Below are 57,671 nucleotides of genomic sequence, written 5' to 3' on the forward strand. Positions count from 1 at the left end.
AATATAAGCAAGCAATCATTATCAAACCTAAATATAACATTTTAATACCTTCCTTCTACCTACTATCCTAAATAAGGAAACATAAAATTACAAATTATTATTTTACGATTATTTTTACGGAAATTCAACTTAATTTTTGAAAAACAATTGGTGAAGCCAAAAGTGTCTTTTATTTATTTCAAAGCTACAGCTCATCAAGTTTTTTGCAATCTGTTATTACTGAACAATATGAGGAAATTGAATATATTATTATGATTTAGTGGGATAGCGCAGTGCAATAACAATTTGGGGCGATGCATTACAACTATAAATATGTGTGGAAGGATAAAAAAGAGCCATCTCCTTAAAAAGAAATGGCTAAAATGGTGATCTAATGTTTGGTCAAAATGTAAAGCATAGTGACCCAAAGCCAAAAAATTGTGAGATATCTTAGCTAAGTTAAATAGCTTAACATTACTATAACTTTGCTGAAATTATTCTATCTGTATAGGGACTTGTCCTGCGAAATAAAAGTATATAGAAGTGGGCCATTAAGTTTGTGTAACTAATTCTACAGCTTCTACTACTAATGGAGTTCCTGCTGTGATTGTGCCAGTAACACCATTAAAAGTTAACCCTGTTGATGAAATTGTATACGAACCGCCTTCTTGCAATACACCGTTGATATAAAAATTATAGTAGCCGTTCGTTACTATTGGAAAAGTAGTCGCAGCAGTCCCACTATCATTTAGAAATGCAGTTGCAAGGATAGTAGTACCATCACTGACCGACAAATTTACTGCTAATACGTTAAAGAATCTAGTCGAAGTACCTGTAACATTTACATGAATATTAATAATTGAAAGTGCCATTTTTTCACCTCCTTTCATGGGAAAAGTATTGTTTAGAAGATTTTTTATATTACATTAGTTGGAATCCCAATGATTCTATAATTATAGGAGTACCGTCAAAAATCGTTGTATTAAATGGATTAAGGATTAAAGAATTTGGGGTTACTTTATATGCACCGCTCTCTTGCATCACACCATTGATATAAAGGTTGTCGTATCCATTGGGATTAAAAATTTTAAATTCTGTTACTGGATCGCCATTATCATCTGAAAATAGATTAGCTAGAAGGGTTACTCCGTTTGTTAGATCAATATCTTCTGTAACAATATAGAAATATCTATTTATCGTTGGAATAATAGTTCTGCTAGGGATAACGACTGGCGGAGGTGGAATAGACAATTCATCAATAGCCTTTATACGATGCCAATTAAATCTGTTTTCTTCACAACAACCGTCGCAAATAGATTTTGGTGGATTTATTTTTTTCATTATTGTTTTTTACCTCCCTTTTTGAATATGTTGCATACCCCATGAACTATAGGCGTTTCTTTAAAAATTTCTAAAGATATCTCATAAGTTAGTCATATACTAATAATTTATGATTTGAATTTGTAAGTTGATTGGTAATATGCCTCTAAAGAGAATTAAATCCATTTTTAGTAAAAAGATGGATTTTTTTTAAATTCAAAAAGGAATGAAAGCTATGAAAATGAATTTTGAAGAAGTATAGGGAGATAGACTTATACCTTGTTACTGAACGCTATGAGCAAATTAGTAAATAATTATCCCAGACGTGTTGATTAGGAATAGATAGGTTTATTATTAAGCGATAAAAGGATTTTTCGTTGCTGCTTTTCTAATATATTTCCATTTTGACTGATTGTAGCGGTGGAATCGGCTCGACGCTCGCCAGCAGGAAGCCTTGCTCTGCGCGAAAGCGAAGCGTCAGCAACAAATGTTTTATCTGTGCGAAAGCAAAGCGTCAGCAACAAAGCGAGTAGCCCGGATAGTCACTAGACTACTGAAGAATTACTTAATCATGCTTGGCAAATCTTTATCGGTTAATAAGGTTCTCGTGAGACTAAAAGAGGTTCACCTTCCAAGGGAGGCACCGACTTATTGAAACGGAAGAATTGAGACATAGAAGGTATTTTGATATCAGAAGTGTTGATGATTAAAGAATGAGAAGAGAGTAACTGTTTTTTTTTACACTTTTTTCAACATCTTTCTTTTTTTATACGAAAAACTGTTTATAATTATCTTAACCTTTTGTATTTTATCACTTTTCTAACATTTATTACTCAATTTAGGGGCGCTGATCATGGGGATAACGACATTATTATTAAATGCATTCATTATTATCATTTGTATTTTTTTCTATCAAATATTTTGGTTAGATAAAGATGGAAAAGAAGCGCGTAATACTATATTAATTTCCTTTCTTTCATCCATTGCGGTTGTTCTTTGTATGACATTCCCATTTAAGTTTGATTGTGGATACATATATGATTTACGGCTTATACCAATCCTTTTAGCTGTTCTCTATGGTGGTTTTAGGAGTTTTATTTTTATTACTGTTATATTTGTTTCTTACCGCTTTTACTTAGGCGGAGACGGAGTCTACCCTGCAGTTATTGTATATTTTATGGCCACTTCCATTACTATGGTATCCCAATATTTTCTTGCTGGATATTATAAAAAAAGAAAAATATTGTTCAGCTTATTGCTTATGTCTCTTTGCACTATTTCCTTTTCTATCTTCGCTTTAATGAACCAAATACAGATAAATGATAAAGTTCAACCTGATTTTATTCACTTTTTATTCAATTATATAGTGATCAATATTCTGACTGTTTTATTGTCTCTTTATCTAATTGAAGGAATGATAGAAAGGTTTAAAATGAAAGAAAAAATTCACCGTGCAGAAAAATTTATGGTGACTTCTGAATTAGCAGCGTCTATAGCCCATGAAATAAGTAACCCGTTGACTACGGTATATGGATTTATGCAGATGTTTAGTAAAAACGAAATCTCTGAAACACAAAAGGATGACTATTTGCAAGTCATGCTAATGGAGTTAGAAAAAGCGCAACTCGTTATTAACGATTATTTGTCCCTTATAAAACCACAAAATGTTGCAAGAGAATTATTAGATATTAGACCAATTGTTGAGCAAGTAATAGAGGTTATTTTACCGATCGCCATCCAATGTAATGTTAAAGTAGAAAGCGATAATGAATGTTCCTATTATATATATGCCAACACCGATAATCTAAAAATGTGTTTAATTAACATTGCAACAAACGGGATTGAAGCCATGACTAATGGAGGGATGCTCCGAATTAATGTGAAAAAGGTAAAGAATCATCTTGTGATTGATATTATTGACACAGGAATTGGAATGTCTTCTGAGGAGATAAATCGAATCGCTATGCCGTTTTATTCTATAAAAGAGAAGGGAACCGGGCTAGGTACGATGATTGCATACAGTATTGTAAAAGGATTAAACGGAGATATAGAAATAAAAAGTGAAAAGGGAAAGGGAACACGGTTTTCTATTATTATTCCTTCTTCCTAATAGAAATCGTAAGGCAAAAAAAATTCGACGATTTAGGGCTTGCTGAACGGATTACCAACTTATAAAAGTTTTGATGTGCGCTGCCGGAGAGTTTTTTGCCTTTCACGGGATATAAATTTAACTCAAGAGCTGTATGTATCTACAATTTCCCGGTATGCCATTACCCTGGAAAAATGATCGGTTCCTGATTTACCAGCATCGTCGAATTGAAGCGGAATTGATGCCGATGCATATTCTCTTTACTTTAATACCTCTGGCATGAATAGAAGTTTCAATTTTAAGTAAATGATCCATTTAAAAATTAGGCTGTTTTCGAAAAGATTGTTGTTATTCAACTAACTGGCAGTATAGTTGTGCGAAATGTTCCTAGTTTAAATGGATGATGGTTACATCAATCTGGTAAAGGCTAGGCAGTTCCTTTCGGAATTGAAGGGTTATATCGAAGAATCAAATGAAGAGGTAACGCTCAGAAGGGTTCTCTCTTAGTCGAATAGCACTTGATTTAGTAAGAATGAAAGTGTTATAAGCTCGGCGAAAAGGCGTGAGAATTTACCGTAACAGTTCGGCTGACGAAAGCCTACCCGCGGGGGTGGTGTAAATCATGATGCTTGAGTTGAATGAATATGGTGAGAATGCTAATAAACCTACAATAAAAGGTTAAGCTGACGAACTTCTGAATGTACGGGTCTATACCTGCGATACATAGAAATGTGTATATCACCAAATTGTGAGGTTAGCTGTGGATGAGTAAAAATAACTAATATGAAAATCCATGATACGTTACAGGCGTATGAATACTAACAGGCTTAGAGGAAGCACCTAAGTTCATTCCATAATAGATATAATTCAACGTTGTAAGCTGATAACGTGGAGGACTTACTTCCATTGAAACGGTGGCAAGGAAAACATTAATGATAATAATTACTGTATAACATGTCTTAATATCAGTGAAAGTGGTGGCACAGTACCAAGGAAATGTCTAATACACATGGAGGGATAGCCACTAGACTAATAAAGATTTATTCAACCAAGTAAGGCAGTTCTTTATCGGTTAATAAGGTTCTTGTGAGACTAAAAGAGGTTTAACTCCGAAAGGAGTCACCAACTTATTGAAACGGAAGAAATTGAGACACAATGAGTATTATAGCATGCAAGATTGTTTTGATACACTTTATACTCAAAGTGTCAGTGGTCATCACTTCTATGACTTAACAGAATTAATGAGTTCTAAAGACAATATACGTCTAGCCTACCGAAACATCAAAAGAAATACAGGTAGTAAAACTGCGGGAACTGATAAATTAACAATTAATGATATCTTGCATTTAACTGTGGAAGATGTAATAGCAAGAGTTCAAGCTATGTTTAAATGGTATGAACCACAGCCAGTAAGACGGGTTCTTATTCCTAAAGGAAAGGATAAAACTAGACCTTTGGGGATACCAACGATTTGGGATAGAATCTTTCAACAATGCATACTTCAAATTTTAGAGCCAATTTGCGAAGCAAAATTCCATAAACATAGTTATGGGTTTAGACCGAATCGCAGCACTCATCATGCGAAAGCTAGACTTGAGTTCCTTATCAATCAAACTGGGCTTCATCATTGTGTTGATGTAGATATTAAGGGTTTCTTTGATAATGTTAATCATAGTAAGCTTTTAAAACAAATGTGGTCTCTAGGCATAAGGGATAAATCACTCCTTTCTATTATATCTAGGCTATTAAAAGCAGAGATTGAAGGAGAGGGTATTCCTACAAAAGGTACTCCGCAAGGAGGAATTCTGTCACCGTTATTATCCAACATTGTATTAAATGAATTGGATTGGTGGGTTAGTAACCAATGGGAAACGTTTGAAAGCAGATATACATACTCCACCAATGGCAGTAAATATCAGCATTTAAAGAAAACAGCTTTAAAAGAGTGCTTCATCGTCCGATATGCGGACGATTTTAAAGTAATGTGCCGAACTAGGTCAAACGCAATAAAAATGAACTACGCACTGAAAGACTTCTTGAGAATAAGGCTTCATTTGGAGTTAAGTGAAGAAAAATCAAAGGTTGTTAATTTAAAGAAAAACTCATCAGAGTTTCTAGGCTTTTCAATAAAAGCTATAAGAAAGGGTAAGACCAGATTTGGTTATGTAGCAAAGTCTGATATGTCGAAAAAGGCTAAAGCAAATGCTTTCCAAAAGATAAAAGAAGCCATAAGGGTAATCAAGAGAAAGCCTTGTATTCAGACAGTTTGGAATTTTAATACCGTTGTGATGGGAATCCAAAACTATTACTCAGCTGCAACTCAAATTACAATTAATCTGAATGAGTTAAATCTCCATCTACGCAAGACGTTATACAATCAATTAAAGAATATTAGAACCGAGGCGAGGTTCCATGAGATGACTAAGACTTTACAGAAGAGGTACAAGGGATACGAGGCTAAACTGTATAAGATACAGAACATGGTTTTTGTCCCTATCCATGCACAACGATGGGGAAAGACACTATGTTTTTCACAAATAATTTGTAATTTTACAGTCGAAGGAAGAGCAAAAATTCATAATAGCCTAAAGGCTATCAATAAAAATACTCTTTCTCACATCATGAGAAACTACATTCCAAATAGATCTATTGAGTACAACGACAACAGAATCAGTAAGTTCATTGCCCAGTATGGCAAATGCGCCATTTTAGGTGAAGAATTAGGTATTAATGATTGGCATTGTCATCATATTAATCCGTTTAACATTTCAAAAGATGATAGTTATTCGAACTTAATAATTTTGAATAAGGCTATACATCAACTTATACATTTGAAAGACCAGGCAAAAATTAAAACGCTCTTAAAAGCTGTAAAGCTTTCGAATAAGCAAATAGTAAAAGTAAATAATTTACGACTGAAATGTAACAATGAAATAATCTAATAATGGAAGAAAAGCACTCGTCTGCTTAAGATATAGAAAGAATAAATTGGATTAGTTGGAACGCCGTATGCGATGAAAGTCGCACGTACGGTGTGAACAGGGGGAAAAGCTGGCGATAACTTCAAAAGCTTACCTATCTGTATCAATAAGAATAATTTAATCATATTATTGAAGTGTTAATTAAAGGGAGAAGTAAAATGTCATTTGATTTAACAATAAATTCTGAAAGAAGATATGAAAAATTTATCGAAAGAGTTTCGAAGAGTAAATTGGTTTGGGGTTTGACAAATGAAGAAGGTTGGTGTGTATGTCAATCAAATGAATATGAAGACACTGATGTAATGCCATTTTGGTCAGATGAAGCGTATGCACGCCAATGTGCGATAGAGGGATGGTCAAATTATCATCCAACTCTAATACCATTAGAAGAATTTATGAATAGTTGGCTTTATGGAATGAATGAAGATGGTTTATTAGTAGGCGTTAACTGGAATGCAAAGTTAATTGGCTTAGAAATAGAACCTGCTGAATTATTTAGCGAATTAGAACGTAAGATTAGCTAGAAATAGTTGTTCCTTATGCAACTCCCATGAAAGAACTTAATCATCTTTCATTTTCTGTGGTGAAGTGCTGATTTTTGCAATTCATGGATGTCTAACGGGTGCTTGAGCTGTTTTAGACAGCTCTTTTTTCTTATTGTGCTAACGGCGCAGTTTACTTTAACAATATCCAATAAATGCATTGGATATATGCGCTAAAATAAAAAGGGAATCACGAAATAATATACTTAAATGAAAAGACGGAGCGAAAGTAAAAATCTAATAAAGGAAAGTAATAAAATGAATAAATTAATTTTATCCATATTGATTGTTATTATTTTGACTGGATGCAAAAAATCCCCAAACGATACTCTTAGTCAACCAGAAGGCAAAGTGATTGTGAATGGTGAACATTATACAATGATTCTAAGTGATTATGAGCAGAAAGAAGACAAAGTTGAATTTAGTAGTAAACATTCTTCCGATATAAACGAGATAGCTGAACTTTTCGATACACTAGAAGTTGAAAAAAGCACTATATTTAAAGTTGAAATTGATAAAAACCCTTCTTCAATTACGGTATCTAAACGGAATGAAGATGGTACAACTGATCTTGTTGAAGTGAAAGATAATGAAATTATGATGCCATCGGAAAGTGGATATTATATTTATCAACTTAAAACAATATGGTCTGAAGGAAAACAAACTTTTGTTTTTGATGTTAGTGTTGAATAAAAAGAGAGTGACCTACAACTAAATTAATTAGTTTTACTAACATAGGTTTTACATGAAGATCATTGAGCTGCACAGACGGCTCTTTTTGCTTATTGTGCTAACGTAAGCAGGTTTGTTGTGCGAAATGTTCCTAGTTTAAATGGATGATGGTTACATCAATCTGGTAAAGGCTAGGCAGTTCCTTTCGGAATTGAAGGGTTATATCGAAGAATCAAATGAAGAGGTAACGCTCAGAAGGGTTCTCTCTTAGTCGAATAGCACTTGATTTAGTAAGAATGAAAGTGTTATAAGCTCGGCGAAAAGGCGTGAGAATTTACCGTAACAGTTCGGCTGACGAAAGCCTACCCGCGGGGGTGGTGTAAATCATGATGCTTGAGTTGAATGAATATGGTGAGAATGCTAATAAACCTACAATAAAAGGTTAAGCTGACGAACTTCTGAATGTACGGGTCTATACCTGCGATACATAGAAATGTGTATATCACCAAATTGTGAGGTTAGCTGTGGATGAGTAAAAATAACTAATATGAAAATCCATGATACGTTACAGGCGTATGAATACTAACAGGCTTAGAGGAAGCACCTAAGTTCATTCCATAATAGATATAATTCAACGTTGTAAGCTGATAACGTGGAGGACTTACTTCCATTGAAACGGTGGCAAGGAAAACATTAATGATAATAATTACTGTATAACATGTCTTAATATCAGTGAAAGTGGTGGCACAGTACCAAGGAAATGTCTAATACACATGGAGGGATAGCCACTAGACTAATAAAGATTTATTCAACCAAGTAAGGCAGTTCTTTATCGGTTAATAAGGTTCTTGTGAGACTAAAAGAGGTTTAACTCCGAAAGGAGTCACCAACTTATTGAAACGGAAGAAATTGAGACACAATGAGTATTATAGCATGCAAGATTGTTTTGATACACTTTATACTCAAAGTGTCAGTGGTCATCACTTCTATGACTTAACAGAATTAATGAGTTCTAAAGACAATATACGTCTAGCCTACCGAAACATCAAAAGAAATACAGGTAGTAAAACTGCGGGAACTGATAAATTAACAATTAATGATATCTTGCATTTAACTGTGGAAGATGTAATAGCAAGAGTTCAAGCTATGTTTAAATGGTATGAACCACAGCCAGTAAGACGGGTTCTTATTCCTAAAGGAAAGGATAAAACTAGACCTTTGGGGATACCAACGATTTGGGATAGAATCTTTCAACAATGCATACTTCAAATTTTAGAGCCAATTTGCGAAGCAAAATTCCATAAACATAGTTATGGGTTTAGACCGAATCGCAGCACTCATCATGCGAAAGCTAGACTTGAGTTCCTTATCAATCAAACTGGGCTTCATCATTGTGTTGATGTAGATATTAAGGGTTTCTTTGATAATGTTAATCATAGTAAGCTTTTAAAACAAATGTGGTCTCTAGGCATAAGGGATAAATCACTCCTTTCTATTATATCTAGGCTATTAAAAGCAGAGATTGAAGGAGAGGGTATTCCTACAAAAGGTACTCCGCAAGGAGGAATTCTGTCACCGTTATTATCCAACATTGTATTAAATGAATTGGATTGGTGGGTTAGTAACCAATGGGAAACGTTTGAAAGCAGATATACATACTCCACCAATGGCAGTAAATATCAGCATTTAAAGAAAACAGCTTTAAAAGAGTGCTTCATCGTCCGATATGCGGACGATTTTAAAGTAATGTGCCGAACTAGGTCAAACGCAATAAAAATGAACTACGCACTGAAAGACTTCTTGAGAATAAGGCTTCATTTGGAGTTAAGTGAAGAAAAATCAAAGGTTGTTAATTTAAAGAAAAACTCATCAGAGTTTCTAGGCTTTTCAATAAAAGCTATAAGAAAGGGTAAGACCAGATTTGGTTATGTAGCAAAGTCTGATATGTCGAAAAAGGCTAAAGCAAATGCTTTCCAAAAGATAAAAGAAGCCATAAGGGTAATCAAGAGAAAGCCTTGTATTCAGACAGTTTGGAATTTTAATACCGTTGTGATGGGAATCCAAAACTATTACTCAGCTGCAACTCAAATTACAATTAATCTGAATGAGTTAAATCTCCATCTACGCAAGACGTTATACAATCAATTAAAGAATATTAGAACCGAGGCGAGGTTCCATGAGATGACTAAGACTTTACAGAAGAGGTACAAGGGATACGAGGCTAAACTGTATAAGATACAGAACATGGTTTTTGTCCCTATCCATGCACAACGATGGGGAAAGACACTATGTTTTTCACAAATAATTTGTAATTTTACAGTCGAAGGAAGAGCAAAAATTCATAATAGCCTAAAGGCTATCAATAAAAATACTCTTTCTCACATCATGAGAAACTACATTCCAAATAGATCTATTGAGTACAACGACAACAGAATCAGTAAGTTCATTGCCCAGTATGGCAAATGCGCCATTTTAGGTGAAGAATTAGGTATTAATGATTGGCATTGTCATCATATTAATCCGTTTAACATTTCAAAAGATGATAGTTATTCGAACTTAATAATTTTGAATAAGGCTATACATCAACTTATACATTTGAAAGACCAGGCAAAAATTAAAACGCTCTTAAAAGCTGTAAAGCTTTCGAATAAGCAAATAGTAAAAGTAAATAATTTACGACTGAAATGTAACAATGAAATAATCTAATAATGGAAGAAAAGCACTCGTCTGCTTAAGATATAGAAAGAATAAATTGGATTAGTTGGAACGCCGTATGCGATGAAAGTCGCACGTACGGTGTGAACAGGGGGAAAAGCTGGCGATAACTTCAAAAGCTTACCTATCTGTATCAATAAGAAAGCACAAAAGGAATGAGCATTTGCTGTAAAAATAGATTAGATTATTAATGTCTAATAAAAAGTAATGCAAAAAATGAGGCACATTAGAACAAAACTGTTAGTGATAAAAAGCTGATGAGTTTAAGTAAACAGAATTCTACATTATGTTCCCCCAAAATAGAAATACCCCTCAAATCTAATTAAGGGGCCTCTCGAAAATTAATTCAAAATAGGCTGCGGAACCATATCCTTTAGTTGAAGGAGCAAAAATTTGAACAAATCTCCATCCGTCAGATGCGTATTGGTGAATTATATTTTGATAATCTTCTTTTGGTTTACTACCCCAAGCATTTAGTTCCACTTTAACGAAATAGTACTCGTACATTATTATCACCTCGAAAATTAGTTGACTTAGTTACTATACGAAGAAAGTAGAAGATAGTTTCATAATTGTTGATGTAGTTTATTGAACAATCGGGAGCGATTGGAATAAGCTTCACTTTTCTTGTCCAACTAACGGGGTGCTTTACTGTAATAACGATCTTCAGCAATCGGGTGCTATTCCGAAGTAATGATAAAAGTCCAATTTCTTAGTTTTAATGTTGAGAAATTGGACTTTTTATATTTATTTATAGTGCAAAATAGCGCTTAAACTAGATATAAAATATCTCTCAAAGTGTCATTCTACATACCCAGCATGGCTACAAAACCCAAAATCGTTAGAAAGTAATTTAGTCGACCATTCTTTTTTTATAGATAAATCCTGCTACAATCCAAGTCACTAGTGACCATACGATAATAGTAGCTATTGGAACAATGATGTCCATTGTTGTGTATGTTCCTTCTAAAGCCTCTGCTAATAGTACCAATTGAGAACTTGGTAACCACTCTGCGACTTTTAAAACAGGGAAGGCCTCCGATAATCCTTGGAAAAGAGGACCGAATGGGAAAATAAAGATAACAGGTAGAATGATAATAGATCCTTCCATAATCGATTTGGCGAATAGTCCACATACTGTTCCCATTGCAATATAGAACACTGCTGAAAACACTAAAGCAATAGCTATGATGAAAAGATTAGCAGGTTCATAGCCAACAAACAAAATAGTTGTTGCTACAACTACTAATGTAAGGATAAAGACAAACAAGCTTTTACCAATTAAAATATCTCCAAGTGAAGCAGGGGATAGCATTAGACCACGAAGCGTATTTTTTTCTTTTTCCTCTGCAATTAAACAGCATTGTACATAGGCAGTCACAATAGAAAACACCATATTTATCGGTAGGAAATACATGCTGATAGTATTGGCACCTGTTTGATTGTATAGAATAGCCATAATAAGTGGCATTAATGCCATTAAGGATACCGCATAGTTACGTGAAAATTCCTTATAATCTTTCATGAAAATAGCTTGAATACGTGTCATTGAAATGTTCATACTAAATCACTCCCTGTTATTTGCATAAAAATATTACCTAGTGTTGGCTCGTTTGTATAAATGCGAGAAACTTCGTTAGATTGCATCCAATGAAACAGTTTCTGTGCATCCTGTTCTCCATTTTGAATGATTTCACTAGCCCCATTTTTTAATTCAACTGTAATGGAATCATCACCGAATTCCTTTTTCAACTGTTTCGGGGAACCAATTGCCCGAATTTTCCCTTTATGTAAGAAGGCTACACGATCACAAAGTATTTCTGCTTCACTCATATCATGTGTTGTTAAAAATATTGTCGTACCCATTTCATTTAACCTACGCAAGCCGTTATAAATATGCTGTGTATTAACAGGGTCGAGTGCAGAAGTTGGTTCATCTAAAAATAATAGTTCTGGTTTATGCATGATGGCACGTGCAAGCGTAACACGTTGGATCATCCCTTTAGAAAGCTGACTAATCTTCTTTTTACGCTCGCTATATAAGTTAACAAAATCCAAGGCCTCTTTAACAGCTGAATTAGGTAATTGATATAAATTACTATATAGTAATAAATTCTCTTCGATTGAAAGTCGTGTGTACAGACCGCTATTATCCGTTAAAATACCAAAGCGTTTACGATTTTTACTTTGCTTCATCTCATCTGCTGGGCGACCAAACAATAAAACATCGCCAGCAGTTTTTTCAGTTTGTGCTGTTAATATTTTAATAGTAGTAGTTTTTCCGGAGCCACTAGGACCAAGAAAGCCGAATATTTCTCCTTTTTGAATAGTAAATGAAACATCCTGTAATGCTACTTCCTTATTAAATGTTTTCTTCAAATGCTGAACATCGATTACTGCGTTCATTTGAAAACCTCCCTGTGTTGTTGTTGATATCTACACTATAAGGGACAATGGAGAGCTCAACATTAAATTACAGGTGAAAGGCAGTAAAATGCCCTTTAGTGGAGAAATATTTCAGCTGACAGGAGTCGTTTATTTCCTGGGAAATCTCCTAAATTCCGAGTATTTCCTTTAAATCTGCAAGCTTATTTTTCGACAATGGTACTACAGCCTTTTCATTACTATTTAAGGCTAGGCTGTAGCTATTGCGAGTCCACGTAATGATTTCCCGAACCTTTTGCAAGTTTACGATATAAGAGCGATGACTTCTAAAAAAGCCAAATGGTGTCAATTTTTGCTCAAGCTCATTCAGTGATAATGTACATGGATAGGTTTCCCCTGCAACATACACTGAAACGACCCCTTCAACACTTTCGATATAATCAATCTCAGGGGGATTAAATAAAATGATTTTGTCATTTTTCTTCGTAGGAATTTTATCAAGTCGAATGGGTGCATTTTCAAGTGTAGGAGAAGCTGGTTCTGTCTCATCCTCTTTAACATCTAATCCATGTAAGCCCATTGTATCCAGTCTATGTATTGCTGTACTCGAAATAATTAAATCCTCAAGATTATTAGACAGTAAAATAACTGTTTTATCCTGTTTTTGAAGGGCACCCAATAACTGAATGACTTTTTGCTTGGAAAACTCATCAAGATTTTGAAATGGCTCTTCTAAAACTTGTATTTGTGCTGAACTGAGATATGTATGAATTAATTTTAAACGTTGCTTTTCTCCGTTTGAAAGCTTGCTGATCTTGATTTTTTTTTGCTCCGTTAAAGCGGTTAATTGCAATAAATCCTCCATTTTTTCAGAAGTAGCATCGAAGAGCTTTAAGCAAAATTGGATATATTCTCGAACCGTAAGTCGCTCATACAACGCACTTTCGCGAAGATATGTATACGTATTGCTTTGTTTCATAAACCATTGCATTAATGTATTGATTTTAGATACATCTGTATAAATGCCGATAATAATTCCTGTCTGCAAGGAGAGGTGAAAGCTTGGATATATGACATTGCCTCCTTCAATATAAGGTTCAATAATCATGTTTTCATTTTGATCCATTACTTTGTCCTCCTTGATTTTGTTCGATTTGAAAAAATTGTAAAATATCGGTTTGTGCATGTAAATAACTTTCATGACAATAGTTCGAATTATAGTAGTCCATAAAACCATGCTGACCTTTATATTGTTTCGTGTGAACAGCTGGTAATGTATCGAGTGCTTCCTTTAATTCATGGACATTAAAGCTTTTCTCATGACTTGGTAAAATGACAAGCGTCGGACAAGTTGGGATTATATCAAGATACTGGCGAATACGTGAACCATAAACGCAAACGATTCCTTGTAATGGGAGGGTTGATAGTCGCCAAGCTAATGTTGCACCTACACTAAATCCAATTAATAGCACTTCATTATACTGTGTCCTAGCTTCCAATAGTTTTTCGCTTAGTTTTTTGAGTGGCGCATCAAAGCCAACTTCATTTATGAAAAACTTATAGGATTCCTGTTCTTGTTCATATGTAAATACTGTATTTTCTGAATATAAAGAAATGCACTCAACAGTAGTGCTAGCGTTACTGTATGTTTCAGCTTGCTTTTTTATAAAATCGTTTACACCGTATATTTCATGTAAAATAAATATTTTCCTCTTCATATAGGCCTCACTTTCTTTTTTCCAATAGTGTACCAAAAAGTAATCATATCGTATATTTTACAAATGCTTAGGGTTAATTTCATTATTTTGGTAATTATTTCAAAAGTAGCACAAAAGTAAAAAATCCGCGCAGACTTATGTGGCTCTTGATTTGACCACAGAAAGCGAGGCGGATTTTTCTGTTGATATAAGCCTTTATTTCATTGCTTTAGACATAAAACCCTTCATTTCCATACTAAGCGTAGTAAGCTCATCAATAATTTCACTAAAGTCCTGAACAAGTTGTGCCTGTTCATTTGTGGCACCATTTATTTGAGTCATGTTTTGCTTTAAATTTTCAAGATTATAATTGATGCTTCGAAGCGAGGATTCAATGTTATCAGTAGCAGAAGTTGTTTCAGTAGAAAGCTTGCGAACTTCTTGTGCGACTATATTAAATCCGGCACCATGCTGACCTGCTCGTGCTGCCTCAATCGATGCATTTAATCCGAGTAAATTGGTTTGACGAGAAATATTTTTTATTAAATCGGTAATACCATTTGTTTTTTCAGCATCCTCTAAAGCAAATTGTGTTTGCTTATTAATTTCCTCGCTAGTTGCAGCTAGCTCCTCCGAATGAGAGGCAATTGTATGTACTTTATCCTGTAGGTTTTGGATAATGTCATTCATAGTAAGAATATATTTCTCCATTTGTAGAGAATGGTCAATAGGTATTCCAAAGGCTAGCGCGCCTACGATTTGCCCATTTTCACGAACGGGGAAAGAAAATGCGTTAAAAACCACACCATAATATTCTTTTGGTACAGGCTCATCAGTGCTTTTTCCTTTAAGTGGAAGATGTAAAATAGCATCATCTGGGTGAAGTTTTTGTCCGATTTTATAACCAGAATCTATCCGTTTCCCAGGTAAATAAGCAATAATACGCTCACTCTCTTTATCTACTAATCCAATCATGGACTCGCCCTTCATAGCTAAATGAATGTAAGGCAGTGACATTGTTAATGCTTCAAGAATTTTCATAGTAACCTCCTCGGTATATGTGCGCCCTATTAAATTGGGCATAATCCCGTTCTTCTAAAAAAACGTAATTTTTTGGAAAGTAATACTTCTTTAATTGTATGAAAAAAGGAAGTGAATAAAAAGACTATCTTAATACCATTATCCTTTTAAATTGTCCGAAATTAAGGTTCTAACTTTTTAATTTACTTAAAAAGCTAGATTTGCAAAGTAACGAATATTGCAGACGCGGTAATCATGGAGTATGTGCAATAGAACTTTGAAGAAAATAATACGGTATTAGATAGTGTTAATAAATAAGGTATATGGCATCGGCTTTTACTTAGGCCTGCAGATGTTTTTTGAGCGAAAGCGAAGCGTCAGCAACAATGTTTTATCTGAGCGAAAGCGAAGCGTCAGCAACAAAAGCGGCTCATCGGACTCCCCTAGGAAAGCGCCCGAAAATCAACTACTCGCTTTACCGGAGTAAACTTTAATTTTTCTTTCGCAAAACCATAACATAGCTTTCTCTTTTTTGGACAACCTAAACTAGAAATAATGGCATGAGGTGATGATCATGAAAATAGAAAGGTCGTCCGAATGGGAAGAAGGCTTTATAAAAAAACTTGATCATCTTGAAAAATGGGATAGTTGGACATTGTACAAGATGAATTATGACATTGTGAAAATGAAGTTAATTACTGATTTCACAGGTTTACAGGCAACAAAGTATTTACCAAATTTAAAGCCGCTGACACATCAGCTAGAAGCAGCAGAAACAGTGATTGAACGGATGAATGGAAAAGCGATTTTAGCTGATGAGGTAGGTCTTGGTAAAACAATTGAAGCCGGTTTAATTTTAAAGGAATATCTGATCAGAGGACTTGTCAAAAGAGCATTAATATTAGCCCCAGCATCTCTTATTAATCAGTGGATTGAAGAATTAAATACTAAATTTCATATTCCGGCAATAGCTTATAAAAAAAATGTTCCGATAGAGCGCTACGATGTCCTTATTATGAGTATGGATACTGCCAAAAAGAGTCCGCATAAAGAGCGTATTTATGAGCAGGATTACGACATGATTATTATTGATGAGGCGCATAAGCTAAAAAATCATAAAACTCAAATTTATGAATTCGTACAAGGTTTAAAGAAGAAGTTTTGTTTATTATTAACGGCAACACCGATTCAAAACGATGTCTTTGAATTATTTTATCTTATTTCCTTGCTTAAGCCTGGCCATCTGGGCAATTATGATACATTTCAATCTGCATTTTCGGCAAGTAAGCATGATTTAGAGCATGATGATTATTTAAAGGAATTAGTGAATCAGGTGATGGTGAGGAATAGGAGAGAGGACACGGGTATTGAATGGACAAATCGCCGCGTTAAAATTGTTCCGATCAAATTTACGAAGGAAGAAGAGGAAGTTTATGAATTGCTCGGAACGCTTCAAAATACGGGTTCTTTCTCATTGATTACATTACGGAAGGAAATGTGTAGTAGCAAAGAAGCGACAGCTTTAACATTATCTAAAATGCTTGAAGAAGATAGTGCACAATCACAAGAAGTGGAAGCTATACTAGCAAAATTAATGGCTTTAGAAGTGAATTCAAAGGCGGAAAAAACACTTGAAATAATCGAACAGGCAGAAGATAAAGTAATTATTTTTACAGAGTATAGAGCTACTCAAATTTATTTGCAATGGTATTTACATTCTAAAGGTATAACGAGCGTCCTGTTTAACGGTAAATTTAATAAAAACAAACGTGATTATATGAAGCATCTATTTAAGGAAAAGGCACAGGTTCTTATCGCAACAGAGGCAGGTGGCGAGGGGATTAACCTTCAATTCTGTCATCATGTCATTAACTACGATTTGCCTTGGAACCCTATGAAGCTAGAGCAGCGGATTGGTCGTGTACATCGTTTAGGGCAAGAGCATGATGTTCATATATACAATCTGGCTATTGCAAATACTATTGAAGAGAATATATTAGCATTACTTCATACGAAAATTGATGTTTTTGAAAAGGTAGTAGGGGACTTAGATGCGATTCTATCTAACTTTAAAGAATCTGTTTAGTGTAAGGGAGAAGGACTATGTATCCACAGCAAGTTCATAGTTATTTACGACAATTTTTCACAGAAAATGATTGCGACATTTTAGGGGAAGACCAACATTATCTTACCGTGCAATTAACGGTTGATATCGATAAAAAAATAATGAATCGACCATTTTATTGGCAATACGTAGAAGCTACAAATAGTGAGCCAAATCCGGCCCAAGTAACATTCATTACAAATCAAACAGCATCAGCTGGTAGTCTTTATGGCGAGGCTATTCATTTTGGTTCTCCAAGAATGAACCAGCTTTTTCAAGCAACAAGGGAGCTAGGAGCTTATGTTCAAATGTATGAGAAGGTCGATACAGCAAGAGGGCAGGCTATTTTAACACCTTGGCTAGGGGTGAATTATAAAGTATCGTATTGCTGCGACCAAACGAAAGAAATGCTCTTTTCCTTTGGTATCAATCTATTAACAGGTCTCATTAAAGAGGACTTTCATGAAACCTTATGTGCAACCGAGCTAGATACTGTTCCAGCAGACAATGTTTTTCATGTGCAATACATTATTAAACCTATTAGGGCACTTCAAAGATTAGATGCAGCAATTGAAGCAATCATTGCTCAGGATGACCATTCGTGGGCTACTGAAGCAAAAAAGAGATGGCAACGTAATCAACGTGTATTAGATTATTTTTATGAGGATATCGATGACAAACCAGAATGCTATGACATTGAAAAGAAGGCTTTAGAGGAACAATATGATGCAATAATTAAAATAGAAATTATTAATGGTGGATTATTTTATCTATATTAAACAAGGAGCTGTCCAATAGTCGTGGACAGCTCCTTGCCATTTTAACTTCTTTCAGTGGGTGTGACGCTAATGCCGAGACATTATTGATTATTCTTCAAGAAGGCTTTGTAGTTGTGCCAATTTATTATCCCAAAATAAATCAAAGTATTGTAGCCAATCTTCAATTTCTTTTAGTTTTTCAGCATGTAATGTATATATTTTTTCTCGTCCCTTTTTCTGAGCAGAAACAAGCTCAGCCTGTTCTAAAATTTTTAAATGTTTAACGACAGCAGTTCGGCTTATAGAGAAATTCTCAGAAATAAGGGAGATGGGCTTATCACTTGTAGCAAGTAGCTGTAGGACATGACGTCTTGTCGGATCAGCGATTGCTTGAAAAACATCATATTTTACAGCAAGCGGTGTCATTGTGATTCTACAACATTTTTTAATTTTTGACCGATAAGCATTGTCCAGCCGCTATCCATTGTTGTACGAATAGCTTCAGCAGGCATGTTAGCTTTAGGAATGATATGCGAAGCTTCTTTCCAGCCACCATGAGTTAACGTAAATTCTGTTTGCTCACCAATTTCTTTCAGCTCAAAAGTGACAAACCATCCATCTGTATCCCATGCAAAACGAACAAAATGTGGAGCATCTACTTGTTCTACTCGACATGGTGAAGGGCCAAACGGTGATTGTATTGTAAATTCGTGACCTTCAATAGCCTTAAAATCGTTTGGCATAAGCCAAGAAGCAATCTTTTCAGCGTCCGTTACTGTTTCCCATACTTTTCCAATTGGTGCTTTTAGTGTAATTGTTTTAACAATGTTCTCTAGTTTTTCAGTCATTTAAATATAAACTCCTTTGCAAATATATAACCTTAAGGTGTTATGAGTATATAACACCTTAAGGTTGCATGTCAATTATATATACCTTAGAGTCTTTTTTGTTTAGCTATACATATGTTAATATTATTTTTATAATATTCTGACTAAATGGAGGGTTTAAAATGGTGAACATATCTGTTTTTTTAGTCATGTGTATTTTATTAATTATTTTACCTGGCCCTGATACGGCGATCGCCACAAAAAATACGCTTACAGTAAGCCGAAAGGGAGGCTTACAGACTTTACTCGGCTCATGCTGTGGATTATTAATTCATACTTTTGCGGCGGTTATTGGACTCTCCGCGATTATTGTAAAGTCAGCATATGTATTTGCCATTTTAAAATACGTCGGAGCGGTCTATTTATGTTATTTAGGTGTCAAAACATTATGGGCATTACGAGCAATCCGCACGCAATCTCCTGTTGTGCAAGACGAGACCCAAATTGATCACAAATATTCACAACAATCATGCTTTAAGCAAGGCTTCTTAACGAATGTTACAAACCCTAAAGTGGCAGTATTTTTTCTAACATTTTTACCACAGTTTGTAGATGCTAAGGGCGGTACATTTATGCCGTTTCTTATAATGGGGCTTATTTATACTACGTTAACAGGATTGTGGTTTGTATTTTATGTTTACTTGTTGGATAAAATTAGTGCATTTATGAAAAAGCCAACGACGAAAGCTGTAATCGAAGGATTGACAGGCGCAGTGTTAATTGGCTTTGGCATTAAGCTAGCATTTGAAAAAGCCCACTAAGGTTTTATTAAAGGTGGAGATATGATTTATATACCGTTAACATTTTGTAAGTGGTTTAAAAGCGGCTGGGACATAACTGGTCAAAACCTTAAAAGGCGTGAGAAATCAATTTAGAAACGTTGATTTCTCGCGCTTTTTTGGTATAAAATTTTTAAATTTTGACTTGAAAATATGCTTATGTCATAAGCGACGCAAATTATCAGTGCGGTCAGCTAGTGTTGCATGAAGGTAGATGTCGATATTTTTCGAAAGTTGGTTGATAAATTAAAAAAGTTGGTTGATAAATCGATAAAGTTGGTCGATAAACAAATGTTCTCGATAAATCTCAAAACTGTAGCTCATTATCTACTGTCCATGATTATTTCCAATAAAGAGTACCCTTAAATTTCTCTGGCTTTTTTACATAGCTTTCGATAATAAATCCACAGTCTGTGCAAATAATGTATTCAACAACTGAACCTAAGCCAGGCTTATTATCTGGGTACATAACCCCAGCTCCAGTATGCTTCCTTTCCCTAACTCCTTCCCACCACATTTTGGACATTCTATTACTTTCGTAGAATTCTTCAATTTGAAACCCTCCCCTTATATATATGTAAACCAACTATCTTCCTAATATATCCCATTATCTATTATTACGAATTATATGAATCAGTTCTATTTCATCGATATTTATGACCACCATAAGTTGTGGATGACATTAGTTAAAACGTATGCTATGTATATAAGTTGATTGGAGTGGAGGCTGGGCGACTCCTTGGGGATCAGCGTCACAGATGAGACCCTGGAGCGAGCCCCGCGAGTGAAGCGGCTCATCGGACGCCCCCAGGAAAGCGCCCAGCCGGAACGGAAATCAACTACATGTTTTGCTGATGAACCATGTTTATCCTTTCTCTATCCCGATAACGTCTTGTGCAAGTCACTCTTCTTCAACTGATGAAAGAGGAGGAGGGAAGAGTGGCGTGCCCCGTTCTAATTCAATATTTTTCATTGTCAATTCAGGCGTGTTGATTAGGAAAAAATAGGTTTATTATTGATCGATGAAAGGTTTTTTCTTGTTGCTAATTAGTGTCGAGCCCCAAAACAGAATCGCTAAAGCTACTTTCGTTCGTTTTATAGGAATATTTTGAAGATTTATCGAAACAAAATCGCTCTTTATCGAAACTATTTGAGCTTTTATCGAAACAAAATCTCATTTTATCGAAACTATTTGGGCATTTATCGAAAAACAAGCTCTTTCTATCAAAGAAATCAACCACATGTTATGATGAAGAGCTTGTAGTGTAGGGCTACTCGACGCTCGCTAGCAGGAAGCCTTGCTCTGTGCGAAAGCGAAGCGTCAGCAACAAATTGTTTTATCTGTGCGAAAGCGAAGCGACAGCGACAAAGCGAGTAGCCCTTAGCGGAAATCAGATCCTTCTAATTTAATTAGGGTGGATAAAAATGGTTAATCAACACACCTGTTGTCAATTCAACTACATTCAAAAGGGTAATAAAAACTTCACGGATATATATTCCGTGAAGCTTAAATACGCTATATTCAGCTAGATGAAAAGGAAGCCAATGCTTATAATAATGCCCGTAAAGATTAAAACGAATAAACAGAAGCCCATTATATCCCTAGCCTTTAAACCGGCGATTGCAAGGGCTGGTAGTGCCCAGAACGGCTGAATCATATTTGTCCAAGCGTCACCCCAAGCGATCGCCATGGCAGTTTTAGCATAGTCGGCACCTAGAGTTGTAGCGGCATCTAGCATAATAGGAGCTTGCACTGCCCATTGTCCACCGCCTGATGGTATAAAGAAGTTAACAAGTCCTGCTGAGAAAAAAGTGAACAAATAGAAGGTATGTTCATTGGAAATACTAACGAACCATTTTGAGAATACAGCAGCTAAACCAGAAGCGGTCATCATGCCCATAATCCCTGCATAAAACGGAAATTGAAAAACAATGCCTGTTGTTGTTTTAATGGCATCTTGTGCGGCTGCAAGGAAACGCTGCGGTGTCCCGTGGAAAATGATACCTAACACAATAAAAATTGTATTCACAACATTTAAATCAAGAACAAAGCCCTTCGTAACAAAATGATAGATTAAATAAGTAAGTCCGAGAATACCAATTAAAATCGTTAAAATATAACTGCGTTCAGAGCGACTGGCAAAGTTATTTTCAGGCTTAGGCAACTCTGTTTTTTCTTCCACTAATAAAGCAGGGTTCACCTCAACCGTATCTTCTTCCTTTGGCATCATCCAACGATTAAACAATGGTAAAGTTAAAAGTATAACAATGACTATGAATAAGTTATAAGTTGAAAAAATTGTAACATTGGTTGGTACGATGCCCATAATGTCAGCAAACTTATGACCTTCAGTCGCAATGGATAACGGAATTGAGCCAGCTAATCCACCATGCCAAATAACCATGCCTGAATAGGCGCTGGCGATTAATAAGCGATAATCAACCTTCTTTACATGTCGAGCAATTTCCTTTGCAAAGAGGGCACCAATGACAAGTCCGAATCCCCAGTTAATCCAGCAAGCTATTAGTGATACGAATGTAATAACCATAATAGCCATGCCTGGTGTTTTTATTTTACTTGCACTGGCCGATAATCCTTTTTTAAAGACAGGACTATTCGCTAAAATGTGACCTGCAGCTAAGACAATCACCATTTGCATTGTAAATTCTAATAAACTCCAAAAGCTACCTCCCCAATATGTCACCATGTCGAGTGGAGAAGAATCTGTTAATGTAACCCCTAAAAGTAATACTAATACTGTGAGTATAGTGACAAAAATATATGGATCAGGTAAATATTTTTCCATGATAGCATTTGAAATTCTTGTTAACGTTTTCATGTTAGAAATCCCCCTTCCTTTTCTGCCATCCCTTATTGCTAATTGTACAGAGAGAAATGAAATATTAAAGAGAAAGATAGAATTAAGAACGAAAAATGCGACGTAATGTAGAAATATTTTTAAAACTGTTATTCGTGAATGTTGCGTAATTAAATATTATCGGCATCAGGGAGAAACATTGCTGCTATTGTATTTGCCTTGGATATTTTCTAGAAGAAGGATTAGTAGAAAACGAGGAGAATGTATTATTAAACAAGGGTTTTGGAATATTTTTTATAACAAATTAGAATAAATAGGGGGTGTCTATATGGAGTTACGAGATTTAAAAGCATTTATGACTGTTGTTGAACATGGGAGTTTTACAAAGGCAGCTAGTGAATCCTTTGTGTCACAGCCTTCATTAAGCAAAAGCATTAAAAAGCTGGAGGATACTCTTCATGTGGAGTTATTAAACCGATCGACACGCAACGTAGAATTAACAGATGCAGGAAGTATTGTTTATAAACAAGGACAAAAAGTAATGCGTTCTGTACACGATTTACATAATTTACTGGATGATTTAATGAACATCAAGACAGGTTCTATTAAATTAGGGATTCCACCGTTAATTGGCACGCTATTCTTTCCTGAAATTGCTCGAAAGTTTCATCAGCAGTATCCAGAGGTACATTTAGAGCTCGTGGAACGTGGAGCTAAAATGATTGGAACGTTAGTAGAAAATGGCGATGTTGATATGGGGATTGTTGTTATACCTACAGATGAAAGGAAATTTTCTGTCCAATCATTTGTGGAAGACCAATTTTTTGTCTTTATTAATGAATCCCATCCATTAGCACAGCAAGAACATATTTTATTACAAGATTTACAAAATGAAACATTCATTATTTTTACAGAGGAATTCACATTGCATGATTATGTGATTAAATCATGTAAAAGCGTAGGATTTACACCAATAATCGGCTATAAAAGCTCGCAATGGGATTTAATAGTGGAGCTAGTATCCTCGAATTTAGGCGTGACACTTTTACCGTATTCAGTTGCCGCAAAGCTGACGAATAAAAATGTAAAAATAATTCCATTATTTAATTTTGACATGCCATGGCGTTTAGGTGTTATTACGAAGAAGAATACATATCAATCATTTGCATTAAGGCAGCTACTTACTACAATTCGTTCTGAAGAGGACGGCAAAAATTGAGTTATGCCATTTTGGAATAAATAGTATTCGAATTAATTCCTTTACTTATAAAATGATATTGAGGTAGAATTTTTCTTAATAAACGAGCAATTTTAGGGGGTTTCGATATGGGGAACGGGAAAGTGTGGAATTCGTTTGAGGAAGCCGTTGCAGATATTAAAGATGGGAATACGTTAGCGGTAGGGGGCTTCGGGCTATGTGGTATCCCTGAAAAATCAATTGCAGCGCTAGTACAAAAGGGAACAAAGGACTTAACAGTTGTCAGTAATAACTGTGGCGTGGATGATTGGGGTTTAGGGCTTTTATTAGCAAATAAACAAATAAAAAAAATGATTGCATCCTATGTAGGTGAAAATAAAATTTTTGAGCAGCAATTTTTAAGTGGGGAGCTTGAAGTAGAATTGACACCACAAGGTACTTTGGCTGAACGTATGCGAGCTGGCGGTGCTGGAATTCCTGGCTTTTATACGGCTACTGGGGTTGGAACGCCAATTGCTGAAGGGAAAGAAGTAAAGGTTTTTGATGGGAAGGAATATATTTTAGAAACAGGAATTGTCGCAGATTTTGCACTTGTTAAAGCATGGAAGGCAGACAAGCTAGGTAATTTAGTTTTCAGAAAAACATCACGTAACTTTAATCCACTAGCTGCAATGGCTGGGAAAATTACGATTGCAGAGGTGGAGGAAATTGTTGAAGTAGGAGAGCTAGATCCGGATCATATCCATACGCCAGGAGTGTTCGTGCAACGCGTTTTACTAGGCGAAAATTATGCGAAGCGTATTGAGCGTTTGACGGTGAAAAAGGGGGATGCGTGATGGTTGATACAAGACAAAGAATAGTAAACAGAGCGGTAAAAGAAATACAAAACGGCATGAACGTCAATTTAGGTATTGGTATCCCAACGCTAGTTGCCAATGCAATTCCGGCTGATTATGACGTCCTTTTACAATCAGAAAACGGACTTCTAGGCATTGGTCCATACCCAGCGGAAGGAGCGGTCGATCCTGATTTAATTAATGCAGGTAAAGAAACGGTAACAGTTGTACCGGGTGCTTCATTCTTTGATAGTGCCGAATCGTTTGCCATGATTCGCGGAGGCCATATCGACCTTGCTATTTTAGGTGGGATGGAAGTATCTGAAACGGGTGACCTTGCAAACTGGATGATTCCAGGGAAAATGGTGAAAGGTATGGGAGGCGCCATGGACCTTGTAGTTGGAGCGAAAAGAGTCATCGTTGTGATGGAGCATGTCAATAAAAACGGTGAGTCAAAAATTAAAAAACAATGCGAGCTACCGTTAACAGGCAAAGGCGTTGTACATCGATTAATTACAGACCTAGCTGTTTTTGACTTTACTGAGCAAGGTATGCAGCTAATAGAATTAGCAGAGGGTGTCACTTTAGAAGAAGTAAAAGAGAAGACAGCAGCTTCATTTAGTGTAGCCATAACAGAATAAATGCAAAGTAACCAGTTCTTTTGGCAGAGCTGGTTATTTTAATGATTGTTAGGAGTGTCAATCAATGAATATACACGAAATAAAGAACGATATCATAAAGCAATTTAAAGCGAGGTCTGCTAAAGAAAGACCATTCATTGTCGCCATTGATGGACTAGGTGGCGCAGGCAAGTCAACTATAGCTAACAAGCTTGCAGAAGAGCTAAAAATAATATGTGCTGTAGAACTAATTCATATAGATAATCACATCGTTGAAAGAAACAAACGCTATAATACTGGCTACGATGAATGGTACGAATATTATTACTTACAGTGGGATATCGACTTTATTAAACATCATGTCTTTTTACAATTACATAATTATAATTTAGAGCTCAAACTTCCATTTTATGACCAATCAACAGATGTCAGTTGTAATAAAAAAATTACATTAGCAGCAAACAGTATACTTATTGTTGAGGGAATCTTTCTTCTACGCAGTGAGTGGAGGAGCTTTTATGATTATAGTTTATATATAGAATGCCCTAAAACTGTTAGAGAGGAAAGGGTATTGCAGCGAGACGTGTATATTGGAGATTTTCGAACACGATTAAACAAGTATAGAAGAAGATATTGGCCAGCTGAGGAGTATTATTTAGAAAAAGAAGATCCATTAGCAGTTGCAGATAGAATTTGTGATTTTTTAAGGTGAAATTGGTGCTTCGCGGGTATTTGCGTGGCTAGCGCGGGTATTTGTCTCCAATTCGCGGGTATTTCAACCAATATCGCGGGTATTTTGCTTTTCTCCGCGGGTAATTTTATATTACTGCCATAGATTAGCATTTTTTCAGACCAAGGGCTGTTCTCTAGCTTTATTCTTCAATTATATAATTGAAAAAAAGGAGAAAAATAACTATGAGACAACAATGGTCGGATGAATTACAGGTGGCCCAAGTACGTATTGCTAGGCCAACTGATAAATTAAAGGAAATTGAAAAATTTTATTGTGAAGGCGTAGGGTTAGAAAAAGTTGGCTCTTTCACAGGGCATCGTGGCTACAATGGTATAATGATTGGTCTTCCAAATGCTAGCTATCATTTAGAATTTACAGAGCATATTGAGGGGAGCCCTTGCCCAGCGCCAACAAAGGATAATCTGCTTGTGCTATATATTCCAAAGTTTGTAACGATACAGCGTATTGCCGAACGCTTATTGCAAATGGGCTATCCCGAAGTAGAGCCAGAAAATCCATATTGGGAAGAAAAAGGTGTCACAATTGAAGATCCAGATGGTTGGCGTGTTGTATTAATGAACACTGAGGGTATTTAAATATTGTGAGAAGAGGTACGAGCTTTCATTTATTGTAGGCTCGTATTTTTATCTTCATTCATAGAAGATTCTTACCTCTTTTGATTCACTTTCATACATTATTAATACCCTATATGGTATATAATGAATGAAAGGCTTATAAGTTGGAGGTTCAAAGTATGGAAAGAATTAAAACAACTGAACAATGGAGAGATACTTTACAGCAATCTAAGCACAAGGCCTGTCTAGTGTTAAAATTCAGTATGACATGTTTTAGTAGCATCTCTGCGTTAAAAGAGTTGAAAGCGCTAGAAACAAATTTGCCTAAGTATTTAGTGATTGTGCAGAAGGATAGGGATGTTTCAAATATTATTGAGAACGATCTAAAGGTGAAGCATGAATCACCACAACTCTTAATTTTGAAAGATGGAAAAGGCGTCTGGCAAGCAACGCATTATAAAATAAAACAATCTCTTCTGTCTGAAGCAATTAGTATGTACGTTAAGTGAGCGGATAATAAAAAAGATACCCATTCTTTATACATAAAGGGGTATCTTTCTGTTGTATTTTTTTAATGGCCTAAAGCTTCATTTTGATGATAATGAGTAGCGATGGATTCAATATCTAGCTGGTTATAGTTTGCCCAATTAACTTTTCTAAAGTCTTCTTCACTAAAATAAATGTTTAATACCTCAGTCATACCTTTCTTTCCACCTGTTTCCGTTAACGGTGCGTACCAGGAAATAGATGGTGTTTTAACACTTTTTAGTTTGGACAGCTCAGCAAATATTTTTGTAGAGTCCTTCAGCATTTGACTTTTCAAACCTTTTCCAACATCTGTATCTTGAATGGAAATAGTTACAACCCCATTCTTTTCTTCAACAGTGAATTTATTTTTGACGATAGCTCCCACTATATCTTCAACGGAAGTATTTTTGTCGACGGCTACTTCTTTTGGAGCGGTATTTTTTCCACAAGCTGATAATAATAATGTGGCTAGTAAAAACAGATAAAATAACTTCTTCAATGTAATGACCTCCCTTGTTACTACCATATATGCGCAAAATGGAGGCGAATTATACAGGGTGGAAGATGGTTATTTGAAAGAAAGTTAGGAAACGCGTCATTTTATAAAACTTGGCAGTTATCTAGAAAAAATGCTTCATCAATTTTGTTTTATTCTTGTGGGATGGGATTAACCAAGGTCGCTGTCCCAAATGTGTGGACATTTACGTCAACATTGACTTCTAACTCTGGAAATATTGTTGACCAATCATCTTTAATAGTATCCCATGCTTGGTAATCTTCCCTATGAAGTACTTCTCCAAAGTTCAAAATATCAACTTGATAATCTTTTTTAATAGTATTAATGGTTTGTTCAATATTTCCTTTAATATAGGTTGCAGTTCTTTTATCAATCATTTTTAAAGTTTTTTCCTCTGATAAATCAATGTTACATTTTACTTCTGCAACATTTTGTTCAATATCAATTTTCACATTTATTTTTGGAATCCCATTTTCAAATTTTCCATGAATAGTTGTTTTAGATTTTCCTATTTCTGTTGTTATAGATCCTTTATTAGGACAGGAGGTATTTATGATTGTGCTTTTAATATTATCCATTAAAAAATTGTAATAGATACTTTCTGATTCAGTTAAAAAACCAATTAATTTATCCTTTTTGAATACTCCGAATCCAATGAAATGTAATACTGCTGACGTCTCAATTCTTTCAACATTATCTGGACCTTTACCTTTTTCTTTGTCTCCAACTAATTCTATCGCTGACAAAACAGTACTTTTGTGCTCGCCGCCCAATTCAGAAATTAAATCTTCAGTATCAATAAATTTTGTTGAACCCCAAGCATCTTGGGAAGCAAGAGTGGAATTTAGCATCTTTTTTGCTGGTAATTTTTCAATAGGTGTTAAGACACTTAAAATATCTTTAGCAGTAGAATTATATGCTACAACAAAGTTAAAATCGCTTCTAATTGCTTGGTCTCTAGCCATAAAATCTAGAGCTTCCGCAATTCCTTCAGATGCAAATTCTTCCCCAAAAACGACCAATTGCATGTGAGTGAAATAGGCTCTCCTTGGAGTAGTTGTAGTTAATTTCCTAACAGCTTCAAATAAGGATTTTCCAGTTGTATGATAGGTAGCAACTGGCGATTGACCACCAGAAGATTTACTGCCAGACATTTCACCAGCATTGACAATTTGAACAGAAATATAATATTCATCATTGATTTTATCTATACCTAAAGCAGAAACAATAGCTAGATCACTTAATTCACGCTTACTCCAACAACCACTTAGTAATAGCGTAAATATTACTAGAAAAATTACTATTAACGATTTTTTCATTTTAATATTCACCTCTTCAAGTAAACTATTAAGAGGATGAACAATTTTTTGAAGAAATATACTAAAAAATTAGATGATAAGAATATTCTAGAAAACTAGCGTAAAACCTTACAAAGGTTACAGTTGAACATTAGTTAAGACCAAGATAATCGTGTCTGGTCTTTTTTTTATGAATTTTTTTAGTTCATGTAGTACAGGGGAATTAATTGTTATCTCAGGCCTCTTCAACAAGAAGGAAGAATGGGTATTTTGATGAAGGGTGATTGTGAAATATTACGCTAAAACGAACGGAGTAGGTTTGTTTAACTTTTTTTAAAAACGACGGACATAATATATCGAAAACCTCACACAATAAATAAAGTTTTAACATGAAGAAAGTGATTACATATTTTTTTCTATTAACTATTGAATAACTAGTGAAAAAACTGTTATAGTGAGAATGTTTGTCTGACGTCTGACCACGAGATTGTCTTCTAGTTTAAAAATTATGGACTATTTTTCCAGTTTTGATATTAAAAATAAGAAGCGAAAAATGCGTCTTGAGGTCGAATGTCTAAAAATTATCATTATATTTATGGAGGAATTTATGAGATATTTAATATCCATTTGTGGATTACTACTTGTTTTTGGTTTAGCATTGTTAATGAGTAAAAACAAGAAAGAAATAAAATATAAAAATATAGTTATTATGTTAATTATCCAATTTCTATTGGCAATATTATTGCTAAATACAAAATTTGGTTATGTACTAATCAAAGGAATAACAAATGGTTTTAATCAATTATTGTCTTACGCAAATACTGGTATATCATTTGTTTTTGGAGGTTTAGCGAATAAAGGGGAATTTTCCTTCTTTCTAGGTGTATTATTACCAATTGTCTTTATATCTGCATTGATAGGGATCTTACAGCATTTTAAAATTCTGCCTTTCATCATGAAGGGAATAGGTTTACTATTAAGTAAAATAAGTGGTATGGGAAAATTGGAATCATATAATGCAGTTGCTTCTGCAATTGTAGGTCAATCTGAAGTATTCATTACTGTAAAAAAACAATTAGATAAGATCGCTCCACAGCGAATGTATACATTATGCGCATCGGCAATGTCGACTGTTTCTATGTCAGTTGTTGGAGCATATATGACGATGATTGAACCAAAATATGTTGTAACGGCGATTGTGTTGAATTTGTTTGGTGGATTTATTATTGTTTCAATCATTAATCCGTATACAGTTGAAGAAAGCGAAGATATCTTAAAGATTGAAGATGAGCATAAGCAAACTTTCTTCCAAATGCTTGGAGAATATATTATGGATGGATTTAAAGTAGCCGTTATTGTTGGAGCCATGCTTATCGGTTTCGTAGCATTAATGGATTTAATCAATTCACTATTTGATATGATTTTCGGTGTATCTTTCCAAGACATATTAGGTTATATTTTTGCACCAATCGCTTTCCTAATGGGTGTACCTTGGGCAGATGCTGTTACTGCTGGAGGAATCATGGCAACCAAATTAGTAACGAATGAATTTGTTGCAATGGCAAGCCTTGGAGAAGTAGCTAAGTCAATGAGTGCACATACACTAGGTATTATTTCTGTATTTCTTGTATCCTTTGCAAATTTTGCATCGATCGGTATTATTTCCGGAGCGGTAAAAGGTTTGAATGCAAGGCAAGGGGATGTAGTTGCTCGTTTTGGCTTAAAGTTGTTGTACGGAGCAACACTTGTTAGTATCTTAACGGCTACAATCGTTGGTATCGTTATTTAGTTTAGAAAAATCCAATATCGATTGTACTAAATTCCAAACGTTTGGGTTTATGCCTTCCACACATCTGTGGAGGGCTTTTATTATGCATTCAAATGGAAAAAAGGATTGGTGCATTGTCGCAAGCATCTCTTATGCAGTGGAGGGACCTGTGATCATATTAAATCAATCTCAGAAATTATGGGTGTTATTGTAAATCGTAATTTATTGTGAGTATCTGGTCTTTTTTTATGATGATTTAAATCAGGGGTATTTATAGATAAAGGATAATTATTTATTGTTTTACGATAAAAAAGTATTGACTAAGAATGTGTTATCGATTATTCTAACATTAGAAAGTTGAGAAGGCGGTGAGGTATGAAACAGAAGGAATTAGCAAAGTGGTTAAAAATAATTATCGTATTTTGTTGGTTATTTGGTTTGTTGTTCTGTATCTATGTTGGACCAGAAACAGGGAAGAATATATTGCTAGATTTTGATTCCTTAAAAGAGTTATATAAACCTTTTGTTGCTTTTATATGGATAACCGGCATCCCTTACTTTCTTGCTTTATGTATAGGTTGGAGTATCTGTTCAGATATTAATGTAGGTAACGATTTTACATTAAAAAATGCAAATAGGTTAAAGCGTATAAGTGTTTTAGCAATGACAGAAGGAGTTTTATATGTTATCGCACTGCTTTATGTATTTATTAGTGGGAACTACAATACTAATCTTTTAATGATTCTTTTGCTTATTCTATTTTTTGCAGTAGTTATTTCTGTATTTACTTCTTTGCTTTCTTATTTGATGGGTAAAGCAAGTGAACTTAAAGAGGATAATGAATTAACAGTTTGAGGTGTAACATGGTTATCATAGTTAATCTTGATGTGATGCTAGCGAAAAGGAAAATGAGTGTTACGGTATTATCGGAAAAACTGGGTATCACAATGGCAAACGTCTCGATTCTAAAAAATGGAAAAGTAAAAGCAGTCAAATTTTCAACATTAGAAAAAATATGTGAAGTATTAGACTGTCAACCAGGTGATATTTTGGAATATCAAAAAAATAATTAAACTAACTTTAATGGAGGAAGATATTATGAAAATGAAATATGTAATCGCATCGACACCAATTCTTTTAGGAGTAATCTGTTTTATTGCAAAGGCTATCATTGGAAGTAGTGTAGCTGCTGATGGCACTTTAGAAGAACCTTTCTTCTTAATTCCAATAGGCTTTTTATTATTCTTCTTAGGGATTGTGTCATTAGCTGGTGTAGCATTGATTTCAATGTTTAAGAAAACACAAATTTCAAACTAAAATATTTTAAAAGGCTACTAACCGTTTAAACAAATAACCAGGCGCTCATCGTGAGTACCTGGTTGTTTTTTCGTTCGTTTTATAGGAATACTTTGAGGATTTATCGAAACAAAATCTCATTTTATCGAAACTATTTGAGCTTTTATCGAAAAACAAGCACTTTCTATCAAGAAATCAACTACAAATTGTGGTGAAGAGTTTGTAGCGTAGGGCTACTCGACGCTCCCGTAGCGGAAATCATAGCCTTCTAATTTAATTAGGATGGAAAAAAATCAACACACCTGATAAAAGATATGTTTACGATAAATAAAGCTGATACATTGAAGTTTCTTCATCCAAAGATTTTGCAATGTCAAAAGCTTCTTGCTGAGTTTTGTTATTTTGAATAATTTCATACATAAATCGTATTAAAAACATTAGATTTGCATTGCCATCTATGTAATCATTTGGGGCGATATAAGAATGACAGCCACTTTTTAAAAATGCTGATGCTAATTGTTCAACACCTAATGTACAGCCAGCAGCGATAACTTTTATATCATTTAATTTTGAATAACGCATTACTTCCTCAGGACCAAAAAATTCTCCTCGGGGCTCGTCTCCTTCATAAGCATCTTCTCCTAGCTCATTCATACATAATCTACCTTCATCACCATGGAAATCTAGAATTAAATAATCAATCTTTTCGTCTCGATCTTCTCCTGATAACAAATCTATAAGGTCATTGGGTCTGCCTATCCAATGTACTGTAACTCTTGCTCCAAAGTACTCAAGGGTAGAACGTAAGGCATACGCTTCCATATCAGTATTTGGACCAACTGCTAAACTAACATATAATTCTGGTTTACTCATTCTAAAAACCCCTTTTATTATATTTCTATTTGTAAAAATACTAGCTCATCACCATAACGTGTGGTTGATTTCCGTTCCGGCTGGGCGCTTACTTGGGGGCATCCGATAATCCGGAATACGGGTTATATAACAGTATTTTACAATTGTAAATTATAATTGTTTGGAAATTATTTAACAAATAATCGTCCCCATAAATAAGAAACTTAAGAGACAAAAAATAGATAACCTTACTTAATCCGCTAGTACGTTTAGAGACGTACTTGTAAGTGCCAATAGAAAGGTAATAGGGTGTTTAAGTAATAAATCGAATAAATCATCATATATAAAAGAAACAGCTAATAGAGAATGTCCAGTTCGGTTTTATCCTATATTAACGGACCTAATGAGCGTGAAGTTGTACACAAATAAATAGTAGATCAAATATAGAAAATTGGCTGGAATGGTAGAGAGGGGAAATAAAATATGGAAGAACAAAAACAAATGACTATGTATGATATTTTAGAACAACCAATTAAAAAACCATCCACAGATGTTAATAAGATTGTTGATAAGAAATTAAAAGGCCCTCGTAAAAAGGGGTATATTGTGCGGAGATAGTATTGATATGAGTTAAGTTAGCAGCAATAAAAATAAAGCATACTTACACTTTGGAATGAAATTCATGCAGCTTTAGAGGGAAGTGATACTGATAATAATTAGGGGATTGTATTCACATACTGTTAATACAGAAATAGTTGGATTAATGCGCTACTATCGGTTAAGCTACCGGAGTTATGAAAAGAGATAAATGAAGAGTTGATGAAGTGTACTTGAAAATTAATCAAAGCATATATTTTGTCTAAGTGTGTTTTAATGCTTAACCTTGTTTGATACAGGTTTGTTTAATCTTGCGAACTCAAGCTAACGGAGCGTCATCCATACAGAAAAATATTGATAAACTAATTATTTAAACTTAATTATTTGGAGTGTCTTTATAAATAATTTGAATAACTGGGTTCTGCGATTTTTATAAATTTATTATCTTGTGTTAAATGTGTTTATTTGTTATGTTTAAGGTGGTGAGGGATTTATCTTTTAGGATTAATATTTTATCTATCGTATCGATTTTTAAAGGGAGTGTTGTATATGAATATTAATGCCGTTGTTGTGGAGAAATTAAATCAATGGAAAAATGAGAGCGGGATTACTAATCGTGAATTGGCAGAAATGCTAGGTGTTACAGACGCATTGGTTGGTCAATATTTAAACCGGAAAAAACAATTACCTAATACAAGATTTGAACAAGTAGCCCAAATAATAGGTGTCACTTTAGATGATTTATTAGCAGGAGAAGAACCATACAAAATACATTTACGCGGTAAAATATCTAACTTTTCAGGGCAACTTGGAATAGACAGAGTTATTTCTAAAATTGAGGAACAATACCTCTAATAATGAATAATTTAATTTAATCTAATTTTATATTTTTTCACGCGTGTTGATTATCTAATTTCTTCCAATAAAAATTATACAAAAAGAGAGATTCTCATGTAAAATGTTAGTTACTACACAAACAATTACGAAATGAGGAATCTCTCTTGAACAAGAATAACACGATTTTTACACTCATTCAAACCTTTCTTTCAGAGGAAGAATGGCAATCAATCTTAAGCGAATTCGGTTATGTAGAAACAGCACGAAAATGTACAGTTCCCACGCTCATTTCGTATTTAATTGGTGCTGCCACGAACGAGTGGAAAAGTTTACGCCACGCAGCGGATGTGGGTCCAAGTAACGGTCTTGTTTCGGTGAATCATTCATCGCTTTCTAAACATTTAAAGGCACTTGATTATGGCATCATCAAACGAATTTTTGAAGTGATTGTCGGGAAGCTCAACCGTGCAGCTCGTCGTAAATTGAAATTGCCGAAAAGATTATTAGCCGTTGATTCAACTACCATTACAGTAGGCAAAACAAGATTACCTTGGGCTGTCTATCACGGCGAACGTTCAGGAATCAAATTACATGTTAGTTTTACTAATGAAACTGCGATGCCCTTAAAAGTCGTAGAAACAACCGGTTTAAAACATGATGGTCCCATTGGCGAATTCCTTGAAGATAAAAGGTTTATCCTCGTTTGTGACCGTGCCTACTTTTCTATTGATAAAGTCGATCGCTACCTGAAAGAATATCAACATTTTGTGTTACGTTTAAAAGACAATGTGCAATTAAATCGCAAAAATCGCTCCAAGGTAGTCGTACCAACGATTCCAATGTGACAGCTGATTTTACTTGTACGCTTGGGACGCCACAAAAACAAACGAAAAAACGCCATCGTGTCGTTCAATTCATAGATCATGAAGATAAAGAAATACGTGTCGTGACAAGTTTAATGGATATCACCGCTGAAGAAATTGCCAACATGTATAAGTCACGTTGGGCGATTGAAAATTTTTTCCGTTGGATTAAACAAAACTTGAACGTACCTGTTCTATTCGGAACAACAAAAAATGCTGTATTCAATCAGCTATTCGTAGTCCTTATTGCCTATGTTTGTTTGAAATTTCTTCATACACAAGGGAATAAGAAAAATAATATCAAACCCTTATCATTCGTAGGTTTTACACGGATGTTTCTTTGTGCTGCCCTGCCAATAGAATGGCGAATCAGTGAAAGAAATCCTGGTGTTTCATTGGAACATAAATCATTCAACTACTGTATAATTTTGGTTAATCAACACGTGTGATATTTTTTATCGAAAGGGTGATAAGATGTCAGAAAAAATAAAATTCACTGATCTTCTAATGGAGTTTGGTGAACAATTAGCTGAAATTACAGCTAGGCGTATGTTAGAAAATAATTTCGGTTCATCCACTTTTATCGGAGCCTATATTGAGCAGTTTGTGAGAAATTTAGGTAAATCAGCAATTATCTATGAATATATGAATGATCCATTTTTATTTGGTGGAAAGTTCAATATTATAAAGATGGAAAAGAAGACAGTTATGTTTTTATTAATACATATCAATCGTATAGAGTTCAATACTTTACTTTAGCTCATGAATTATTTCATTTAACTCCTGAGCATGAGAAATTAATTAAAGCGTTTGATGCGAACAATTCTAACAATGATGAAAATCTAAAAAAGTCGTTGAACGTTCAGCGGATCGTTTTGCAGCGACTTTATTATTACCGGAAAACTTAGTTAAAGGTATTTGGGAAAACTCATTGATGAAGTGAAAGACCAAGAAAGAATTATCTATAACCTTGCAGACATGAGTTGTGCACCGTATGAAGCTGTTGTGAGAAGATTAGTTGAGTTAAACTTACATACATCAAGAAAGTTAGACAAATCATTTAAAGACAAAATCAAGAATTATAAAGATAGTGATTGGGAAAAAGAGCGCATTGATTTTATGGCTATCCCTAGTCCTCTTGATATTGCAATAATTGATAATGAAAAGCTGTATAAGCAAAGAATAGAAGACACCTACTCCTAATCCCTCAACTTCTGATGAAGAAGATCCGTTGAAGGAATTTTTATAGAATAGTACTGGTTATAATTGGAAGGTGGAGGGTGAAAATGAAGAAGGGATACGGCTTACGTAATACCAATAAAGTATTAGACGAAAATGTATTTTTAGTACTTACTACTCTAATGATTTTAGTTTTATACGATTATTGGACAAACTAGGTGGTATTATGTTCGTAGATGCTGCTGTTCTTGATGAATTGTTAGTAACCAATAAATTTCGACCGATTTTAACCGATTTATTTCAGCGGGGAATATTGATGTTATGCGATCCAGAAAATAAATATTCAGAAATTTCCGATAAAGTCGAATTGACAGATGAAGAACGAAGTATTTATCGTTTTGAACTAAGAAATATTAGGTCTGAATTCAACAAAATTGAAGCAGCTAAATCTAAAGCAAATCCTAATCGTCGGAAACCTAAAAATGATGGGGAAGCGCATCACTTGCTTTAGCTAGAGTTCTGCATTTACCCATTATCTGTACAGATGATACGAGCGTTCCGCATGTAATTAAACAGTTAGAATTGCAAATTGTAACTAATTCTGATAGTGAAGAAAATCTGAGTTTATTCGAACATATGGATTATATGATTTATGTGAAGAGTTAATTATAGGTGGGGTAGTCACAAAGACAGCGTTGAAAAAATCTATAAAAATGCAATAAAAGGCGACCGGAATGAAGAACATAAGTTGGGTAAATTCAACTCAATTCCAGAACCAGTAAACATAACGGACAAATGAAATACATATTAGAGGCTAGGACAAACCTCATTTTTCTGCAGCGAAATTGAGTAGAGCGCAACGCAGCGACAGAAATCTTTAATGAGCTGCAGTTTTGAGATTTGTCGAGAACTTTTGATTGTTTATCCAACTTTATCGATTTATCAACCAACTTTTTAATTTATCGACCAACTTTTGAAAAATATCGACATCTATCTTCATGCAACGCTTCGACCGCACTAATGATTTACGTCGCTTATGACAAAAACATATTTTTTACGCAAAATTTAAAAACTTAACATCAAAAAACGCGAGAAATCAACGTTTCTAAATTGAATTATCGTGCTTTTTAAGGTTTTGACCAGTTTTGTCCCACCCACTTTAAATTTTTCTTTAAATAATTGAACTGAGATTTTATTCAGAGGAAATAATTGGTGGAGTGCCCAATGAGAAGTAAACACCAGAATTACTTTGTTTTATGTTTTGAAACAATCTTTAAAAAACATCCTCTCTCATGCGATTTTAAAACACACGATATGCACACGACACGAAAATCACATAAAAAATCACCCTCCAATAATGAAGGGTGATTTGTTCAAAAGCCGTGTGGCTGTAAGATTAAAATTAAAAAAGCCGCGTATGCCGTAGTTATTATAGAAAGTTTTAAACCACCACTCCTCAAAGTGGGTGTTCGCAGAAGCTTTCCTGCTTATCCTCATGCACCTTGGTGTGAGGCCCGTCATTCCAACTCCAATAATAAAACTCCTTTTACAGCTTAAAGGTTAAAACTTAATATTGTACGAACAATGCAGCCTTTAAGGATATAATAAATGATGATAAACAAACTTGCAAGTAAGATGGTTTGCGTAAAAAGTCAATGGGCGAGAGTTCCAAATCATTTAAGACTGGAATGAAAATCCCCAAAATACTTGAAGCTGCTCATATATTATTCACAAATGAGAACGAAAAATACGAACAACCTTTGCTAAATAGGACGAATTATGTAAAGATAGGAGCATAAATAGGATTTACCTAGTAAAAAGTTAAGGGAGGAAGCTGAATTGGCAGCATATCCAAATTGTCCGAAATGTAATTCTGAATACACTTATGAGGATGGAACGAATTTTGTATGTCCAGAATGTGCGCATGAGTGGAGCGCAGATGCTACAGAGCAGGAGTCAGATACACTAATTGTAAAGCGATGCACATGGCAATCTACTTGCAGACGGTGATTCCGTAACAGTTATTAAGGACTTAAAGGTTAAAGGCAGTTCTTCAACATTAAAAATTGGGACAAAGGTGAAAAGCATTCGTCTCGTTGAAGGAGATCACAATATTGACTGTAAAATCGATGGCTTTGGTGCAATGAAATTAAAGTCAGAGTTCGTTAAAAAAGCATAATAATTATAAAAAGAGTCGAGGAAATGAAGAGCCCTAACTAAGGAAACGATGTTGGGATACTATTCAAAACCGACTCTTTTTTATTTTTCAGCCTACGCAACATAATAGCAAAAGCAGCGCCGATTAGTGCAAATATAGTATGTAAAATAGCGATGTAGCTAGCTCCAATCAACAGTGTCCCAATTTCCGTAAAGGAATAGTTAGTGACGTAGAGTGGATTATTAGTATTATGGATGATGGCCCATACGAAAACAGGTACAAAGCTAATAGCAAAAACAATCCAAATGTTTTTGTAAAAGAAGTAAGTAAGACAGCCAAAAATTGCGTATGATACAACAAAGCTTTTATGATTGCCTAGTAAGGATGAGTTAATGGCAAACATAAAGGACAGTACGATAAAAACAAGATGGAAAAATGTTACCGTTCTTTTCATCGGTAAATGATGCTCGCGTGATTGCTCTGAAGTAGCGAGCTGATGACAATGCTCACAATTAGCTAAATGTTGTTCGATATATTCTACAGTATGTGCTTGGAGCGTTTGATTTTTATACAAAGGTAATAAATCTTCTACAATTGAACAATCCTGTGCCAAAGGCTTCCTCCAATCGATCTCTTACCATTATACGACTTTTTTGAGAAAATAAAAAAGCCTTCCGTGAGTTAATTCGTCGGAAAACTTGTACATGCACCATATTAATTTGATGTTAATACTTCATTTGTCAAAGCTTGAATATCAATATGTGTTTTTTCCTTCACAGCATCCTTCAAAATCTCAGTACGGAAATAGTGAACCGAAGCTTCGAGGGGGATCTACTAAAAGTTTGGTAAGAGCTGTTTGATACATATAGACAAATTCCTTTGTCGGTGTTTCCGCGTTTTAATTCAGCAAAGGCTTCATAAAATTGGTCAAGCTTATCAGCAAATTCAAGTAGACGACCTTCTAATGTGCTGTCCTTGCCTTCTTTCATTCGCTCAAAGAAGATAGCTTGAAATTCTTGTGGAATCTCATTGATAATGAATTTTCCATCATTTTTTCTTCAACATGTGCAAGCATTTGTTTAAGCTCAGGGCTCGCATGCTTTACCGGAGTTTTAATATCGCCAATAAACACTTCTGCAAAGTCGTGATTGATGGTTTTTTCATATAACGATTTCCAATTTACCGTAGCTCCATTCATTTCCTCAAGTGTAGCGAAGAACATGGCGTACTGTGATACCTTCCAAGAGTGAGCAGCCACATTATGCTCTTCAAATTTGAAGCGTCCAGGGCAAACGAATAATACGCTCTAGGTCATTAAGGCTTGTAAAAATTGATGAATTCCTATAAAAATCACTCCTTTCGTTCTATATGCATGTTACTATAATCCATACCTCTTTGTGCAGATTTCAAACAATTTAACAATGATTCAATTTGCGTTTACAAATGATTCACAATTGCCGATAAAGCACGCATATGTTGGGTGCTATAATGAGGGGGACTGACATCCGCTGGAGGCTTTAACTACTTTCAGCAAATGTCTTTTGTACCGAAAGCGTAGCGACAGGTGCAGGTGTTTAAACACCCACTGAAAAAGTTAAAAGGGAGTATGCACCAATGATTTCAATTTATACACTTCTTCTTTATATACATATTTTAAGTGCTATTCTTTCGATTGGGCCTTTGTTTGTAGTTTTACCAATTGTTAAGAAAATGCGTACAGCATCCCGCGTTGAGATGTCACCGTATATTGAGGCTTTTAAAGGAGCAATTACAATCGTCAAGCATTCGGGACATGTTCTTGTTGCATCGGGTATTTTATTAATGTGGCATGCAGGCTATCATTGAGTACCTCGTGATTGTTCTTACATTTCTTGTGTTGCTTGCCTCCATTGTTTTTTGGCAAGAGCGTTCAAACCGACTTTACGAACATTTAATACACCTGCCTATGACCAACAAAAATTTGCTTCATTACTACATCGAAAAGCATGGATGTACATTTTCTTATTGCTCATTATGTTATAGCTAATGGTAGCAAAGCCTGTACTTTGGTAAAGGATGAAAAATTCGCACCCTGAGAGGAGTGCGAATTTGTCATAGTGTTGAAAAATTCAAGGAGATCTTTGTGACTGTTGTGGCGGCTGGGCGACTCCTTGAGATCAAGCGTCACTAGATGAGACCTTGGAGCGCAAGCGGATGTTTTCAGTGCGAAAGCGGAGTGTTAACGTAGCGGCAGCAACAATTGTTTATCTGTGCGAAAGCGAAGCGACAGCAACAAATGTTTTATCTGTGCGAAAGCGAAGCGACAGCAACAATTGTTTTATCTGTGCGAAAGCGAAGCGACAGCAACAATTGTTTTATCTGTGCGAAAGCGAAGCGACAGCAACAATTGTTTTATCTGTGCGAAAGCGAAGCGACAGCAACAATTGTTTTATCTGTGCGAAAGCGAAGCGACAGCAACAATTGTTTTATCTGTGCGAAAGCGAAGCGACAGCAACAACAAAGCGGTTCATCGGACGTCCCCGGGAAGCTTTGCTCTGTCCGAAAGCGAAGCGACAGCAACAATTGTTTATCTGTGCGAAAGCAAAGCGTCAGCTACAAATGTTTTCTGTAGCGAAAGCGAAGCGACAGCAACAAATGTTTTATCTGCGCGAAAGCGAAGCGTCAGCTACAAAGCCCCCAGTCGAAACGGAAATTAACCCACGTAATGTGATTATTCTTCTTTATGCTTTTAATGCACCCTGATTTTTAAAAATCCATAAAATTCTTCGGTAACTTGAAATTAAAGAGCCATCACAAACTCATTTGAGAAGGTGATGGCTCTTTAATTTCGTTCAGTTAATTTTTGGAATGTGGAAGGTGATAGTTGTTCCTTCATTTAGTGTGCTATTAATTTGCAATCTCTGTCCATAAATCCTTTTAAGACGTAGATCTGTATTGCGTATACCTACGCCAGAGTTTGTTGAATAACTACCTGATTGTAGCTCATCTAATTTGCTTGGATCTATCCCAACGCCATCATCTATAACACTTATTGCTACATAATCTGGAAAATCCTTTATACGGATACAAACTGTTCCGCCTTCTTCCTGTTTTAAGACACCATGCTGAATCGAATTTTCTACAATAGTTTGTAAGGAGATAGGGGGAATTTCAATGTTTACAATGTCATCAATATCCCATTCGATGTTTAACAATTCCCCAAAGCGTTGCTGTTCAATATAGAGATATGATCGCACTAGCTCTAGTTCATCCTTAAGTGGTACTACTCGTTGTAGATTTCGCACATCAAAGCTTGCGTGTAGATATTCACCGAAATGATGCATTAAGTTAATCATTCGATCGGTATCAATCGTACTAAGTGATGCGATTGTATTTAATGTATTAAATAAAAAATGTGGCTGTATTTGAGCTTGAAGCCATGCTGTTTCCAAATATAGTTGTTGATTGATGCTATATTTCAAATCAATTAACGCTCTGCTTCTTACTTTTAGCTCTATAGAATTAATGGGCTTTGTAACATAATCATTTGCTCCACGAACCAAACCAGTATAAACATCCTCAGGATAATTACGTGCTGTTAGCAATAAGATAGGTAATTCAAGTAATGAGTAATGCTCTCGAATAATTTCAATTAATGCATAGCCAGAAATATAAGGTAGCATCGCATCGATAATGACTAAATCCCACTCATCTTGCTGTAATACTTCTAATACCTTTTCGCTGCTAGTAATAGTAGTAACAGCATATTCTGTTGTAGCGAATAAACTACGCATAATTGTTAAGTTTACAGAATCATCATCGACCATTAAAATTTTAAATTGTTTTTCCACTATGTTTGATAACGTATTTTCTTCAACAGGGGAAAATATGTCCTCTTGCTCAATGTAGGATTGCTCCTTACTTAGACTTTCCTCTGCTAATGGTAAGGTGAAATAGATATCCGATCCTTTGTTAGGAATGGAATGTATTTGTAAAGTTCCTCCGTGCAATTCAATGAGCTTCTTTGAAATTAATAACCCGATACCGATCTCATCGTAGTTGTCATTTCCTTGTTCGGAAGGGGAAAATAGACGACTTCGAATGTCATCGGCCATACCTAATCCGGTGTCACGAATATGGATTACAGCCAGATCATTTTCCGTATGTGCACTGATTTCTATAGCACAAGCACCTGTATATTTAATGGCAGTGTATAAAAAATTAAAAAGAATTTGGATCAATCGATTTTCATCGGCCATTACATTAGGAAATGTTCTAGAAATGGTAGATTTCATTTGAATTTGTTTTCCACTTGTTATAAAGCGTAACATGTCAAAAACACCATAAACTACACCTTGAATGCTTACGTTTTTTTTATTGAGATGTAAATACCCTTCCTTTAAACGAGTGAAATCAAGTATGTCATTTAATGTAAAGGACATGCTTCGCCCAATATCAATTAAAAGCTTTAGATTTTGTTTATCATCAACTGCGAGCTTATTGTTTGGATTATCATAAATGGTCTGTCCTAATGTAATCATTTTATTCATGGGATCCCATAGCTTTTGTGAACTATTGGATAAAAATTCATCCTTTAATGCATTGTCTTTTTGTAATGTAGCATTCAATTGATTAATTTGTTCTTTATTTTCAACAAAATGTTTAAACCAATAACTCGAAAAACCGAGCATGACAAATAAATAATCGAATGGATAAATTGGTATATCAAAAACATAAATGGATTTGACAAACCCCCATATAATTCCATTTGTTGAACCTAGAGCCGTCAGTGCAATAAAAGCAGAGCTCTTTTTTTGATTTTCAAGATACTCTCTTAAAGCAAGTGCTACTACAAATAAAAATGAAATGCCATAAAGTATAAAGAAAAGGAAATTTATCGTGTATAACCAATCAATTGGTAAAATGACCGTTAAGAATACGCCGAGGACATAGAAAGCAAGAATCCACTGAAAGCATTTAGCATTACGATATTTGACTAGTAAAACACGCATAAATTGAACAAAGAAAAAAGAAGCTCCGAGATAAATGATGGTAGATAATTTAAAAGACCATACATAATCAAGATGTAACCAAGCAAGTATGGAGCGATCGTATGAAATTATTTCATCTGCTAAAGGCAATAGAAAACCTACTGTGAAAAGTAATACAATTGGCTTTCGATAAATAAATAGGAACACAAGAATACTAAAAAGTGCGAACATTACAAGCATTACTGAAATGGTAGTAAGAGATATATCGGTAATTAATTCGTGATGTGCCATAGCTGATGCAGAGCTAAATAGTACTCTTTTAGTAATGATAGGACTTGCGGGTGTATCAAAGTTTGATACATGTAAAATTAAGTCGATTTCAGGTTGCTCATTCGTAAAATAAACAGTATAAGGAGCGGCTTGCCCTTTATGACTAGTTGAATCAGTAGCGACTTTTCCTGACTGACCAACCAGCTCCCCATTAATATATAATGTTGAAGCAGTAGACACTGCAGGAATCCGAATGGCATAAAGATTATCTTTAGGTGCATTATGATTGAGTAAAATTTTTAAATGGTATGTACCATATCGTTGTGTTGTTGCCTCAGAATTTCGCATGGGAATCTTTTGGATTGTCTGCTCGGATAATCGGGGATATTTGTTATTGTCCATGTTTAAGGGATCTATTAATAACCCGGGATAGTAGAGCCATTCACCATTTAAGTGAAGAATTTCTTTATCGGATAGCTGCTGATTACGAATATCAAATATACCTTCCTGAGCAATCGGTTGATTACTCGTAGGTAGAAAAAGTGCTAACCATAGTAAACGGAATGTAGTAAGAACTATAAAAATTATTAAAATGAAAAGTGAATGTCGTATTGTCGCTTTTTTTAACAGTGACATATGGACCTCCTGAATTTTAGAAAGTTACCATGCATGAAGAAAGAAAAAAGATAAAAAGGCATCGAGAGTGAACTGTCTCGATGCCTTTTGTGGAAGGCTTGAGTATGCTTTTCATTTGAATTTATTGTCATTTATACTTCCAATGATATCGCATTAAAAAGCTCAGTTGTTTCGTGCTCTGGTAAAATACCGAGATCAGCTACCAAGGTACTTTTAAAGGTATTGTAAACCTTTATTGCACTTGCTCGATTATCCACATCGATATAGTGTTTTATTAGCTGTTGGATGTTTCTATCGGAATATGGATTATGCTCGAGCGTTAAAAGTAATATATGCTCTCGTTTTTTTACATCATGTATTGCTGTATAATGCTCTACTAAATCATGAAGTAAAAGAGAAAATTGGTTGTTCATGAAATTTGCTTTGCTAGTAACCCAAGGATAATCTAACGTGGCCATATATTGACCCTGATAGTTTTGTATTAGTGCCTCAGCTTTCTCTATATCAAGCTTTCCGGTCTCCATTTTATTATTTAAAATATGCTCTAAAATATGGGCATCACATTGAAAATTCTCTAGTTGTAAAATATAGCAGCCATTTGCATACTGTATGACTTCTAAATAGCCTAATGTAGAAAGCGTAGTGCGCAGATAGGAGACTGTTGTATGTAACTGCACTCTTGCCTTTTTATAGTCCGTCTCTGCCCATAAAGCATCGATAACTGTATCACGAGGAACATGGCTATTAAGATTGGAAAAAAGAAAGGCAAATAATTCTTTTGTTTTAACCGTTCTCCAATGGATGGTTTTGTCATCGTGTAAGACAACGAATCCTCCGAAACATTGTATCGTTAGTGATTTATTTTTTATTAGTGTAGGAGTCGATTTTTCTTCTAGGTGGAGGAGTTCTTGGATTCTATTAATAGTTGTCTCTAGACGAGCTTTTGAAATAGGCTTTAATAAATAGTCAAGGGAGTTAATTTCAAATGCTTGGACAGCGTAGTCTCGATACGCAGTGACAAATACGATATGGATATTTTTGTTCCATTCTTTTAATACCCGCGCAATTTCTAAACCATTCATGCCGGGCATTTCAATATCTAAAAATGCTACTTGAAAATCCAAGCTTGGACCCTCTGCAAGCAAATCTTTTACATTTGTAAAGGATTTAATGACCTCTATTGAATTAAATTCCTTTAACTTTTTCTCCATGTTTACAAGAGCTAATGGCTCATCGTCCATTACTATCACTCTAATCAAAAAGGGCACCAACTTTCAAATATTATGAAGTGAAGAACTTAAAGTGAGATTGGTTAAATTGAAATATCAATAACTGACCCTTTATACGGATGTGTGGTCACTTGCTGCTATAACAGATCTTCTAAAAAGTCGACGGTAGCTGCTGTATTTAAATTGAGTGCACTTTACATAACACTCATTTATACAGTTTTTTGTAGCTCCATAAGCTGAGAAGACATTATTGTATTATTTTCCACCCTACATTCCCCTTTAACATATTATCGGTTAAAATTATTGATTTTCCAACGTATAAAAGTTGCATATAAAATATCAGTAGTTTTTCCGTAAAAATCTCTTACTTACTAAAAATATGATTGATATTGTATATTTTTCCGTTTTTATAGAAATAATTCGTAATATCAGGTCCATTGTCCTGAGTGATTAATTGCATTCTCTAGCATTGCTTGCATAAAAGAGCCCAACTCTAGTGTGCTAGCAGCAGATTGCAAAATTATAAAAAATGGAGGTATTACAAAATTATGAAGAAACAAGCATTAGCATTAGCTGTAACATTGACTTTAGGTATTAGTTTATTTGCAAGCCCGTCTTCCGCTGAGGACAAACTTAATGTTTTGCCAGACGACGTATTATGGGGAATCTCGAAGATTTACGATTTATCTGCAGGAGAATTTGAGCTATTAAATGAAATAGAACCGAAATGGTTTAATTTTGAAAAAAAATCAAATGAAGATGACACGAAAAATGAAAAAGCATCGAAAGACCAACATCACATTGTGCATGGGGATACATTATTTTCAATTGCCCGTGAAAATAAAGTGTCGGTGGATGAGCTGAAAGAATGGAATAACCTCTCATCTGATGTAATTTATGTAGGCGAATTGTTAGCTATTAAAGCATCGGCAGCACTGCCTAAAACTTCTGTAAGCAAAACTAAAAAGATAGCAACAACGTCAAATACAAAGCCAGCAACAACAACAAATACAAAACCAGCAACAAAATCAAATACCAAACAAGCAAGTGCTCCAGCGAATGCGTCAGGCAAAACGCTAACAATGCGGGCGACTGCCTATACAGCGTATTGTGAAGGGTGTTCGGGGATTACAGCGAATGGAACAGATATAAGATCTAATCCAAACTTAAAGGTAATTGCTGTAGATCCACGTGTTATTCCTCTTGGTACTAGGGTTTGGGTTGAAGGTTATGGCGAGGCAATCGCAGCAGATACTGGCGGAGCAATAAAAGGCAATAAAATTGATGTATTTATTCCTACTGAAGGACAAGCTCGTCAGTGGGGTGTTAAAACCGTAACTGTTAAAATTTTGAATTAATGTATGTAAAGGGATGCCTCGTTGAATTGGGCTCATCACCACACGTTATGATGATGAGCCTAAATTGGAGATATCCTTTTTATTTTGTTTCAATCGAAATGCCAATCTCTATAGCTCACAAGGTTGCAAAATTTACTGCTTTGCCAATGATTCACAAAATTCTAATCAAAATTGCATAAGTAGGAGGATTGTTGGCAAACATCAGAAATAGAGGAGGGATTTTTATGAAAAAAATGAGCTTACTAATTATTTTCTTATTAGTATTTGTCGGTGGTTGTAATTTCTTTGAGAAGAAGGAGCAAAAAGTAGCGGTTAACGCAAATTCAGCACCAACTGCAACTGCGAAAGTCATCGGTAAAAATAATGAAAGCTATGGAAATGCATATTTTCAGGAAGAGGATAATGGGGTAAGGGTGACACTCGCGCTATCTGGATTGCCTACCGGAACGCATGGCATTCATATTCATTCAGTTGGGAAGTGCGAGCCACCAAAGTTTGAATCAGCAGGCCCACATTTTAATCCGACACATAAAGAGCATGGGAAGGATAACCCGAAGGGCTATCATATGGGGGATCTTCCAAATCTAGAAGTTGGCGAAGATGGTAATGTAGATATGAACTTCTTAGCTGAAGGGTTAACATTAGATAAAAATGCTGCAAACTCATTGTTGGGTGGAGAAGGTACTTCATTAGTCATTCATGAGTCAGAGGACGATTATAAAACAGACCCTGCTGGTAATTCTGGTGAAAGAATTGCTTGTGGCGTAATTCAATAAAGAAAATGAATCGACTGTATCTGAAGTAAATCACTTTAGATACAGTATTTTTTGTTTAGTTAATAAAAATCGGCTCAGCGGACGCCCCTAGGAAGCTTTGCTCTGTGCGAAAGCGAAGCGTCAGCAACAAAATGTTTTATCTGTGCGAAAGCGAAGCGTCAGCAACAAAGCGCCAGCGCCCAGCCTGAACGGAAATCAATCACACGTTTGGTAAAGAGACATAAAAGAAAGTGAAAGATCATTTATTATAATTCGACATGCACTTTTTATACATTTGCTAACTGAATTTGTTTTGCTAGAAAAAGAATTTAATAGTCTGAAATAGATAAATTAAGATTGAAGGAGTAATTGTTGAAATTCAGAAATGATTGTCGTTTAAGGTAAATAGCATAATTATAAATGACTGAATTTACAATAAATAGATTGACATTATTATACTATATTTGATAATTTTAAGTAGATTATTATTTTTAACCAAGGGGGAAGGTTACTTTGAAGAAAAAACAATTTAGGCTATTAATGCTATTAAGTGCCTTTGCGCTATTGATTTTAGCTGCATGTGGGTCGGGTAGTGGAACAGGTTCTAAGGACGCGAGTAAGGGGGATTCGACATCATCTGATAAGCCCAAATTTTTAAACTTATTAACAGGTGGAACACAAGGTACTTACTATGCACTAGGTGGAACGTTTGCTGATTTAATTTCAAAAGAAACAGGCATTAAGACAACTGCTGAAGTTTCTCAAGCGTCTGCTGCTAACATGACTGCATTACAAGAAGGTAAAGGTGAAATTGCTTTTGTACAATCAGATATTGCTTATTACGCTACTGAAGGAACAAAGATGTTTGATGGTAAAAAAATCGATACGATTGCTGCTTTAGGTGCACTTTATCCAGAAACAGTACAATTAGTAACGACTGAAGCATCAGGCATTAAATCATACGCTGATTTAAAAGGGAAAAAGGTTTCTGTAGGTGCTCCGGGTTCTGGAACTTACGCAAATGCTGAACAATTACTTGAAATTCACGGTTTGAAAATAGATGATATCAAAGCCCAAAACCTTGATTTCGGTGAGTCTACTGACGGTCTGCAATCAGGTCAAATTGATGCAGCGTTTATTACTGCAGGTACGCCAACAGGTGCTGTTGAGGCTTTAAATGCAACAACTAAAGTAAATATCATCGGTATGGACGCTGGTAAAGCGGATGAGTTAATTGCTAAATACCCTTACTATGCAAAAGATACGGTAAAAAAAGGAACGTATGGTATCGCGAAAGATACTGAGACAGTTTCAGTACTTGCAATGCTAGCGGTGAAAAAAGATCTTCCAGAAGATGTTGTTTATTCAATGACGAAAGCTATTTATGATAACACAGATAAAATTTCACACCCTAAAGGGGAATTTATCAAAGCGGAGACAGGTTTACAGGGCATTAACATTGATGTTCACCCAGGTGCTCAAAAATACTTTGATGAAAAGAAATAACATAATATTCGGACTTCTATTTTAGGTTTTATCAAACTATAGCTTATGGCGAGTAAAAAGTTATTTTCTTAAATACGAAGAGGCTCGGATTGCGTAAAGCTTCGAGTCTCTTTTCGTCCTTTAAGTTGCGCGTGAAAGTAAATAGCTTTTTAAGTGGGGGAACAGATGTAGTGCGAAAGAGAACATTAATAATTGTTTTAGTTTTTTTATGTATTTGCTTTAGTATAGTCATTTTTCTTCCTCTTCAAAAGGTATTTGCATTTACGGAAACACGTATAAATGATCCGCTAGTGCATTATATACCACTAACATCTGAGGATACATTCGAAATTAGATACACGCACTCTATCCATAAGACGGATGTACTCGAACATTATAAATATGTAGATGGAACAAGTATTCAAATGTTAGGGATGGAGTATGAAAGTTTAGCAATCGGCATGCCAAGCTATGCAGAGAAAAATCAAACATTAACAGAACGAAATGGTAAATATTTTTTGCAGTTTGACAATGAAGTTATTGAAAATTTTACGATTTATATAGCCGATTTGGATTTAGATCTTGTATTAGAATACGAGGATTATGAATACGATTTAAAAAAAGATTTACAAAGGGGAAAATCCTATTTATTTGAGGTGAAGCGTTTATCGCTTTATGAACAATGGAAAGGAGTAAGGATGAAATGACAACTCAGCATAAATCAAACGACGAAGTAAAAAAAGAAGAATTTGAACAAATATCAGCTGAAGAGCAACAAGTAATACTTGAGAAATATGATATTGAATCCAATGTCCGAGCGATTTCGGGCATTATGAAACATGTCATTTTCTTTGGACTACTAGCATTTTCATTGTTCCAACTTTATACAGCCATTTTTGGTCAGTTTCCAGCGCAGATCCAGCGTACAATCCATTTAGGTTTTGGTTTGACCCTTATTTTCTTGCTATTCCCAGCTCGAAAAAAAGCGGCAAAGCATAAAATCGCATGGTTCGATTATATTTTAGCGGTATTATCTATTGTAGTAGGTTCGTATTGGACAGTAAATTATACAGAGCTAATTAACAGTAATGGTACCATTACACAAATGGATTTTATCGTTGGTTTAATAGCTATTGTATTGGTGCTGGAGGCAGCTCGTCGTGCAGTAGGTTTACCAATTACAATCATTGCTGTGTGTTTCTTAATATACGCATATTTCGGACCGTATTTCCCGGCATTTATGGCACACAGAGGGCAAGACTTCGAGAGTATTGTTAATCTCATGTATTTTACGACGGATGGTATCTTTGGAACGCCAATTAGTGTTTCGGCCACGTTTATTTTTGTGTTTTTACTTTTTGGGGCATTTCTTGTCAAAACAGGTGTTGGTCAATACTTTAATGATCTAGCTGTAGCTCTTGCGGGTAAATTAATTGGTGGTCCAGCGAAAGTAGCGGTATTTTCTAGTGCGCTTCAAGGTATGATTTCAGGAAGCTCCGTAGCAAATGTAGTAACATCTGGATCGTATACGATTCCGATGATGAAAAAGCTTGGGTACCGTAAAGAGTTCGCAGGTGCAGTTGAGGCGGCTGCTTCTACAGGTGGACAGTTAATGCCGCCGATTATGGGGGCCGCAGCGTTTTTAATGGTTGAGTTTATCGGGCGTGGAATAACGTATTGGGATATTGCGAAGGCGGCTGCGATACCTGCACTGCTCTATTTCACAGGTATTTGGATTATGACGCACTTCGAAGCAAAACGTGTAGGCTTAAGAGGCTTACGTGATGATCAAATGCCAAATCGTCGAGAAGTATTTAAGAAAATTTACCTTCTATTGCCGATTATCGCAATCATCGTTTTAATGTTAACAGGTACACCAGTAATGCATGCTGCACTATACGGTATTCTTATTTCTATTGGTGTTTCGATGTTTGATAAAGAAACGCGTTTAAAGCCAATGGATATTATTGATGGTTTAGTTGAAGGTGCACGCACAGCACTTGGTGTAGTAGCGGCAACGGCTTGTGCAGGTATTATCGTAGGGGTAGTTGTAAAAACAGGTTTAGGCCTAAGTTTAGCTAATAGCTTAGTAGAATTAGCGGGCGGTAGTATTATTTTAACGCTGATTTTTGTTATGATTGCCTCTTTAATTCTTGGGATGGGCGCTCCGACAACAGCGAACTACGTAATTACGTCAACAATTGCTGCTCCAGCAATTGTGGCATTATTATCGCCGAATACACCACAGGAATTAGTACCAGTTGTTGTCTTATTATCGGCACACTTCTTTGTGTTCTATTTCGGAATTATTGCTGATATAACACCGCCAGTGGCACTTGCTGCTTTTGCGGCTTCTGGAATATCTGGTGGAGACCCGATTAAAACGGGTGTAAACTCAGCGAAACTTGCTATTGCAGCGTTTATTATTCCATACATGATCGTATTTTCACCTGCATTGCTAATGATTGATACAACAATACCTGAAATTTTATGGGTAGTATTCACGGCCGTTACAGGAATGGTAGCTATAGGTGCAGGAGTAATAGGTTACTGGTACCGTAAAATGCTATGGATAGAACGTATTATTGCAATTGCTGCTGGCTTATTGCTTATTTACCCAGAAAAATTCTCGGATTGGGCAGGGTTAGCAATCTTTATTGTTATGTTTGTTATTCAATATGTAACACAGCATAAAGGTGACAGTGATGACAATCAAAATGGTAAAACGAGTGTTACGGCTTAAGCGAGAGGTAAAAAGGGCTTAGGTCCGTTATCATATTAAATAATAAGAATTTGCTCATTTTCTGAGTTAGTAAGTGCATGCTTTGTAGTGTCTACAAGGAATTTGCTTAACTTACAAGCTAAGGGAATCGAGTAGATTCTTTTTCTTTTGTAGCTGAAAAATGAAAGAGAATAAGAAGCACCTACATAACTTAGAGGTGAAAAAAATTCAATTAAACTGATTATCAAAATATGTTCAAAAACCGGAAAAAGTTGATTTGTATGTTTTTGTGAGAATTGTTAGTGTTGATAACTGTAATAAAAGTAATCCAATTAAAGGTAGCTAACCTTTATTATTTTCAATGCTTTGAAAGGAGATTTCTAAATGAAAAAAGCAAGTTTACTATTAATTGTTATACTTTTAGTCTTTTCTCAATTGTCATTGGGTAATCTATCTGTTTATGCGAGAAGTAATAGTGAAAGTAATAGCGATTCCATCACGAGTGATGATCTTATGACTCTGAATAATAGTGATGATGGCATAGTGCAACCGAATGATAATGATAATATTTCACTAAATAGCAACATAGAAGATAATGAACCCTCGATTACTATGGAGAATGAAAACACTTTATTAAACGATGATGAGATGGAAAGCACATCACTTAATAATAGTGTCAATGACTTTGTTACTAAAGATTTAGACAATGGTGTTGCCATTATAGGATGGACCGGAGATCAAAAGGACATAGAGATTCCTGATGAGATCAACGGTAAACGAGTTATAGAAATAGGGGACAAGGCATTTTACGCATTTGGAAACAATGAAAAAAAGCTCACAAGTGTAAACGTTCCATCAAGCGTGACAACAATAGGAGAATATGCATTTGCTTATAATCACTTAAAAAGTATAGAAATACCTTCAAGCGTGACAACAATAGGGAAATATGCATTTGCTCATAATCAATTAAAAAGTCTAAAAATACCTTCAAGTGTGACAAGGATAGATGAGTATGCATTTTATTGGAATCAATTAACAAGTGTAGAAATACCCTCAAGCATAACAACAATAGCAGGCGGTGTATTTAGTAATAATAAATTAACAAGTGTAGAAATACCCTCAAGCGTGACAATAATAAGAGACGCTGCGTTTAGTAATAATCAAATAAAAAGTGTAGAAATACCTTCGAGAATGACATATATAGGACAATTTGCATTTGCTTATAATGAATTAGATTTTGTAATTTTCCATGGAGCAGATGAACTCGAATGGCTTTTCCCAAATTCTTTTTACCTTCAACTTAAGGATAATGATTACGAAAAACCTTTTTTAGGGTGGTTTGAAGATGAAGATTATACAATAAGTTGGGATTGTGAAGGTTTTACAAAAAATGGGGGTTGCTCTATACCTAAACCAATGACTATTTACGCTAAGTGGAATATGATTGTCAAGTTCGATGCCAATGGAGGAAGCGAAGTTCCTTCTCAATCAGTAGAATCTGGCAAATTAGTAAAAACTCCAACCAATCCAGTGAAAGAAGGGTACACATTTGCAGGGTGGTATAAAGACAAAGAGCTGACAGAAGCATGGGATTTCAATCAAGATGTAGTGAAAGAAGATATCACGCTCTATGCTAAATGGAAGAAAGAAAGCTATACAGTCACGTTTGATTCCAATGGAGGAAGTAAAGTTCTATCCCAATCAGTAGGATCTGGTGAGTTAGTAAAGGCTCCTTCCACTCCGGTAAAAGAAGGGTACACATTTACAGGTTGGTATAAAGACAAAGGACTGACAGATACATGGGATTTCAATCAAGATGTAGTGGGAAAAGATATCACGCTATATGCCAAGTGGTCGAAAGAAAGCTACATCGTTACGTTTGATGCTAATGGAGGAAGTGAAGTTTCATCGCAAACTGTTGGCTATAATGAACTAGTGAAAGCACCGGTTGTTCCAACGAAGGCAGGCTATACATTTAACGGCTGGCACAAAGATAAAGAATTAACAGTAGCATGGGATTTTGCGAAAGGCGTAGTGACCCAAAACGTGACATTGTATGCGAAATGGACAAAGGATAATACGTCGGGCGGTGGCTCAGGTGGTTCAGGAGGATCTTATCTAAATATCGTCACTTTTGACTCCAATGGTGGCAGTAAAGTGCCGTCACAAACGGTTGGCTTCAACGACCTAGTGAAAGCACCATCCACTCCAGTGAAAGAAGGCTATCAATTTGTTGGCTGGTATAAGGATGCAGCGCTTAACAATGCATGGGACTTTGCGAAAGATAAAGTAACAGCAGACATAACGTTGTATTCGAAGTGGACAAAGGACTATATTGTTACTTTTGATTCAAATGGGGGTAGTAAAATCCCTTCACAAACAGTGGCATATAAAGCTTTAGTGAAAGCCCCTTCTAATCCAAAGAAGGAAGGTTACTTGTTTATCGGCTGGTATAAAAATAAAGAATTCACAAAAGCATGGGATTTTGCAAAAGATGTCGTTGCAGAAGACCTAACATTATATGCTCGATGGATGAAGGAGAGTAATGGCTGTGACATTACTTTCAAGGATATTGATCATAACTGGGCACAAGATATGATTAAAGAAGTTGCCAAGCGATGCATTATTATAGGTTATCCAGATGGCACTTTCCGACCAAATGATATGACGCAACGTCAACACGTAGTACTTATGATTGACCGTGCATTACAACCAATACCAATTCGAGAGTCTGTCTCCTTTTCGGATGTCCCTAAAAGCCATCCCTATTATGAACAAATCACACGACTACAACGAGCAGGAATTGTGGATGGTTCAAACGAGACATTTCGTCCAAACGCTTATATCACACGTGCCCAAATGGCAAAAATGATGGTGCTTGCATTTGGCTTAACGCCAACAGGAAATAGTACGTTTAAGGATGTCGATCCATCGCATTGGGCGAGTGGATATATTGCCGCTCTAGCAGACCATAACATTGCGTTAGGTGATGAAGATGGTAATTTCCGACCGAATGAAAATTTGACGCGTGCACAATTTACGACGTTTATGTACCGAGCGCTTAATTTATAAGTCTTACCGTAAAGGGGGATGTATCGTAATTTGATACATCTCTTTTTCTCATGAAATTTTAATCTAAAATATAGATTGGTTTTATACTTTTTATGCATAATGAGCATCGTTTATTGCTTTTTTAACAAAGGTCATTGTATAATTCTTTTATCAGAAAATTCAATTAAATAAAGGGGTGATTAAATGGAAAAGTTGTTAAACTCAAAGTTTGAAACGTATTTAATGGATCAGGAACTGGAGCTTAGTATGGAAGAGGGAAAATGTGAGGAGCAAATAACAATGGTTCATTATGAAGAATATCCTGAAGGTTTTTTTACAAGTTTATAACATTTATTTGATGGGCTGTGCTAAAGGTAGAAAATACTTTTGACACAGTCCTTTGTTTATTTACATAAAAGTTGGGAGTAGTATTTGTATCCGTTGGCCCAGCGACTCAAGATGAATGCTTTGAAGATTTATCGGAACAAAATCTCGTTTTATCGGAATATTTTCTCGTTTTATCGGAACAATTTTAGCTTTTATCGGAATAAAAATCAACCCACACGCTATGGTCATTGCCCTCTTTTTTTTATGAAATAGTTTCCTGTATAATGGGAAACAAAAATGAGTATAGAGGTGTAGTTATGTCTAATGCGGTAACGTTAGAGGGAACAATTTATCAATGGTTTGAACATTTTCATAAATACCCAGAGGTTAGCTGGAAGGAGTTTGAAACTACTAAAAAGATTGCATCGATATTAGACGAGTTAAACGTATCTTATCGTTTATTAGGTGATGTTCCGGGATTAATTGCTGAAATTGGTACAGGTGATGAAATTGTTGCTGTACGTGCAGATATAGATGCTTTATGGCAGGAAGTAGATGGGAAATGGCAAGCTAATCATTCATGCGGGCATGATGCCAATATTACGATGGTACTAGGGGCTTTATTACAGTTGAAGGATCGACCGCTGCAACATCGTGTTCGTTTTATTTTCCAACCTGCAGAAGAACTTGGAAATGGTGCTTGTGCAGCCTTTGAGCGTGGAGCTGTTGATGGCGTATCGCATTTATTTGGTGTTCATTTAAGACCGATTGAAGAGCTACCACTTGGCAAGGTATCGCCTGCTATTCATCATGGTGCAGCCTATTTTTTAGAAGGAACGATTAGAGGTACTGATGCCCATGGTGCTAGGCCTCATCAGGGGAAAAATGCAATTGATGTTATTATGGCGGTGCAACAAATGCTGCACAGTATTCATTTATCACCATTTGAACCGCATTCGGCAAAGTTAACGAAAATTGTTGCAGATGGTGGTAGTACAAATATTATTCCGGGTACTGCGAGCTTTTCGATGGATATTCGTGCGCAACACAATGATCAATTAGAACTACTCCGTAGCCGTATTGGATGTGGTTTAAAATCGATTCAACAGCAGTTTGAGATTGAGATGGATTGGAAATGGATTGATTTTACACCTGGTGCTGTGGTTTCTTCAGCTGCCGCACGGATGGCTAAAAACGCAATAATTGAAACACTTGGTGAAGAGCATCTAGCTGAAGAAATTACAACACCTGGAAGTGATGACTTCCATTTCTACACAGTTAAAAAACCTGAATTAAAAGCGACGATGGTTGGTATTGGAGCCAATTTAACACCGGGATTACACCATCCAAAAATGACTTTTGAGCGAAGTGCATTAATTGATGCTGCGAAAGTACTTGCTTGTGTGCTAGAAAAAAAACCTGAATATGAATAATGATAGCGAGAGGGAACTATATCAAAAGTTTAAAATTCTTTTGGTATAGTTCCTTTTTATTTTCCTTTTTTGTCGAAATGTATGAATATACGCGGCTTTGCATTGTTTGTAATAGCTATTTGAAAGCGTTTTTTTACGCTAAAACAGTCGAAATTGCTCGAGAAGCATAAATTTTTTGCGTTGACTTTTAATTTTTTGAATATTATGCTAAAAAACGTAAAAAAATATTTGCGTCTTTGATAATTGAGATTGGCAATTGGTGCAAAAAAGGGGATGGGATTATGAAAAAGGAAATTAATGCAGGTTGGGCACTTCTAACTTTTTTAATAATGATTGTAGCTATGCTTATAACAGTAGTTGTGTTAGAGCAAAGTCCTCACGTACCACTTATTATCGGAACAACTGTAGCGGCAATTGTTGCCAAATTGCATGGATTTAAGTGGTTAGAAATTGAAGAGATGATGTATAAGGGTATACGTCTAGCTTTACCTGCAATTGTCATTATTATTTTAGTAGGTTTGACAATTGGTGCATGGATTGGCGGCGGGGTTGTAGCTACAATGATTTTTTATGGTTTAAAATTAATCTCCCCAGCATGGTTTTTAGTAACAATCATGCTGTTATGTGCAATTGTTTCATTGGCGATTGGTAGCTCATGGTCGACGATGGCAACAATCGGTGTTGCTGGTATGGGTATTGGTTTAAGTATGGGAATCCCTGCACCAATGATTGCTGGAGCAGTTATTTCGGGTTCATATTTTGGAGATAAGATGTCGCCGTTATCGGATACTACTAATCTCGCGGCGGGTTTAACAGGTACCGACTTATTTGAG

The 57,671-nt window shown here is 35.4% G+C and carries 57 protein-coding genes, 1 other RNA gene and 3 pseudogenes (2 of these 61 only partly in view); 40 read left to right on the forward strand and 21 right to left on the reverse strand.

The features are described from left to right. The 3 genes from QUF91_RS02035 to QUF91_RS02045 form a co-directional block, all read right to left on the reverse strand. Window positions 1–40 carry the start of a hypothetical protein gene (locus QUF91_RS02035; protein WP_285398054.1) on the reverse strand. The gene continues 437 nt to the left of window position 1, outside the view, so the window shows 40 of its 477 coding nt (coding positions 1–40); the start codon lies at window positions 38–40; the stop codon falls past the left edge of the window. A 490-nt stretch (window positions 41–530) separates the two neighbouring features. Continuing rightward, complete coding sequence (locus tag QUF91_RS02040) at window positions 531–869, reverse strand: DUF4183 domain-containing protein (protein WP_481817461.1); 339 nt, start codon at window positions 867–869, stop codon at window positions 531–533. Window positions 870–900: 31 nt separating this feature from the next. Further along, the gene (locus QUF91_RS02045) at window positions 901–1,320 is read right to left on the reverse strand and encodes a DUF4183 domain-containing protein (RefSeq protein WP_289416672.1); all 420 of its coding nucleotides are present in this window, start codon (window positions 1,318–1,320) and stop codon (window positions 901–903) included. A 433-nt stretch (window positions 1,321–1,753) separates the two neighbouring features. Between QUF91_RS02045 and QUF91_RS02050 the strand changes: the two genes are divergently transcribed. The 6 genes from QUF91_RS02050 (at window position 1,754) to ltrA (QUF91_RS02075) (ending at window position 10,289) form a co-directional block, all read left to right on the forward strand. Then, on the forward strand, window positions 1,754–1,954 hold the full coding sequence (locus tag QUF91_RS02050) for a hypothetical protein (RefSeq protein ID WP_289416673.1): 201 nt from the start codon (window positions 1,754–1,756) through the stop codon (window positions 1,952–1,954). A gap of 198 nt (window positions 1,955–2,152) precedes the next feature. Continuing rightward, on the forward strand, window positions 2,153–3,409 hold the full coding sequence (locus tag QUF91_RS02055) for an ATP-binding protein (protein WP_289416674.1): 1,257 nt from the start codon (window positions 2,153–2,155) through the stop codon (window positions 3,407–3,409). A gap of 1,109 nt (window positions 3,410–4,518) precedes the next feature. Then, entirely contained in the window at window positions 4,519–6,330 is a 1,812-nt protein-coding gene (gene ltrA, locus QUF91_RS02060) for a group II intron reverse transcriptase/maturase (RefSeq protein ID WP_483308072.1), read from the forward strand. 197 nt (window positions 6,331–6,527) lie between these two features. Then, window positions 6,528–6,893: a DUF2750 domain-containing protein gene (locus tag QUF91_RS02065; protein ID WP_289416675.1), complete on the forward strand. Its 366-nt coding sequence runs from the start codon at window positions 6,528–6,530 to the stop codon at window positions 6,891–6,893. 276 nt (window positions 6,894–7,169) lie between these two features. Next, the gene (locus QUF91_RS02070; protein WP_289416676.1) at window positions 7,170–7,604 is read left to right on the forward strand and encodes a hypothetical protein; all 435 of its coding nucleotides are present in this window, start codon (window positions 7,170–7,172) and stop codon (window positions 7,602–7,604) included. Window positions 7,605–8,477: 873 nt separating this feature from the next. After that, window positions 8,478–10,289, forward strand: a complete 1,812-nt coding sequence (gene ltrA / locus QUF91_RS02075; RefSeq protein ID WP_483308072.1) for a group II intron reverse transcriptase/maturase — start codon at window positions 8,478–8,480, stop codon at window positions 10,287–10,289. Window positions 10,290–10,616: 327 nt separating this feature from the next. On the opposite strand, the gene QUF91_RS02080 is transcribed toward ltrA (QUF91_RS02075), so the two are convergent. From QUF91_RS02080 to QUF91_RS02105, 6 genes are all read right to left on the reverse strand, one after another. Further along, window positions 10,617–10,805: a DUF4177 domain-containing protein gene (locus QUF91_RS02080; RefSeq protein ID WP_285398317.1), complete on the reverse strand. Its 189-nt coding sequence runs from the start codon at window positions 10,803–10,805 to the stop codon at window positions 10,617–10,619. A 346-nt stretch (window positions 10,806–11,151) separates the two neighbouring features. Further along, complete coding sequence (locus QUF91_RS02085; protein WP_285398318.1) at window positions 11,152–11,859, reverse strand: ABC transporter permease; 708 nt, start codon at window positions 11,857–11,859, stop codon at window positions 11,152–11,154. Beyond that, window positions 11,856–12,704, reverse strand: a complete 849-nt coding sequence (locus QUF91_RS02090) for an ABC transporter ATP-binding protein (RefSeq protein ID WP_285398319.1) — start codon at window positions 12,702–12,704, stop codon at window positions 11,856–11,858. The genes QUF91_RS02085 and QUF91_RS02090 overlap by 4 nt, the downstream gene beginning before the upstream one ends. Before the next feature lie 148 nt (window positions 12,705–12,852). Further along, the gene (locus QUF91_RS02095; protein ID WP_285398320.1) at window positions 12,853–13,809 is read right to left on the reverse strand and encodes a LytTR family transcriptional regulator DNA-binding domain-containing protein; all 957 of its coding nucleotides are present in this window, start codon (window positions 13,807–13,809) and stop codon (window positions 12,853–12,855) included. After that, window positions 13,796–14,401, reverse strand: coding sequence for a dienelactone hydrolase family protein (locus QUF91_RS02100; protein WP_289416677.1), 606 nt, complete (start codon window positions 14,399–14,401; stop codon window positions 13,796–13,798). Before QUF91_RS02100 ends, QUF91_RS02095 begins: the two co-directional genes overlap by 14 nt. 195 nt (window positions 14,402–14,596) lie before the next feature. After that, entirely contained in the window at window positions 14,597–15,421 is an 825-nt protein-coding gene (locus tag QUF91_RS02105) for a methyl-accepting chemotaxis protein (protein WP_285398322.1), read from the reverse strand. A 547-nt stretch (window positions 15,422–15,968) separates the two neighbouring features. Here QUF91_RS02105 and QUF91_RS02110 point away from each other — a divergent pair. Together QUF91_RS02110 and QUF91_RS02115 are read left to right on the forward strand one after the other, a co-directional pair. After that, complete coding sequence (locus tag QUF91_RS02110; RefSeq protein WP_483308073.1) at window positions 15,969–17,486, forward strand: DEAD/DEAH box helicase; 1,518 nt, start codon at window positions 15,969–15,971, stop codon at window positions 17,484–17,486. 17 nt (window positions 17,487–17,503) lie between these two features. After that, a complete protein-coding gene (locus tag QUF91_RS02115) occupies window positions 17,504–18,283 on the forward strand; it encodes a YqhG family protein (protein ID WP_289416679.1) in 780 nt (259 codons plus the stop codon). 87 nt (window positions 18,284–18,370) lie between these two features. On the opposite strand, the gene QUF91_RS02120 is transcribed toward QUF91_RS02115, so the two are convergent. Together QUF91_RS02120 and QUF91_RS02125 are read right to left on the reverse strand one after the other, a co-directional pair. Then, a complete protein-coding gene (locus QUF91_RS02120) occupies window positions 18,371–18,688 on the reverse strand; it encodes an ArsR/SmtB family transcription factor (protein ID WP_289416680.1) in 318 nt (105 codons plus the stop codon). Beyond that, a complete protein-coding gene (locus QUF91_RS02125) occupies window positions 18,685–19,110 on the reverse strand; it encodes an SRPBCC family protein (RefSeq protein ID WP_289416681.1) in 426 nt (141 codons plus the stop codon). The genes QUF91_RS02120 and QUF91_RS02125 overlap by 4 nt, the downstream gene beginning before the upstream one ends. A 161-nt stretch (window positions 19,111–19,271) precedes the next feature. Between QUF91_RS02125 and QUF91_RS02130 the strand changes: the two genes are divergently transcribed. Next, window positions 19,272–19,910, forward strand: a complete 639-nt coding sequence (locus QUF91_RS02130; protein ID WP_289416682.1) for a LysE family translocator — start codon at window positions 19,272–19,274, stop codon at window positions 19,908–19,910. A 358-nt stretch (window positions 19,911–20,268) separates the two neighbouring features. Here the strand turns inward: QUF91_RS02130 and QUF91_RS28030 are convergent, their stop codons facing one another. Beyond that, window positions 20,269–20,397, reverse strand: a complete 129-nt coding sequence (locus tag QUF91_RS28030; protein WP_353957833.1) for a hypothetical protein — start codon at window positions 20,395–20,397, stop codon at window positions 20,269–20,271. Window positions 20,398–20,667: 270 nt separating this feature from the next. Here QUF91_RS28030 and QUF91_RS02140 point away from each other — a divergent pair, with 270 nt between their 5' ends. After that, window positions 20,668–20,847, forward strand: a complete 180-nt coding sequence (locus QUF91_RS02140; protein ID WP_289416683.1) for a hypothetical protein — start codon at window positions 20,668–20,670, stop codon at window positions 20,845–20,847. A 607-nt stretch (window positions 20,848–21,454) separates the two neighbouring features. Here QUF91_RS02140 and QUF91_RS02145 read toward each other — a convergent pair. Next, window positions 21,455–22,768: a short-chain fatty acid transporter gene (locus tag QUF91_RS02145; RefSeq protein ID WP_289416684.1), complete on the reverse strand. Its 1,314-nt coding sequence runs from the start codon at window positions 22,766–22,768 to the stop codon at window positions 21,455–21,457. Window positions 22,769–23,075: 307 nt separating this feature from the next. Here QUF91_RS02145 and QUF91_RS02150 point away from each other — a divergent pair, with 307 nt between their 5' ends. From QUF91_RS02150 to ytxJ, 6 genes are all read left to right on the forward strand, one after another. Continuing rightward, a complete protein-coding gene (locus QUF91_RS02150) occupies window positions 23,076–23,966 on the forward strand; it encodes a LysR family transcriptional regulator (protein ID WP_289416685.1) in 891 nt (296 codons plus the stop codon). A 107-nt stretch (window positions 23,967–24,073) separates the two neighbouring features. Then, window positions 24,074–24,781, forward strand: coding sequence for a CoA transferase subunit A (locus QUF91_RS02155; RefSeq protein WP_289416686.1), 708 nt, complete (start codon window positions 24,074–24,076; stop codon window positions 24,779–24,781). Further along, entirely contained in the window at window positions 24,781–25,422 is a 642-nt protein-coding gene (locus QUF91_RS02160) for a 3-oxoacid CoA-transferase subunit B (RefSeq protein ID WP_289416687.1), read from the forward strand. The genes QUF91_RS02155 and QUF91_RS02160 overlap by 1 nt, the downstream gene beginning before the upstream one ends. A 64-nt stretch (window positions 25,423–25,486) precedes the next feature. Further along, a complete protein-coding gene (locus QUF91_RS02165) occupies window positions 25,487–26,113 on the forward strand; it encodes a kinase (protein WP_289416688.1) in 627 nt (208 codons plus the stop codon). A 203-nt stretch (window positions 26,114–26,316) separates the two neighbouring features. Next, on the forward strand, window positions 26,317–26,730 hold the full coding sequence (locus QUF91_RS02170; protein ID WP_289416689.1) for a VOC family protein: 414 nt from the start codon (window positions 26,317–26,319) through the stop codon (window positions 26,728–26,730). 158 nt (window positions 26,731–26,888) lie between these two features. After that, entirely contained in the window at window positions 26,889–27,218 is a 330-nt protein-coding gene (ytxJ, locus tag QUF91_RS02175; RefSeq protein ID WP_285399745.1) for a bacillithiol system redox-active protein YtxJ, read from the forward strand. A gap of 62 nt (window positions 27,219–27,280) precedes the next feature. Here the strand turns inward: ytxJ and QUF91_RS02180 are convergent, their stop codons facing one another. After that, window positions 27,281–27,736, reverse strand: a complete 456-nt coding sequence (locus tag QUF91_RS02180) for a hypothetical protein (protein ID WP_289416690.1) — start codon at window positions 27,734–27,736, stop codon at window positions 27,281–27,283. A gap of 149 nt (window positions 27,737–27,885) precedes the next feature. Then, the gene (locus QUF91_RS02185) at window positions 27,886–29,073 is read right to left on the reverse strand and encodes a Ger(x)C family spore germination protein (protein WP_289416691.1); all 1,188 of its coding nucleotides are present in this window, start codon (window positions 29,071–29,073) and stop codon (window positions 27,886–27,888) included. Between the two features lie 586 nt (window positions 29,074–29,659). Between QUF91_RS02185 and QUF91_RS02190 the strand changes: the two genes are divergently transcribed. The 4 genes from QUF91_RS02190 to QUF91_RS02205 all read left to right on the forward strand — a co-directional run bounded on the left by QUF91_RS02190 (window position 29,660) and on the right by QUF91_RS02205 (window position 32,137). Then, the gene (locus tag QUF91_RS02190) at window positions 29,660–30,841 is read left to right on the forward strand and encodes a NupC/NupG family nucleoside CNT transporter (RefSeq protein WP_289416692.1); all 1,182 of its coding nucleotides are present in this window, start codon (window positions 29,660–29,662) and stop codon (window positions 30,839–30,841) included. Between the two features lie 354 nt (window positions 30,842–31,195). Further along, on the forward strand, window positions 31,196–31,675 hold the full coding sequence (locus QUF91_RS02195; protein WP_289416693.1) for a DUF2975 domain-containing protein: 480 nt from the start codon (window positions 31,196–31,198) through the stop codon (window positions 31,673–31,675). Between the two features lie 8 nt (window positions 31,676–31,683). Beyond that, on the forward strand, window positions 31,684–31,893 hold the full coding sequence (locus tag QUF91_RS02200) for a helix-turn-helix domain-containing protein (protein WP_289416694.1): 210 nt from the start codon (window positions 31,684–31,686) through the stop codon (window positions 31,891–31,893). Window positions 31,894–31,918: 25 nt separating this feature from the next. After that, on the forward strand, window positions 31,919–32,137 hold the full coding sequence (locus QUF91_RS02205; RefSeq protein ID WP_285399735.1) for a DUF3955 domain-containing protein: 219 nt from the start codon (window positions 31,919–31,921) through the stop codon (window positions 32,135–32,137). Between the two features lie 297 nt (window positions 32,138–32,434). Here QUF91_RS02205 and QUF91_RS02210 read toward each other — a convergent pair whose 3' ends face one another. Further along, complete coding sequence (locus QUF91_RS02210; protein WP_289416695.1) at window positions 32,435–32,989, reverse strand: delta-aminolevulinic acid dehydratase; 555 nt, start codon at window positions 32,987–32,989, stop codon at window positions 32,435–32,437. Window positions 32,990–33,451: 462 nt separating this feature from the next. Between QUF91_RS02210 and QUF91_RS02215 the strand changes: the two genes are divergently transcribed. The 8 genes from QUF91_RS02215 to QUF91_RS02245 all read left to right on the forward strand — a co-directional run bounded on the left by QUF91_RS02215 (window position 33,452) and on the right by QUF91_RS02245 (window position 36,955). Next, window positions 33,452–33,586: a hypothetical protein gene (locus tag QUF91_RS02215; RefSeq protein WP_289416696.1), complete on the forward strand. Its 135-nt coding sequence runs from the start codon at window positions 33,452–33,454 to the stop codon at window positions 33,584–33,586. 528 nt (window positions 33,587–34,114) lie between these two features. Next, a complete protein-coding gene (locus QUF91_RS02220) occupies window positions 34,115–34,420 on the forward strand; it encodes a helix-turn-helix domain-containing protein (protein ID WP_285399730.1) in 306 nt (101 codons plus the stop codon). 146 nt (window positions 34,421–34,566) lie between these two features. Further along, window positions 34,567–35,247 carry an IS4 family transposase gene (locus QUF91_RS02225; RefSeq protein WP_289416697.1) on the forward strand — a complete coding sequence of 227 codons (681 nt, stop codon included), beginning with the start codon at window positions 34,567–34,569 and terminating at the stop codon, window positions 35,245–35,247. Next, window positions 35,244–35,714 carry a transposase gene (locus QUF91_RS02230; RefSeq protein WP_289416698.1) on the forward strand — a complete coding sequence of 157 codons (471 nt, stop codon included), beginning with the start codon at window positions 35,244–35,246 and terminating at the stop codon, window positions 35,712–35,714. Before QUF91_RS02225 ends, QUF91_RS02230 begins: the two co-directional genes overlap by 4 nt. A 25-nt stretch (window positions 35,715–35,739) precedes the next feature. After that, entirely contained in the window at window positions 35,740–36,024 is a 285-nt protein-coding gene (locus tag QUF91_RS02235; protein ID WP_289416699.1) for a hypothetical protein, read from the forward strand. Beyond that, a complete protein-coding gene (locus QUF91_RS28035; protein WP_353957863.1) occupies window positions 35,982–36,173 on the forward strand; it encodes a hypothetical protein in 192 nt (63 codons plus the stop codon). The genes QUF91_RS02235 and QUF91_RS28035 overlap by 43 nt, the downstream gene beginning before the upstream one ends. Window positions 36,174–36,183: 10 nt before the next feature. Beyond that, complete coding sequence (locus tag QUF91_RS02240; RefSeq protein WP_289416700.1) at window positions 36,184–36,468, forward strand: hypothetical protein; 285 nt, start codon at window positions 36,184–36,186, stop codon at window positions 36,466–36,468. Between the two features lie 202 nt (window positions 36,469–36,670). After that, the gene (locus QUF91_RS02245; protein WP_289416701.1) at window positions 36,671–36,955 is read left to right on the forward strand and encodes a hypothetical protein; all 285 of its coding nucleotides are present in this window, start codon (window positions 36,671–36,673) and stop codon (window positions 36,953–36,955) included. 893 nt (window positions 36,956–37,848) lie between these two features. On the opposite strand, the gene ssrS is transcribed toward QUF91_RS02245, so the two are convergent. Continuing rightward, window positions 37,849–38,040, reverse strand: a non-coding RNA gene (gene ssrS, locus QUF91_RS02250) — 6S RNA. A 243-nt stretch (window positions 38,041–38,283) separates the two neighbouring features. On the opposite strand from ssrS, the pseudogene QUF91_RS02255 reads away from it, so the two are divergent. Next, window positions 38,284–38,623, forward strand: a pseudogene (locus QUF91_RS02255) (zinc ribbon domain-containing protein YjdM). Between the two features lie 37 nt (window positions 38,624–38,660). On the opposite strand, the gene QUF91_RS02260 reads toward QUF91_RS02255, so the two are convergent. Both QUF91_RS02260 and QUF91_RS02265 read right to left on the reverse strand, forming a co-directional pair. Beyond that, on the reverse strand, window positions 38,661–39,215 hold the full coding sequence (locus tag QUF91_RS02260) for a zf-HC2 domain-containing protein (RefSeq protein WP_289416702.1): 555 nt from the start codon (window positions 39,213–39,215) through the stop codon (window positions 38,661–38,663). 172 nt (window positions 39,216–39,387) lie between these two features. Beyond that, window positions 39,388–39,860 (reverse strand): annotated as a pseudogene (locus tag QUF91_RS02265) (YfbR-like 5'-deoxynucleotidase). Window positions 39,861–40,216: 356 nt separating this feature from the next. Between QUF91_RS02265 and QUF91_RS28250 the strand changes: the two are divergent. Together QUF91_RS28250 and QUF91_RS02275 are read left to right on the forward strand one after the other, a co-directional pair. Further along, window positions 40,217–40,624: pseudogene (locus QUF91_RS28250) on the forward strand (hypothetical protein). Window positions 40,625–40,795: 171 nt separating this feature from the next. Then, a complete protein-coding gene (locus tag QUF91_RS02275) occupies window positions 40,796–41,344 on the forward strand; it encodes a hypothetical protein (protein ID WP_289416704.1) in 549 nt (182 codons plus the stop codon). Window positions 41,345–41,433: 89 nt separating this feature from the next. Here the strand turns inward: QUF91_RS02275 and QUF91_RS02280 are convergent, their stop codons facing one another. Continuing rightward, the gene (locus QUF91_RS02280; RefSeq protein WP_289416705.1) at window positions 41,434–44,478 is read right to left on the reverse strand and encodes an ATP-binding protein; all 3,045 of its coding nucleotides are present in this window, start codon (window positions 44,476–44,478) and stop codon (window positions 41,434–41,436) included. A gap of 131 nt (window positions 44,479–44,609) precedes the next feature. After that, window positions 44,610–45,728 carry a response regulator gene (locus QUF91_RS02285; RefSeq protein WP_289420016.1) on the reverse strand — a complete coding sequence of 373 codons (1,119 nt, stop codon included), beginning with the start codon at window positions 45,726–45,728 and terminating at the stop codon, window positions 44,610–44,612. A 527-nt stretch (window positions 45,729–46,255) separates the two neighbouring features. Between QUF91_RS02285 and QUF91_RS02290 the strand changes: the two genes are divergently transcribed. The 9 genes from QUF91_RS02290 to nhaC form a co-directional block, all read left to right on the forward strand. Continuing rightward, window positions 46,256–47,065: a LysM peptidoglycan-binding and 3D domain-containing protein gene (locus tag QUF91_RS02290; protein ID WP_289416706.1), complete on the forward strand. Its 810-nt coding sequence runs from the start codon at window positions 46,256–46,258 to the stop codon at window positions 47,063–47,065. A gap of 224 nt (window positions 47,066–47,289) precedes the next feature. After that, a complete protein-coding gene (locus QUF91_RS02295; protein WP_289416707.1) occupies window positions 47,290–47,841 on the forward strand; it encodes a superoxide dismutase family protein in 552 nt (183 codons plus the stop codon). 492 nt (window positions 47,842–48,333) lie between these two features. Continuing rightward, entirely contained in the window at window positions 48,334–49,326 is a 993-nt protein-coding gene (locus tag QUF91_RS02300; RefSeq protein WP_289416708.1) for a TAXI family TRAP transporter solute-binding subunit, read from the forward strand. Window positions 49,327–49,496: 170 nt separating this feature from the next. Next, window positions 49,497–50,012, forward strand: coding sequence for a DUF1850 domain-containing protein (locus QUF91_RS02305; RefSeq protein WP_289416709.1), 516 nt, complete (start codon window positions 49,497–49,499; stop codon window positions 50,010–50,012). Continuing rightward, window positions 50,009–52,048, forward strand: a complete 2,040-nt coding sequence (locus QUF91_RS02310; RefSeq protein ID WP_289416710.1) for a TRAP transporter permease — start codon at window positions 50,009–50,011, stop codon at window positions 52,046–52,048. The genes QUF91_RS02305 and QUF91_RS02310 overlap by 4 nt, the downstream gene beginning before the upstream one ends. Before the next feature lie 363 nt (window positions 52,049–52,411). Next, the gene (locus QUF91_RS02315) at window positions 52,412–55,099 is read left to right on the forward strand and encodes an InlB B-repeat-containing protein (protein WP_289416711.1); all 2,688 of its coding nucleotides are present in this window, start codon (window positions 52,412–52,414) and stop codon (window positions 55,097–55,099) included. Between the two features lie 183 nt (window positions 55,100–55,282). Continuing rightward, entirely contained in the window at window positions 55,283–55,426 is a 144-nt protein-coding gene (locus QUF91_RS02320; protein ID WP_285397348.1) for a hypothetical protein, read from the forward strand. A gap of 296 nt (window positions 55,427–55,722) precedes the next feature. Then, window positions 55,723–56,838 carry an amidohydrolase gene (locus tag QUF91_RS02325; protein ID WP_289416712.1) on the forward strand — a complete coding sequence of 372 codons (1,116 nt, stop codon included), beginning with the start codon at window positions 55,723–55,725 and terminating at the stop codon, window positions 56,836–56,838. A gap of 281 nt (window positions 56,839–57,119) precedes the next feature. After that, window positions 57,120–57,671: the 5' end (the start) of a Na+/H+ antiporter NhaC gene (nhaC, locus tag QUF91_RS02330; protein ID WP_285397350.1), read on the forward strand. It continues 894 nt past the right edge of the window; the window shows 552 of its 1,446 coding nt (coding positions 1–552); its start codon is at window positions 57,120–57,122; its stop codon lies off the right edge, out of view.

Source organism: Lysinibacillus sp. G4S2 (assembly GCF_030348505.1).
GTDB lineage: Bacteria > Bacillota > Bacilli > Bacillales_A > Planococcaceae > Lysinibacillus.

Excerpts from the sequence above, each read along its gene's own strand:
- QUF91_RS02245 (WP_289416701.1), top strand. The coding sequence starts at position 36,671 with ATGTTCGTAGATGCTGCTGTTCTTGATGAATTGTTAGTAACCAATAAA.
- QUF91_RS02190 (WP_289416692.1), top strand. The coding sequence starts at position 29,660 with ATGAGATATTTAATATCCATTTGTGGATTACTACTTGTTTTTGGTTTA.
- QUF91_RS02090 (WP_285398319.1), bottom strand. The coding sequence starts at position 12,704 with ATGAACGCAGTAATCGATGTTCAGCATTTGAAGAAAACATTTAATAAG.
- QUF91_RS02130 (WP_289416682.1), top strand. The coding sequence starts at position 19,272 with ATGGTGAACATATCTGTTTTTTTAGTCATGTGTATTTTATTAATTATT.
- QUF91_RS02105 (WP_285398322.1), bottom strand. The coding sequence starts at position 15,421 with ATGAAAATTCTTGAAGCATTAACAATGTCACTGCCTTACATTCATTTA.
- QUF91_RS02160 (WP_289416687.1), top strand. The coding sequence starts at position 24,781 with ATGGTTGATACAAGACAAAGAATAGTAAACAGAGCGGTAAAAGAAATA.
- QUF91_RS02290 (WP_289416706.1), top strand. The coding sequence starts at position 46,256 with ATGAAGAAACAAGCATTAGCATTAGCTGTAACATTGACTTTAGGTATT.
- QUF91_RS02055 (WP_289416674.1), top strand. The coding sequence starts at position 2,153 with ATGGGGATAACGACATTATTATTAAATGCATTCATTATTATCATTTGT.
- QUF91_RS02100 (WP_289416677.1), bottom strand. The coding sequence starts at position 14,401 with ATGAAGAGGAAAATATTTATTTTACATGAAATATACGGTGTAAACGAT.
- QUF91_RS02095 (WP_285398320.1), bottom strand. The coding sequence starts at position 13,809 with ATGGATCAAAATGAAAACATGATTATTGAACCTTATATTGAAGGAGGC.
- QUF91_RS02110 (WP_483308073.1), top strand. The coding sequence starts at position 15,969 with ATGATCATGAAAATAGAAAGGTCGTCCGAATGGGAAGAAGGCTTTATA.
- QUF91_RS02295 (WP_289416707.1), top strand. The coding sequence starts at position 47,290 with ATGAAAAAAATGAGCTTACTAATTATTTTCTTATTAGTATTTGTCGGT.
- QUF91_RS02235 (WP_289416699.1), top strand. The coding sequence starts at position 35,740 with ATGTCAGAAAAAATAAAATTCACTGATCTTCTAATGGAGTTTGGTGAA.
- QUF91_RS02125 (WP_289416681.1), bottom strand. The coding sequence starts at position 19,110 with ATGACTGAAAAACTAGAGAACATTGTTAAAACAATTACACTAAAAGCA.
- QUF91_RS02215 (WP_289416696.1), top strand. The coding sequence starts at position 33,452 with ATGGAAGAACAAAAACAAATGACTATGTATGATATTTTAGAACAACCA.
- QUF91_RS02070 (WP_289416676.1), top strand. The coding sequence starts at position 7,170 with ATGAATAAATTAATTTTATCCATATTGATTGTTATTATTTTGACTGGA.
- QUF91_RS02120 (WP_289416680.1), bottom strand. The coding sequence starts at position 18,688 with ATGACACCGCTTGCTGTAAAATATGATGTTTTTCAAGCAATCGCTGAT.
- QUF91_RS02065 (WP_289416675.1), top strand. The coding sequence starts at position 6,528 with ATGTCATTTGATTTAACAATAAATTCTGAAAGAAGATATGAAAAATTT.
- QUF91_RS02220 (WP_285399730.1), top strand. The coding sequence starts at position 34,115 with ATGAATATTAATGCCGTTGTTGTGGAGAAATTAAATCAATGGAAAAAT.
- QUF91_RS02150 (WP_289416685.1), top strand. The coding sequence starts at position 23,076 with ATGGAGTTACGAGATTTAAAAGCATTTATGACTGTTGTTGAACATGGG.
- QUF91_RS02310 (WP_289416710.1), top strand. The coding sequence starts at position 50,009 with ATGACAACTCAGCATAAATCAAACGACGAAGTAAAAAAAGAAGAATTT.
- QUF91_RS02325 (WP_289416712.1), top strand. The coding sequence starts at position 55,723 with ATGTCTAATGCGGTAACGTTAGAGGGAACAATTTATCAATGGTTTGAA.
- QUF91_RS02315 (WP_289416711.1), top strand. The coding sequence starts at position 52,412 with ATGAAAAAAGCAAGTTTACTATTAATTGTTATACTTTTAGTCTTTTCT.
- QUF91_RS02045 (WP_289416672.1), bottom strand. The coding sequence starts at position 1,320 with ATGAAAAAAATAAATCCACCAAAATCTATTTGCGACGGTTGTTGTGAA.
- QUF91_RS02085 (WP_285398318.1), bottom strand. The coding sequence starts at position 11,859 with ATGAACATTTCAATGACACGTATTCAAGCTATTTTCATGAAAGATTAT.
- QUF91_RS02320 (WP_285397348.1), top strand. The coding sequence starts at position 55,283 with ATGGAAAAGTTGTTAAACTCAAAGTTTGAAACGTATTTAATGGATCAG.
- QUF91_RS02200 (WP_289416694.1), top strand. The coding sequence starts at position 31,684 with ATGGTTATCATAGTTAATCTTGATGTGATGCTAGCGAAAAGGAAAATG.
- QUF91_RS02205 (WP_285399735.1), top strand. The coding sequence starts at position 31,919 with ATGAAAATGAAATATGTAATCGCATCGACACCAATTCTTTTAGGAGTA.
- QUF91_RS02040 (WP_481817461.1), bottom strand. The coding sequence starts at position 869 with ATGAAAGGAGGTGAAAAAATGGCACTTTCAATTATTAATATTCATGTA.
- QUF91_RS02275 (WP_289416704.1), top strand. The coding sequence starts at position 40,796 with ATGTTTTCAGTGCGAAAGCGGAGTGTTAACGTAGCGGCAGCAACAATT.
- QUF91_RS02165 (WP_289416688.1), top strand. The coding sequence starts at position 25,487 with ATGAATATACACGAAATAAAGAACGATATCATAAAGCAATTTAAAGCG.
- QUF91_RS02185 (WP_289416691.1), bottom strand. The coding sequence starts at position 29,073 with ATGAAAAAATCGTTAATAGTAATTTTTCTAGTAATATTTACGCTATTA.
- QUF91_RS02115 (WP_289416679.1), top strand. The coding sequence starts at position 17,504 with ATGTATCCACAGCAAGTTCATAGTTATTTACGACAATTTTTCACAGAA.
- QUF91_RS02195 (WP_289416693.1), top strand. The coding sequence starts at position 31,196 with ATGAAACAGAAGGAATTAGCAAAGTGGTTAAAAATAATTATCGTATTT.
- QUF91_RS02145 (WP_289416684.1), bottom strand. The coding sequence starts at position 22,768 with ATGAAAACGTTAACAAGAATTTCAAATGCTATCATGGAAAAATATTTA.
- QUF91_RS02280 (WP_289416705.1), bottom strand. The coding sequence starts at position 44,478 with ATGTCACTGTTAAAAAAAGCGACAATACGACATTCACTTTTCATTTTA.
- QUF91_RS28030 (WP_353957833.1), bottom strand. The coding sequence starts at position 20,397 with ATGTACCCAGATAATAAGCCTGGCTTAGGTTCAGTTGTTGAATACATT.
- QUF91_RS02080 (WP_285398317.1), bottom strand. The coding sequence starts at position 10,805 with ATGTACGAGTACTATTTCGTTAAAGTGGAACTAAATGCTTGGGGTAGT.
- QUF91_RS02170 (WP_289416689.1), top strand. The coding sequence starts at position 26,317 with ATGAGACAACAATGGTCGGATGAATTACAGGTGGCCCAAGTACGTATT.
- QUF91_RS02155 (WP_289416686.1), top strand. The coding sequence starts at position 24,074 with ATGGGGAACGGGAAAGTGTGGAATTCGTTTGAGGAAGCCGTTGCAGAT.
- ytxJ (WP_285399745.1), top strand. The coding sequence starts at position 26,889 with ATGGAAAGAATTAAAACAACTGAACAATGGAGAGATACTTTACAGCAA.
- QUF91_RS02210 (WP_289416695.1), bottom strand. The coding sequence starts at position 32,989 with ATGAGTAAACCAGAATTATATGTTAGTTTAGCAGTTGGTCCAAATACT.